The following is a 57,671-nucleotide window of genomic DNA, read 5'->3' as shown; positions in this document are numbered from 1 at the left end:
GGAACCCAACACGAATGCCGTGGCCAACAAGCTGACAGCGGCCACGCTGATGTGATGTGATACACGTTGAACGATGCGGATCGACAGCAGCACGCCGAATATCGTGGCCAACGCCATGAATATCGGTTCAGCCGCTGCTGATGGCAGCATCAGGCCACCGGGCACCCATAGCGATGTGATTGCCTGATAGGGCAGGAACAGCAATATGGCCGGCACCACGCCAAAATACGAATACCAATGCCCGTCACGGAACGCGTAATCCCAATAGATGGGAGACGCGCCATCCTTCATCAAGTCAAGCCGTGTTTGCACATCATACGGATTGCTGACCTGAAGCAATTGGTCGGGCACCGGCAAGTCAAGCCATACGCGGCCATGGAATAACGCATCGGCCACATGGCCGTACTGGTCCAAGTCGAACGTGTAACGACCCGGCTCATGGAACACAAGCCGTGAGGCCGTGGCGATGGACACGCCAGCGCGCACGAGCGCATAGCCGCCCACGAGAGTCACAACAACGGCGAAGCACCAGCGTTGGCGCACCGAACGGGTATTGAGCGGTATCAACCATAGTGGGGAACCTGGCAGCCAGATAACCAGCAGCAGCCATGCCAGTATCATGACAAGCACGCGCACCCAATCCCACGAAAACGGCACTTGCACATTGGCGCGGATGTTCGTCAACAATGTGGCGCTACCGGCAGGCTCCTCCACCCATACGCGCACGCTGGACGCATCACAATGCGGCACTGTAAGCCATAACGAACGTGGTGCTTGGGGGCTGACTGACACGCTCGACGAACCGCATCCTTGGCCCAACGGTTCCACACGCAGATGCACCGTGCCATACGTGCCATCCCATGGTTGCGAGCGCGGTGGCACCGTGTCCACATGCAGATAAGGACTTGATCCATCCTGATGCACCACAAAATAGGCGCTTGTGGGATTGGTCACGCTAACAGCGCCATCGGAACCGCGCGCCAGGCCGGCGCCTGTGGTGGTGACCGCGGTGTCGGAATCAGTGCTTGCCGCCAGCGAACGCCAAAACGGCATGTTGAACACTACGCATTCCACCAGCATCGCCGCGACCACGCCAACAAGCATGAGCCAAAGCGTGCGATGCCATGCCTGATGCCGGCGAAGCGTGGAAGAGGTGCTGTGCATGCGTCCCATTGTATGGCCACCGTGGTGCGAATAACGGCAATGCGGGTGTGGAATATGCACGGAAATGCGCTTGTTGAACAAGCAGCAGTACCGTACCGGCTACAGTGAAGGGATATGGCACGCATGAAGAACAAGAACGCATCCACATCCGCTTGGCGCCATCACGCCAAGCGCACGCCGTCGACCCCGCACACGCAAGGGGCGGCGGCTGTCACGGCTGAGCAGGTGCGATCCATGCTCGAATCGTTTGCCAAAAACCATGTCGTCACGTTGTCGGCGCTGACCAAACGTCGCATCTACAAGGATTTCCCGAATGTGCCTCAAGGGGTCAGCTTGGGCTGGGCACAGCTGCCTGAACGCCAAGGCCAAGGGTTCATGCTCGGCATATTTCTTGACGCCCAACGCATCATCCCGCTCAGCTATGCCGATACGCAAGGCCATGTGTTCACCGAGGCGCGTCCCATGCACGACACGCATACGGCTGAACCTGTGTTCGCGTTTGTCAAAGACCATGATGGCGTGCTGCCCGACTCATCACGATTCTCCAGCCGCATGCCCTATGGCAAAACCATGGGCAAACAGGCCGATGGCACACGGTTGCGCGCCGTGGTCGCCGGCAACATCGTGGGCCGTGGCGAAGACGGGCGCATGCTCTGGCTCGCCTCATGGCTCAAAAGCGCCAACCGGTATTCGCTCGAACAGTTGCGCACACCATTGCCCGCCAATCTGCGCACGAACCTGCGGTACCGTGACGCGATGGCCATCGCCTATTTCGCAGCCTACTTTGTGCCCCAACAGCTGCATGTGCTGATCGGATACGGCTCGGGCAACATTTTCCGCCGACTGGGACGCGAAGCGCCATTGAGCGCCATACGCCGATCCGTAGCCGACACGGCAGCTGCCGAACGCAAGGGATTACGCGTGTCCGGGTTGGAACAATTCTTCACCGACCTCATGAGCGAAGTGAACGCGTTGACACCAATCAACGGGTTGGAAGCCGAACATGGGGCCGAACCGCTGCGCCTGACCACCTCGCCGCTGTCCGACACGTATTCGTTCCAATGGACCCATGGTTTGCCGTTCGACGCCGCGTTGCAATCATTGCGACTGGAAGGCAACCTCAACCGTTTCGCAGCCGTCAGCGCCTGGCTGGAACACAATGACCTTCAAGGCTTGCAACCGATTGAAGACACAGTCACACGTGAGCAGGCCGCACTCATCGACCAGGCATTGCTGCGCAACCCGGCGCTGTTGGCGTTGGGCGCACCATCGCGTTTGGGGCAGCAAGACCAATTGCAACACGAGTACGTGGACGTGTTGCGTGAAGACGGCTTCCTGGCCATCAACGACATCATCGAGCTTGCCGGACGCATCACGGCGCGATTCGCCCAAGCCGATACGGATATGGCCAGCCCAGAGTCCAACGGCAATGAGGGACCGCGGAAATCAACAACACAACAAACCCTGCATGATGACCGCTCCAACAGCACAGCCGAACCCGGACAGCGCAACAAACACGCGCCGATCAGCGAATGGGTGTACCGGCGTGCCATGGCGACCATGCTACGCAAACTCAGGCTGCCGTTCCGGTTCGACACGGAATTCCGCGTGAACCTCGAAGAAGGACGCGTGGCCATAGCCGTCACGCAAGCCGGACCCGCGTTGATGCCCGCGCGCGAATACGATACTGAACGGCGCCAATGGCGGCAGTTAAGCGACCAGGAACGTGCCAACCGCAGCGTCAACTACAATCTGCGCGTGGCATTGATCATGGCGGCGCTCGCGTTTGGTGCGGACGAATCCATCGGGGAAGTCGATGTGCGCATCGATTCAATCGGGCTTGAAGAAGCCGTGGCACGCCAAGATTCGGCTATTGAGGCGATGGTGCCGGACGCGCTGAACACGTTTGAACGGTTGCAAAAACCGTCTTCCGACACGGTGGAGAAACGTGTGACGTCAACTCAGCCCACGTCTGCCGTGGCAGACACCGACCAGCCGTCAAAAACCGTGGATTCGTATGCGCAGAGTGATGTCGATTCCGAATTCGAGCAGCTCATGCAAGGCATTGACATTGACGAAGTCGTGTTCAGCGAGCAATTTGACCAGCAAGACAAGCTGGAATCGTCGTATGATGCCGACAACGGCATTGAAGTGAGTGTGGTGCGCTCCCGTGATGATGGCCAGAGCGATCCGCTTGCCGATTTGCAAAGCATGCCCACGATGCAACCGTTGGTCAGTGTGACGTTGACGCGGCAACAGTTCCTCGAGCACATGGCCGCCGTAGGCTTGGCTGATCCGCTGGCCACGATGCGCCTGTTCAACGCCACGCTCGACATTGATTCCACGGCAGGTCTGGTGCCTACGGTGCCGCCGTTCTCGTTGCAGGATGAGCGGTTCGGCCCCAAGGATGCGCAGCGTGCTCCGGAAGCCGAAAACGTGCCATTGAGCGACCATGCCGCGTTCCTGTTGGGCACGAACGACACGTTTGGCCTGGCCATTGAGCGTGATGATCTGCTCAGCTATGCCATGCAAACGTTCCAGAGGCTCGCGGAAAACCAAACGGCGGATCCCGCGTCGCGCGCGTTGCAAGCGTCACGCATGATTGAACGCATCAACGATCCCGAGTTGTATTTGAAAGCGTCCGACATCGCCACAGCGCTGATTGACGGTCAAAGCTTGCAAGGCATGACGTTCTCTTGGTCGCGGGAATTGTCGCAGGAACGCACCAAGGCGCGAGACCTTCTGTTTTCCGGCCAGATTGAGGATGCCGTGACGCATGCCGAACACATGTTGGCGCGTTATGACGGACGGTTCCATGATGTGCATGAGACGATGCCCGCGGACGGCAATACGCCGCGTGACGCGGTGCCGCGCTATTTCAACTCGTATGCCGAACGTGTGGTCTACAACAAGTTGTTCGCCACTGCCGGTGAACGGTTGACGTTGGTGCCCAACGACCTGGTGTATGCGCATCTTGAACTGGCGGAATTGCTCAGCCAATTGCGTGGTCCGGAAGCCGCGTTGCCGCATTTGAACCAGGTGGTGGCCTACGCGCCCGCTTATGCTCAGGCGCATCTTCGCCTGGCCATGCAGTTGTACCGCATGGAGGATTGGGATTCAGTCAAGGCCGTCGCCTTGAACGCGTTGCGCGTGAGCCTTGATCGTGAGTCGGCGGCTGACGCTTACCATTATTTGGGATATACGGCGTGGATGCGTGACGAGTTTGAAGTGGCGATGGCATGCTATGCGCTCAGTGCCGCACTGGTGCCTGGCAACGCGTATCGCACCGACCAGATGCGTGAACTTATGGACCGCATGCAAAGCCAGTGCATTCCAGTGCCCTCATCGTTGAACGATGTGGCACGAGTGCTGACCAAAGCGGGCATGCCATTATGGCCAAGCAGTGAAATCGCTGACATTGTGGGTCCTGCGGCCCGTGTAGCCGTTGATCAAGGCTTGTTCGTGCCGGGACGCACCTTGGCTGTGGCCGATGCACGCTTGTCGGAAGCGTTGGGCCGTGGCACTGCGGCCATGGAACAAGTACAAATGCAGTTCTGGCGGTCGTTGAACGAATAATCTGCCCGGTATGTGTGCGGTGTAGCGCGGTCGCAGCGTTACGCAATAAGCGGGTTGAACTCGAATGCGGTTCAACCCGCTTATTGCGTGGTCGTGCCAATGATGGTCAACAATGCGGGAATGCTTTCCAAGCGTAAAGCATTATCGGGCTGCCGTTCCTTGCTACGCTGTTGCTGCAGAGGCGTTGCGCAGGAAGGAATGGTGGACCATGGCGGAAGATATGCACATGCAGGCGGGGGATGACGCGTGGATTGCGGCGTTGACACGTTCCGATCAGGATGCGATGAAGCTTGAAACCGTGGATGTGCCGGCATTAGGTGCGGAACGTGCCCGCACACTGTGGCGCAAAGTGGCGTCATGGGTGGAGGCCGACCAAGTGGCGTATTACATTGATTCCGCGCCGATTTCCTCGGATGCCGCCTATGATGCGCGCTTGCGATTCCTGGAAGCGATGGAACGCGCCTATCCGGAACTTGATGTGCCGAGCTCGCCAACACATCGTGTGGGAGGCTCATTCTCGAACGAGTTCGTTTCAGTGCCGCAACCTTCACAAATGCTGTCGCTCGATGACGTGTTCTCGATTCAGGAACTGCGTGAATGGTATGAGGGTGTGCGCGCTGATTTGCAATGGCCTGAGGGTGAACGTCTGCCGATGACGTGTGAAGTGAAAATCGATGGACTCGCATTGAACCTGATTTACCGTGACGGCGTGCTGTCGCAAGGCCTGACGCGTGGTGACGGCAAAATTGGCGAAGACATCACGTTGAATGTGCGCACGATCAGTTCCATTCCGGGCAATCTGACTGAAGCGGGCGCCTCATTGGGCGACATCCCGCATATGGTGGAGATTCGTGGTGAAGTGTTCATGCGTTGGGACACGTTCCATGCGTTGAATGAACGCAACGAACAGGACGGCAAAACGCCATTTGCCAATCCGCGCAACGCGGCGGCAGGGTCGTTGCGGCAAAAGGACCCGCGCATCACGGCCGAACGGCATTTGAGTTTCTATGCGCATGGCATCGGCACACTCGACTGGGGTGAGGGCAAACCTGTGGATGCCGTGGATGTGGTCCACGACCAGTCCCAAGCCTATGATCTGTATCAGCGTTGGGGCATTCCCGTTTCCCCGCATAATCGTATGGTCGGCACATTCGACGAAATCCTCGACATGATCGACTATTACGGTCAGCATCGTGATGACATTGAACATCCATTGGACGGCATTGTGGTCAAAGTGGATGATTTGGCGTTGCAACGCCGGCTTGGCCAAACATCGCGCGCACCACGCTGGGCCATCGCCTACAAGTACCCGCCCGAGGAAGTGCATACGAAGCTGCGTGACATCATTGTGGAAGTCGGCAGAACGGGACGTATCACGCCGGCTGCCGTGCTCGATCCCGTCTATGTGGCCGGTTCGACCGTGTCACGTACCACATTGCATAACGGCTATGAGGTCAAACGCAAAGGCATTCTGATCGGCGACATAGTGGTGGTGCGCAAAGCTGGCGATGTGATTCCTGAACTGGTGGGACCAGTGATTGAAGCGCGCAAAGGTCACGAGGATCAGCTGCGTGAATTCCAGATGCCCACCACATGCCCGTCATGCGGCGCCACGTTGGAATACGACATGGAAGGCGGCAAAGATTTGCGCTGCCCGAACCATGAAAGCTGCCCGGCCCAGCTGACTGAACGCATCATCAACATGGGTTCGCGCAAAGCGTTCGACATTGAGCAGCTTGGCGAACAATCAGCCGTGGCACTGACCAACCCTGAGGACCAACGTCCGGCGACGGTGGATGTGTATGCGCCGAATGTGCAAGAAATAAAAATAGGTCCCGGCGAGGAACCCGAACCGTACGAACCTGTCGAAGGGCTGGAACTGCCACCCGTGCAAACGCCGGTGTTGACGAGTGAAGCGGGGCTGTTTGACCTGACGGCACCGCAATTGCGTGACATTCGAGTGTGGCGAGAAATCCCGATCATTGAAGTACGTGAACGCATTGACAGCAATGGCAAACCCAAGACCGTGCGCAAACGGTTGGGCGGTTCAGGTTTGTGGCGGCAGGTACCGGCGTTTTGGACGCAACCCAAGTGGGCAACCAAAAGCAAACCTCAGGCAGCACACGCTGATACACCACAGGATGCGCTGTTGGAAGCCGAGCAGGATTACATGGATGAAGTGACGGGACAGACCCAAGCTCCCGCACAGGCCGCCAGCATCGCGCAACGCTATCCAGACTATGATGTGCCGGCGGATGCTGTGATTGTGGATGAACGTACGAAGCGTGTGCGCGGAGAAACGAGCGTGCAACCGCAGTATGTGTGCCCGTCGGAAACCACACGAAGCCTGCTCGAAGAGATTGAGCATGCCAAGCATGCCGAACTGGACCGCGTGCTCGTCGCGTTGTCGATCCGACATGTGGGACCGCCCACGGCACGGCTGATTGCGCAACGGTTCGGCACGCTTGACGCGCTCATGCATGCGAGCAAGGACGAACTGGAATCGGTGCCGGGTATCGGTTCGGAAGTGGCACAAGCAATCCTTGACTGGTTTGCCGATGCCGACGATCCCACGTCGTGGCATGGCAGCATCCTGGCGCGTTGGAAGGCGGCCGGCGTGGAAATGAAGGCGCCGGAATCATCGTCGCTGCCTAAAACGCTGGAAGGCAAAACCGTGGTCGTTACGGGCTCGTTGCAGCAGTTCACACGTGACTCGGCCAAGGAAGCCATTGTCAATCGCGGTGGCAAAGCGGCCGGATCAGTGTCCAAAAAGACCGATTATGTAGTCATCGGCGAAGCCGCCGGCTCCAAAGCCAAGAAAGCCGAAGAACTCGGCATCCCGATGCTCGACGAAGCCCAATTCGTGCACTTGCTCGAAACCGGCGAACCCGGCGACCCAGCCGTGGAACAACCCACCTTTGACGAATAATGGTGCTGACGGCAACTCCTCAACCTTGACACGTCATTTTTACTTTACAAAGTAAATGATTGTTGTATGCTGTATGTGCCGAAATGATTCGGCACATACAGCAAGGATTCATTGTCCATCAAGGATAAACGAATCGGTCCGTTCCTTGAGTCGCTCGCGGAACAAGGATGGCGCATCGAATCTGTAAAGAAGGGTTGGATGTGCTATTCGCCCTGCAAGACGATGCCGCCAGTTTGTATCCATAGGACACCGTCGGATACAAATTGGTACAACTCCTGTATGCGGTATCTCAAGCGGAGAGGCTTCCAAGGGTGAGCGGACGGAGGTACCGTTACTCAAGCGATACCTCTCTTTCTGTCCATTATTGAATGGCGCAAGGAGATGTATGGAGAACGAATGCACGTGGATGGTCGGGCTTGATTTCTATAGCTCTGATCAACTTACCGGAGATGCGGTATTTGATTTGCTGGAAACCTTGGGTAACTATGCGCCAAGTGCGGCATGTGAACCCGGGTCAACTCAGGGAAGTGTGACCCTACGCGTGATCGACGTAGAGCCAACTGGAGCCATCCGCCAAGCACACCATTTGCTTGAACAAGCCTTGGGCATGACTCTTCAGCTGTACAGTGTGGAAGCCACGGAATGGCATGAAGCATCACGCCGTCTTGCTGAACCCACTTATCCGCCAGTAGTGAGCAATGCGGAAATCGCCCGCATGGCCCACGTCAGTCGGCAGCGCGTCGGACAGTTGACGCGATCGCATACATTCCCCAAGCCAGTGATTGAGACCGAACATACGAAGCTCTACCGCAAAGACGCTGTTGAACGCTGGCTGGAAACGCGCCAAACCAAACCGGGGCGCCCACTCGCCTCCTCAGTAGAAGAGGCAAAGGCGCCGGCTTTATCAGATTATGCAACTGAGCCTGTTATTCGTGTTGCGCCCGCACTCGACCAAGAATCCACGGATGCGCAACAATCCGCCGAAGCCTGCCTGTAGCAAACAATCCCTTCTACGGGCAGTTAATCAGCCACAGAAGGCGCGGCCATGAGCGCTTGGGCGAGGTGTTTGAAGGATTGGGCAAAATCGTCGTCGCGCAAACGGCCGTGCTCATCAAGCACAGCCGGACGACCTGTTTCACCAATCTCACGAATCTGCGGATCCAACGGCAGCTGAGCCAGCAGCGGCACATCATAACCCAACGCTCGCGTAAGCTGGTCGGCCACACGCTGGCCACCGCCGGACCCGAAAATTTCCAAGCGCTCGCCGCGATGCTCAAACCAGCTCATGTTCTCCACGACGCCACGCACCTTCATCGGCACCTGCAGGGCCACCAGACCTGAACGCGCGGCGATGTCTGAAGCGGACGATTGGGGAGTAGTGACGACGACGAGCTCGGCATTCGGCAACGCTTGGGCCACGGAAATGGCCATGTCACCCGTCCCCGGAGCCAAATCAAGCAGCAGCACGTCGGGAGCGCCCCACCACACGTCGGCCAGGAACTGTTCAAGCGAGCGTTGCAAGCGTGGGCCGCGCCACAAAATGGCTTTGTCGGATCCGGCGAAAATGCCAATCGACATGAACTTGACGCCCCAGGCCGTGGCCGGCATCAGCATGCCGTTTAAGTTGACGGGATGTTCGGACGTGCCGAACAGGCGCGGCAGTGAGAACCCGTAAATATCGGCGTCAATGGCCGCCGTGTCGTACCCGAGCGCCGCGAATGTGGCCGCAAGGTTGGCCGTGATGCTTGACTTGCCCACGCCACCTTTGCCTGACGCGATGGCGAAAATACGCGTTTTGCTGCCGGGCTTGGAGAATGGATTCTCGTGGCGCTCCGCTTTGAGGCGTTGCACGAGCGCGTGCAGTTTGTCGGAATCCATCGATCCCACCTCAATATGCGGAACCAGTGTGGCATCGGGATAGGACGCCACGGCCTGTTTGATGCTATCAGTGATTGCTTGCGACAATGGGCAGCCGGGCACCGTCAGTTCAATACCGATTGTCACGTCATAAACCGGCTGAGCATTGGTTTGCTCGGCGCTACCGGTGTTCGTGGATTGGTCGCGCGGCACAGCCTGGATGGCCGTAACCATGCCTAAATCGGTAATCGATTTGCCCAATTCCGGATCGATGACGGCAGACAAACGACGATACAGTTGTTCTTCAATCGGATTCACGCGATGTGCTCCTTGCCTGTCGTGATGCCTTGATGATAATGCTTACGGCACAGTGAGATATAGGTGCCTGTGCTGCCGAACATGATTTTGTCGCCGTCGCGCACAATACGGCCCTGCTCGTCAAGCCGCGCATTGAAACAGGCCGCACGGCCGCACCAGCATACGGTCTTGATGTTTTCAATCTTGTCTGCTGTGAGCAGCAGGCGGATTGCGCCTTCAAACCCTTCCCCCTGGAAGTCCGTGCGCAACCCATAGCAGATGACCGAAATGTCAAAATCGTCCACAATCGCGCCCAACGCGTCAATTTGCTCGGCGCTCAAGAACTGCGCTTCATCCACAATGACCACATCGAAATCGATGTCTTGCGCCGTGCGGCCTTCCATCGACGCGAGAAAATCCTCAACAAAATCGCATTCGGCTTGCAAGCCAATACGCGAACGGATTGTGTGTTCGCCATCGCGGCTTTCCATACGTGGTTTGAGCATGATTGGCGTTTTGCCGCGTTCGATGTAGTTGTAGCGCACCATCAGCGCATTCGCCGTTTTCGACGCGCCTACCGCCCCGAACTTGAAATACAGTTTGGCCATGGCTCGTCGAATCCTTCCTCGGTGATTGGTGTGTGCTCTGGCGCGGCAGCGTGGGTAGCGTGGGTAGCGTTTCGGCTAGCGCGTGGGAACGCTGTTCCGCCACGCCATTGTAGTGCACGCTCGCCATTGGACCAAGGGATGATGGAGAGTTGAGGGCTTGAAATATAAGCAGGGCCATTCTTTGGCGCCGATTACGCTGATTGACGGCTTGACAACATGACCGCAATCTACCTGTGCCCATATATGCTGGCATACGCCGGTTACGGCTGCTGTATGACACAGAGGCGGCACATGGTTCCACATGCCGCCTCTGTACCGTATCGTAACGGTCACAAGCCGAGGATTTGACGTTTCTTAGCGTCGAACTCCTCTTGCGTCAGAATGCCGGCGTCCAGCAGTTCCTTGAGGTTCTTCAGCATTTCAACTTGTTCCTGCATTGAGGAAGCTGGCTCAGAAGAACCGCCGGACGGTTGTGCAGTAGGAGCGGTGGCAGAACGCAAGAAACTGCAAGTGGCGTGCGCGCTGAGCTTGGAACCAAGCGTGCTGATCGCCGATGAGCCAACAAACCATCTCGATGCGCCCACGCGGCAAGAGCTGATTGACGCATTGCAACGGTTCACGGGCATCGGCATCGTCATTACGCATGATGTGGCCGTCGTCAACCAGTTGGCTTCGCGCAGTTATCTGCTGCGTCAAGTGCATACTGACGCGGGCAATTGCACGGTGGTCGAAGCCTATGAGGGCACTTGGGAAATCATTGAAGAACAAATCAAAGAACGTAACACGACCGCGCAACGCCAGCACAGCCGTGCCAAAGCCGAAACCAAGCGGCTGCAGGCCGAACGTGTCCGTCGTATGGAGAAAACGCGGGCCGTTGCGGCGGCAAGCCAACGCACTCCGGACCGGCGGGACCATGATGCTTGCAAACGCAAGAAATTCGCCAAAGGTGGCCTCGATGCGGGTGTCAGCCGCAACGTGGCGCGTCTGGAGGGGCGTATTGCCGCTGCACAACGTGCACAAGAAGGATTTGTGACGGCGACGAAGCGATATGACGGAGCGGTCCGGTTCGACATCGTTCCAAGTTCTCGACGTGAACTCATGCATCTGGAGCAGGGTGTGATCCGTTTAACATCCCAGGAACCCTTGTGGGACCAAGCAGATCCGGATGAACTGCCGCGGTATGTGGCGCGTGTGGATGGCAATCACGTGAACCTCACCCGCAACCGTGAACTCACTGGACACACACTGCAGCACACCTCGGAAGCGCTTGCCATCCCGCGCATCAGCGTTGGCCACGGGACCATATCGTGATTACAGGAGCCAACGGCACCGGCAAGACCACGCTGTTCAATGCGTTGGCTGCCACATTGCCCGCGCAAGTGCCGAGCGTGATGATTGGTCAGGATGTAGCGCAGGCGAACGCTGTGCTCGAGCAATTCGCGCAGCTGACCGGTGCTGAACGCCAAGAAGCCATGGCGTACTTTGCCGCACAAAACGGCAATATGCGTACGCTCAGTGAAGGTGCCGGATTGTCTGCCGGGGAAGTGCGCAAACTGGTGTTGGCACTAGGGCTGGTGCGCCGTCCGCAAGTGCTGTTGTTCGACGAGGCGACGAACCATTTGGACTTGTCGTCAAAGCAGGCGCTGGCGCAGATGTTGCGTGAGTATCCGGGCGCGTTCGTGCTGGTCACGCATGATGAGTTGCTGATTGATCGGCTACGGGGCATCTGAGTGTGAGATTGTTGCATGCGTAAGAAACACATCGTTGATACGGTGGGCGACAGTCGGCTTGCGATACTCAGCAATCGCGAATCCGGGAAATTGGTTACTAAAAGAAAGGTGGGCAGCCAGTGGGTATCAACAATGGAACACGGCCGATCGTGGGCGTCGTCCCGCTTTACGATGTGGAACGTCGCAGCATGTGGATGCTGCCTGAATATTTCACAATGCTTGAGCGCAGCGGTGCGGTTCCGATGATGCTGCCCATGTCCACTGATCAAACGGTGATCGCCCAGTGCATTGAACTGTGTGACGGTGTGCTGTTCACGGGTGGTATCGACATCCATCCTTCCGAGTACGGCCAGGATCCGTCCTCGCAGTGCGGTGAGACGTCGCGCGAGTTGGATGCCGTGGAACGTTTGTGCATGCAATACTGCCTTGACAACGACGTGCCGCTGCTCGGCATCTGCCGCGGCTTGCAATTCCTGAACGTCATGCTTGGTGGCACGCTCTATCAGGATTTGCCGACGGAACGCCCCAGTCACGTCAATCACAACATGAGGGTGGCGTACGACCGTCCCGTGCATGATGTGACAATCGAGCACGGCACGCCGCTGGCCGAGATTCTTGCGGATGTGCATAGCATCGGCGTCAACAGCCGTCATCATCAGGCTGTCAAGACCGTGGGGCAGGGGGCGCTCGTCAATGCCGTTTCCGAAGACGGGCTTGTCGAGGCGATTTCAGTGCCCGGCAAGACGTTCGCGCTGGCCGTGCAGTGGCATCCTGAAAGCATGTTCGCGCTCGACGAGCGTAATCGGCGCATCGTCGCCGCGTTCGTCGCCGCCATGCGCAGCACGATGACGGAAGCCGCCTGATTTTCTTCCCGCTTGCGCCGGGTTGTGCATCGCACGGCCCGGCTTTTTCTATGGTCTCCTGCTTTTCCCTGGTACAGTTTTTCAACTGTTTTTGTATTTTTTGGCGCCCTCCATAGCCGTTGTATCTCCGATTGTCTTACACTGTAAGTAATTTATGGGCGTCCACTATTTGGCCGTATGTGTTGCGCACATCAACATGGACTTGGGAGAGGTGATGGAAGAGTCGAACAACAATGCCGCATGTCCTGCGCGCGCATGGTTTGAGCAAGATCGCGATGGTGAGCATAACCAATTTGCCTATGCTGATGAAGCCATGCACACGATCATGGTTACGGTATTGGGCAACCGGTCCAAAATGGCGCGCACCATCGAGCGTGGCGCCCATGGCGAGATGTTCGTTTTGCGCGACCTGTTGTTCAACGGCGCGCGCACACCGACGCAACTGTGTGCCGCGATGGGCGTCACGTCGGGACGCGTGTCCACCGTGCTGTCGTCACTGCTCAAAAAAGGTTGGGTGCGCCGTCAGGAAGACGCCGCCGACCGACGTCGTGTCGTCATCACGTTGACTGATCAGGGCAAAGACGTGGTGCGTGAGCATTACATGCAGTTGCGCGATGATTTGCGTTGGGCGTTCCAGCAGATGGGGGAGCGCAGGACGCGTGAGTTCGCTGAACTATTCCATGAGTTCTTCACGCTGATGTCGCTGATCACACCAGGCCAGGCGCGTCCGTCGGCACAGCAGGTGCGTGAAGCGTTCGAGCATGAGTCGGGGCGGCAGCATCCAACCATGTGATCACGAAAAATATATACATACTGTAAGGTACTTGTATGGCGTGTCATGCCATGACCGCCTGCCAAACCCGCACAAGCACAGCGTTAGCCACCTAAAACAACCACATATTTATCCATCCAAACAACCACACAAGGACCCCCTATGTTCCGCATCATGAAATATCTCTCCCGGTCAGAAATCGGGCAGATGCTCATTGCGTTGGTGACCATTGTGGGCCAGGTCTATTTCGACCTGCAGCTGCCCACTTACATGTCGCAGATCACCACGCTCGTCGAAACACCCGGCAGCGCCATGAAGGACATTTGGATTGCTGGCGGCAAGATGCTGCTCATGGCACTCGGCTCACTCGCGTGTGCCATAGTCACGGGTTATATCGCAGCCCGTGTGGCTTCATCATTCGGGCAACGACTGCGTTCGCTTGAGTTTCGCACAGTCGAATCGTTCGGCCCTTCCGAGATGCATCATTTCTCCACGGCCAGCCTGATTACACGCTCCACGAACGACATCACGCAAATCCAAATGTTCATCACGATGGGTTTGCAGATGCTGATCAAGTCACCGATCATGGCCGTGTGGGCCGTGTGCAAGATTGCGGGCGATGGCTTTGAATGGACGCTGGCCACAGGCATCGCAGTAGTCATTTTGCTCGTTGCCATTGCAGTGCTCATGGTGTTGGTCATGCCGAAATTCAAAGCCATGCAACGCCTGACGGACAATATCAATCTTGTTGCACGCGAGAACTTGACGGGCCTGCGCGTCGTAAGAGCCTACAATGCCGAGGATTACCAGGAACGCAAGTTTGAACACGCGAACACGGAACTGACGGACACACAACTGTTCACGAACCGAACGATGGCAATCATGATGCCGTTGATGAGCACCATCATGAACGGACTGTCGTTGGCCGTGTACTGGATTGGCGCCTACCTGATTGAAGACGCGGGAGCCATGGACAAGCTCACACTGTTTTCCAACATGATCGTGTTCTCGAGCTACGCCGTGCAGGTCATCATGAGCTTCCTGCTGATGAGCATGGTGTTCGTACTCTGGCCACGCGCCGACGTGTCAGCACACCGTGTGATGGACGTGCTCAACACGAAACCGCTCGTGACCAACGGCACACGCCAACGCGGCCTGACCGTGGCCGAAGCCCAGCAAGCCGGCATCATCGACGCGGCCGACGCCCAACAGTATGCGCAAGACGTGGAACTGGCCGGACAAATTGAATTCCGCGACGTCAGTTTCACCTACCCGGATTCGCGTGAAGCCATGCTCGACCATATCAGCTTCAGTGCCAACCAAGGAGACACGGTGGCCATCATCGGCGCCACCGGTTCAGGCAAATCATCCCTGATCAACCTGGTACCGCGATTCTACGATGCGAGTGAAGGACAAGTGCTCGTTGACGGCGTGGACGTACGCGACTATGACATCAAGACCTTGCGCGACAAAATCGGTTATGTGCCCCAACAATCCTTCCTGTTCAAAGGTACCGTCGCGTCGAACGTCAGCTATGGAGACAAGCCTGGAGAAGACGAAACGGTACCAATCGCCGACACGTCCACGCGAGCCGGACGACGCATGGAAGCGCAACTGCTGGCCCAAGACGCTGACCAACCATTGACCGCGCAAGACATGAACCGCGTGGAACAAGCCTGCGACATCGCGCAAGCCAGTGAGTTCGTCAACAAAATGGACGGCACCTACGACGCGCGCATCAGCCAAGGCGGCAGCAACGTGTCCGGCGGCCAAAAACAACGCCTGTCGATTGCACGCGCCATCTACCGCAACCCGGAAATCCTGATTTTCGACGATTCGTTCTCCGCACTCGATTTCAAAACGGATCGCGTAGTGCGTGACGCGTTGAAAGAACATGCAGCCCAAGCCACCAAAATCATCGTCGCCCAACGCGTCGGCACGATTATGGACGCCGACTGCATCCTCGTGCTCGACGACGGCAAACTCGTCGGCAAAGGCACCCACCGCGAACTGCTCAACACCTGTGACGTCTACCGAGAAATCGCACAATCGCAGCTCACCCAGCAGGAACTCGACGCCTGAACGGCGCCCCACACCAACTTGCACTCACTGAAAGGACACCCACCATGCCAGGACCCATGGGGCGCGGTCGCGGCGCCGCAATGGACAAACCCGCGAACTTCGGATCGGCCATGCGCCAACTCATGACGTTCAGCAAACGCTACATACCAGCCATCATCATCGCGTTGATTCTCGGCGTCGGCGGCACCATCTGCCAAATCATCGGCCCCGACTACCTCAAAGACATGACCAACGAGATCGTCAAAGGCCTGCCGGCACTTGTACAAGGCAAACCAGTGCTGCACTCGATTGATATGGCCGCTGTCAACCACATCGCCTGGACGCTCGTAGCACTGTATGCAGCCTACGCGATCCTGACCTACATCCAAAGCCACATGATGGCCACCGTCACGCAGCGCACAGCACAACGGCTACGCACCGCCATCGACGTGAAAATCAACAAACTGCCACTCAAATACTTCGACAAAGTCAGCTACGGCGACGTCATGAGCCGCATCACGAACGACGTAGACGCCGTCGGCCAAACATTAGGCCAATCACTGGGCGCACTACTGTCTTCCGTGACGCTGTTCTTCGGCGCATTGATCATGATGTTCGCCAACAACGTGGTCCTGACCTTATGCGCAGTAGGCGTCACAATCCTCGGACTCGTACTGATGATGCTCGTCATGAAGTTCTCGCAAAAATACTTCGTACGTCAACAGGTTGCACTCGGCGACGTCAACGGCCATGTTGAAGAAATGTACGGCGGCCACATCGTCGTCAAAGCCTACAACGGCGAAACCGACGCCATCCGCACATTCGAACGCTACAACGACGCACTCTACGAATCCGGATGGAAAAGCCAATTCTTCTCCGGCCTCATGATGCCAATGATGAACTTCATCGGCAACATCGGCTATGTGATCGTGTGCGTGGTAGGTGCGGCGCTCGCCATGGACGGGCGCATCGAGTTTGGCGTGATTGTGGCATTCATGCTCTACATTCGTTTGTTCACGCAGCCGTTGAGCCAGTTCGCTCAAGCGTTCCAGAACTTGCAGCGTTGCGCAGCTGGTGCCGAACGTGTGTTCGGGTTCCTCAATGAACCGCAACTGCCTGATGAGAGCGACAAACAAGCATTGCTCGGCTGTGGCAGCCATGGGGAGATCACACCGGTTGAAGGACGTGTGTCGTTCAACCATGTGCAGTTTGGCTATGATCCGGGCAAGCTGGTGATCCATGATTTCTCAGCCGATATTGAACCGGGCCACAAGGTGGCCATTGTCGGTCCGACGGGTGCCGGCAAGACGACAATGGTCAATCTGCTCATGCGCTTCTATGAGATTTCGGGCGGCAGCATTTCGATTGACGGCATTGATACGAAGTCGGTGCCGCGTTGGAATGTGCATGACCAGTTCTCGATGGTGTTGCAAGACACGTGGGTGTTCCAGGGCACGGTGCGCGAGAACATCGTCTATGCCAAGCAGGGTGTGCGTGACGAGCAAGTGGTGGCCGCATGCAAGGCTGTGGGCCTTGACCATTACATTCGCTCGTTGCCTCAGGGCTATGACACGGTGCTGGATGATTCCACCACACTGTCGCAAGGCCAAAAGCAGCTGTTGACGATTGCGCGCGCGATGGTACAGGATGCACCAATCCTGATCCTTGACGAAGCCACAAGTTCCGTGGACACGCGTACCGAGGAACTGATCCAGAAGGCCATGGATGCGTTGACTGTGGGGCGCACGAGTTTCGTGATCGCGCACCGCCTGTCCACAATCCGTGACGCCGACATGATCCTCGTGATGAAGGATGGTGACATTGTGGAGCGTGGCACGCATGACGAACTGCTTGAGCGTGGTGGCTTCTACGCCGACATTTACAACGCGCAGTTCTCGTTGACCGACTGACAACACAAGACAGGCATGAGGGGCACGGTTCATAATAAACCGTGCCCCTCAGTCGTGGCCCTGCTTGTATTACCCATATATGCGATGAGTCCCCGTAACGCACCAGCGTCACGGGGACTCATCGCTACCTGATGAACTCATACGAGTTCAAGTTCGAATTGACTCGGGGACGAACTCAGATGTGGAAGTAGAGCTCATACTCGAGCGGCGTCGGCTGCAGGCGAGCCTGGTCGATTTCACCGCGCTTGAGATCGATCCACGTTTCAATCAGATCCTCGGTGAACACGTCACCGGCGGTCAGGAAGTCGTGGTCTTCCTCAAGGGCATCCAGAGCCTCAGCCAGCGAGCTCGGCACCTGCTTGATGCCAGCATGCTCTTCCGGAGGCAGCTCGTAAAGATCCTTATCAACCGGAGCTGGAGGCTCAATGTGGTTGAGGATGCCGTCGAGACCAGCCATGAGCTGAGCCGAGAACGCCAGGAACGGGTTGCAGGACGGATCGGGAGCGCGGAACTCGATGCGCTTGGCAGCCGGCGAAGTGCCTGCGAGCGGAATACGGATGGCGGCCGAACGGTTACGAGCCGAGTACACGAGGTTGACCGGAGCCTCAAAGCCCGGAACCAGACGGTGATAGGAGTTCAGCGACGGGTTCGTGAACGCGAGCACAGCCGAGGAGTGCTTGATCAGACCGCCGATGTACCAACGAGCCATGTCGGACAGGCCGCCATAGTTCTTCTCATCGTAGAACAGCGGCTTGCCGTCCTTCCACAGTGACTGGTGGCAGTGCATGCCCGTACCATTGTCTCCTGCGATCGGCTTGGGCATGAACGTGGCGGCCTTGCCGGCAATAGCGGCCGTCTCATGCACCACATACTTGTACTTCATCAAATCATCGCCAGCGTGCTGCAGCGAGTTGAAACGGTAGTTGATTTCCTGCTGGCCAGCGCCGGCGACCTCATGGTGGGCGCGCTCCAGAATCAGGCCGACCTGCTGCAGGTTGGCGACCATGTCGTCACGCAGGTCCTGCGTGTGGTCCATCGGAGGAACAGGGAAGTAGCCGCGCTTGACACGGTTCTTGAAACCGATGTTCGGCGTGCCATCCTCTTCCACGTCCAGTCCGGAGTTCCATGGAGCTTCCACGGAATCGACCTCGTAGAAGGATCCCTGCATGTCATTGCCGAAACGCACCTTGTCGAAGATGAAGAACTCGGCTTCCGGAGCGAACGATGCGGTGTCGGCGATGCCTGTGGACTTCAGGTAGGCCTCAGCCTTGGCAGCCACCTGGCGCGGATCGCGCGAATACGGCTCATCGGTCAGCGGGTCAACGATCGAGAAGGCCACGTTCAGCGTCTTGTGCTTGCGGAACGGATCGATGTAAGCGGTCTCGATATCCGGCACGAGCTTCATGTCGGACTCGTTGATAGCCTGGAAACCTTCGATGGAGGAACCATCGAACGGCATGCCCTCGTCGAATGCATCCTTGAGGAACTCGCTGGCCGGGACGGTGAAGTGCTGCTGCACACCAATCAGATCGGTAAAGCGGACGGAAACGTATTCGATGCCTTCCTGGTTAATCAGTGCCTCAGCATCTGCTTTCGTCTTGAGAATGGTCACGAGACCGCTCCTTTCGTAAGAACAGGTAACGAGATATCAGCATAGAAGCCAGCGTTTCGCGCGCTCGTCAGTTGAGTTACGAGCATGTTTCATGACTATGCCATGACAGGGCGTAATTCCTTGGTTTTCCGCCGTTCACGAGGTACCCCCGCAGTTGGTTGTGTAACAGTGCATCCACCCCTTGTGGCTTTCCACGTACTGGACATGCGTCCGTTTATACATTCGTTCGTTGGCCAGTCCGTGCACCTTCCGTCATGTCGGATAGGCCTCTGCCGTATAAAAAACTGTCCTGCTCCTTGAGATTCAAGAAACAGGACAGTGTTGTTAGTATTCAGTGTTTGTTCGGTCAGCGTCCGCGCATGGCCCGGCGGCTCACCTTGCCCGGATGCATCGGGTCGATGCCCTTGGGAATGCCATAGCCTTGCTTACGCTGCAACGTGCGCAGGCGGTCATTGAGGGTGGCCAGCTGGTCTTTGGTCATCATGAAACGACGCTTGGAGTGCATCTTCTTCATGGCCGCATTCTTATGGTCGGTGGGCACGTACGACTTCTTCTTGACAATCGTGCGGCGCAAATCCTTCAGACGCACTTGCTTGGGGCCCGTACCCACTGCAATACGATAGATCGGAATGTGCGAGCCCGCGGTCACGCCCTTGATCTGCTTTTCCTGGCGGTCCATGGCACGCATGACCTGTCCGTAATCACCCTCACCAACGAGATAGATGCCGCCGTAGCCCGTGCCACGCCAGACTGCGGCTTGCGTGCGCGGATCGACCCACACGGGTTCCTGCGGGAACGTGAATCCGGCTTTCTGCATGTTGTTCAGCACGCTGACTGCGGCGCCCGGTTGGCCCTCAAGCTGACGGTATCCGACTTTGTCGGCACGGTTCGTCAGCACAATCGTGAACAACAGGAAGCCCAGCATGATGCCGAGCAGGATGCTGGCAATCCAGCCGATCCACGACCAATGGAAAATCAGCGCCAGCACAATGAAACCGATGATTGGGCAGGCAAACGCCACACCAAGCAGCCATGGCAGCGATTTATCCTCACGTTGGGTGAATTTGTAGATCTGCACAATCTGCTTGAACATGCCGTTCTTTTTCGGCTTCTTCTCGCTTGTTGGCTTCTGCTGCGCCATTAGGACCTTCCTCGTTGAGATTTTGTTGATTTCTGGAGAACCGACTTCACATATACGCACTACTGTAACCTGTCCATGCGAACACGTGCGTGTGACAGATGGAATACTGATACAAGTCCGTTCGTTCGTATACCTCGTTGGATCCTTGCACCTTGAGGCATGTCAACGTGTGTTCAGAGGGCGGCCGTCGGCCTTGAGCAGTGCTTCGCCAAGCATTTCCGAGAATGTAGGATGCGGTTGGATCAACCGGGCGGCAGCATCCAAAGCGATGCTGTTGCCGATCAATTGCTCGGCTTGGCCGATCAATTCGCTGGCCAATGGTGCCACAATGTGCACGCCAAGCACCACCGTGCGATCAGGCATACCTGGCAAGCGGCCCGTCACGATGGAGAGCGATCCGCCGGCCTGTTCCATGACCATACGAGCATTGCCCATCACCGGGTAAATAGTCTCGCGCACCTCCAAGCATCCGTCCAGTTGCATGGCTTCGTCAGTTGTGCGACCAACGCTCGCGAATTCGGGAGTGGTAAACACCACTGATGGCACCGTGCGTTCATCAACAGCGGTCGGGTTCATCCCGGCTATGGATTCGGCCACCACGATACCTTGTTCAAACGCGCGATGGGCCAATTGTTTGCCTGGCGTGATGTCACCCACAGCCCAGACATGAGGGCGGTTTGTGCGGCCATGTTCGTCAGTGACCACAAGCCCAGCATCATCAAGCTCGATGCCCGCTTGACCAATCCATGCCGTATTCGGATCACGGCCAATGGCCACAAGCAGATAGTCGCCATCAATCGATGTCGTACGCGCAGTTCCGCCAACGTTGTCATCAATGGTCACGGTAACGTTCATGCCATCCGATGTCTGATTGGCTGCGGTGACATGCGCATGGTTGACTATCGTGATGCCGCGCCGTTTGAGTTCCCGTGTCAGCACCACGGCGGACCGCCGGTGCGCATGCGACAGTGGCGTATCGTGGCGCACGAGCAATGTGACGTCAGCACCCATGGCACGCCACATTGAAGCGAATTCCAATGCCACCGAACCAGCTCCCACGATGATTGCGCGTTGGGGCAGTGTCCCAAGTTCCAACGCGGCTGTGGAATCGAGGACTCGTCCGCCGAACGGCATACCGGGCAGCGCGCGTGGCCGACCACCCGTGGCCAACACCACATCGGTGGCATCGATGGAGACAGCGTCTCCAGCATCCTCGAGCGTGTCAAGGGACGCGCCGACGCGTACTTGCGATTCGTGGGGAGCCGGTGTCACGGTCACTGTGCCATCAGGGGCCAACCCCGCCGTACCATGCACGAGTGTGATATGGCGTGCGGCCAGCAGCCCTGCCAATCCGTTTGTCTCAGTGTCCACGGCATGCTGGCGGTATGCACCCAGCGCCGTGGCGTCGATGCTGGTGAGCTGCGCGTCAATACCCATACGAGCACCATCGTGAACGGCGTCGACTGTTCGGGACGCGGTGATCAGCGCCTTGGACGGGATGCAACCGCGCAGCAGACAGGTGCCACCTACGCGGCTGTCACGTTCAATCAGCATGACTGACAAACCCAGTTCGGCGGCACGTAACGCCGTGGCATAGCCGCCAGGGCCCGCGCCGATGATCGCGATGTCCGTTTTCATTGGTGAAGCGGTGGAAGATGTGAAATCGAATGGTGCTGTCATGCCAACCTCATTACCTGTGATTGAATGCGTCTGCCGTCATCGTGAACCCGGATGACATGTGGAGTGATGATACCGGCAGATAACAAAGATGGTCGTATGATGCTTCGATCATACGACCATGGGGAAGTATTGCGCTTGGAAAACTGGCGAGGTGCCGGTCAGTCCTTGGCCAGCGTGTTGTGTTCTTTGTACTCACTACGCTTGGCGTAGCGCGGCTTGGGCAGACGCCAACGGCGCAGCTGAATCGCGCGGCTCCACGCATAGGAACCTGAACGCATGCCGCGGGCCACGGATTGTTCGCCATATTTGGCAATCAGTTGACGCTTGAGTTTGCGCCACATCACGACCACGTCAATGATGATCACGAACAGATAGATGTACATGATGCTCATCATGATCAACGACACTGTGCCGTTGGGCCATACGACGGTGAACACGACCGAGCACAGCAGAATGATCAGTGCCACAGGAATGAAGTATTCGCCAATGTTGAATCGCGAATCAACATAGTCGCGGATATACACTCGCCATGGCAAGCGTTCGGCCTTGGGCATGTTGTTGATGTCACCTGTACGCATGGCTTCGTATTCACGATTCTCACGTTCACGTAAACGCTGCTTGGCGCGTTTGCGCTGTTCTTTGGTGTCCTGAGGCACCAGCGGACGCAAGTTTTGCGCTTGTGCTTCCTTGCGCTTGGGGGTGGGGCGTCCCTTTTTTTTGTGTATCGTGCGATGTGGTCTCGGCAGAGACTTTCTCGGTATCCTCATTCTTAGCAGCCATGCGTCTTAGCGTATGTGAACGGCGCGACGCAATGCGCGTGGTTTTCTGTGGTGTCATGATGCTCTTAGAATGGTGGCGTTTACGGCATTGGCAACGGTGGGACGCCTTGGTGTTGCATGGCGTTCCGTAAGTGAGGCAATGCATGCGAAGCAGGGCATGCGAGGTCGAAAGGTGAGAAATAGATATGGCTGCACTGGATGAAACACAGGTCAAGGCGAACGTGGCCGCGCAGTGGGACGGGCTCGTGGATTTGCTCAACCGCAAGATTGCGCTGCAATCAATATCGGCGCAGGGTATTGCGGGCGAACAGATGAAGCGTTCCGCACAGTTTGTGGCCGACGAGTTCCGCAAGGTGGGTGTGGACGCGCAAGTGGTGCAGGCTACGGGCGAAGACGGTGAACCGGGAGCATGGGAAGTGATCGGATCGCTGGAAGTCGATCCTGACCGGCCGACGGTGCTGCTGTATGCGCATCATGATGTGCAGCCCGTGCCCGGGCCGGAAGGTTGGACAACGCAACCGTTCGAAGGCACGGTGGTGGACGACCGCCTCTATGGCCGTGGGTCATGTGATGACGGCGGCGGCATTGTCATGCATGTGGGCGCGTTGCAAGCGCTGGGTGAAGCGTTGAACGTCAACATCAAATTGTTCATCGAAGGTGAGGAGGAGATGGGCTCGCCGAGCTTCATCCCATTCGTGCAAGCCCACAAGGACGAGTTTGACGCCGACGTAATCATCGTGGCTGATTCAGGCAACTGGGCACCTGAAATCCCGTCGTTGACCACCAGCCTGCGCGGCAACGCGACGTGTGACGTGCATGTCACAGTTCTCGAACATCCTGTGCATTCCGGGCAGTATGGCGGCCCGATCCTTGACGCGATCACGTTGGCCTCCATGTCGATCGCCTCATTGTATGACGAGAACGGTGATTTGGCGGTGCCGGGCATCGCTTCGCAGCAGCCGGTGGGCGGTTTGCAGCATGATGTGGAAGAAGCCTCGGTGCGTGCCGATTCAGGTGTGGTGCCGTCATATGAGTTGGCGGGCACGGGATCGCTGGCCGCAAGGTTGTGGACGAAGCCGAGCGCCACGGTCATCGGTTTTGATGCGCAGCCCGTGGAAGGCTCGTTCAATGTGATCGCTCCTGAAGCCACGTATCGATTGAGTGTGCGCACCGCTCCCGAGCAAGATCCGGTGGAAGTGCAGCAAGCGCTGAAAACATATCTGGAATCTCATGCGCCGTTTGGTGCCCAAGTCACGGTCACGCCACTTGAAGCTGGACGTGGTTGGGCCATGGATCCGAACGCCACAGCCACGAAGGACGCGTTGCAAGCCATGCGGCAGGCATTTGGCGTGGAGCCCATCAACATGGGTCAAGGCGGCTCGATTCCATTTATTCCCGAATTGCAGCGGCTGTTCCCGAACGCGCAGGTGTTGGTGACAGGTCCCGAAGACCCGCAATCGAATGCGCATAGCCCCAATGAGTCGGTCAGCTTGCCGGGCCTGGAAAAAAATGTGGTGGCTGAGGCATTGCTACTCAATGCCTTGGGGGAAATGCAATAAGGCAATGCGCTGCCGGTTGCGCAGCATGCTGGTAAGTCCATACAGCATGGCAACCGCAATGCCCATCATGGTCATGGAAACACTGACCATGATGGGCATTGTTGGATATGCACATCGCGCTTGTGATTGAATACGAATGAGTGTGTGAGCCACATCCTGGAGAGAAAACGTAGAAGAAAGAGAGAAGAACCATGAGCACGTTGGCTGCATTGATCGTGACGCCGCTGCTGATGATATCAGGTATTGCAGGGCCGGCGACGCCTGTGCGGCCGGGTATGCATGGAGCAGTTGGCATACCATCTTGCCAAGTTATTTGCTTGGATTGGATGCATGCTTTGGGCTGGTGCTAAGCAGGGTGTTGTCATGATGAATGGATTGTCGAAGAACACTCGTCAGACGGTTTGGCGTGACCATCCGCTGCGCCTTGACCACCCATTCCGTCTGTTGGTCATAGGCGTGGTGTTACTCATGTGCAGCATCAGTTGGGTGACATATCCGAGGGAGATTTCGCTAAGTGCATGGGTGGCAATGGGAGTGGGATACGTGCTTTCCTTGCTGGCATACTGGTATCCCGTGCATTGTTCATTAGCGCTCATTGTGCTCGTGAGCATTGGTGAATATGCCATTCCGGGATTTGATTTTTACGATAGTTGGTTCTTGTACCTAGCCATGCCATTGGTGGCGTATGAGACGACCAATACTTGGACGGTAGCGACATGGGCCTATTTGAGCCTGTTCATTGTTTCTGAACATCTGTTCAAACCATGGGGTATGTCGTTCAAAGGGGTTGTCGCGTACAGCTCATGCTTCATGCTGCTGGGCGTGGCTGGGGCAGGATTGCGATGGACGATGCAACGTACTGAGCAACTTCGCTCGGCGTTGCGTGCGCAATCACAATTGCGTGTGCTGGAGTTTAGCCAGCGCACGGCCCTGCAATTGCATGACCAGTTGTCGCAACGGTTGGCTGTCATATCGATGGCCGCGCAACACCATGTGCGCCAGCAGGATGGTGATAGTGAAGATTGGGCATTCGTCGATGAGACTAGCCGTGAAGCGTTGGAATCATTACGAACAATCATCGCATTGCTAGGAGAGCCTGCCAGGCAGAAAGATGAGGTGTTTCTCGAATTTGATGCGCAGTTGCGTCAGGAATTGAAAGATAGTGACGCCCTGCTGCACAACTATGGATTCCATGGTTCTTCCAAATTGGAATCACATCATGCTCCCGAAACGGTGCCTTCGTCCATTGGCACATTGTTGCTCATGACTGTGCATGAACTGTATACCAATATCACCAAACATGCTGATCCTGGTGTGAAGTATCGGATGCGTGTTCGCATCACGAGCAAATCCATGCAGATTGTCAGCATCAACGGCATACATCAGGATCAGGAGCGCGAACAGCCCAAATTGCCTGGGGGCAATGGTCTGACCACATTGACGAAAGCCATTCATGATATTGGTGGCACCGTCGAGCATCGCGTGCTTGATGATGGATTGTGGCAAGCCAATGTTGAACTGCCTTTGACCACGGAACATGCGTAGGGAACGGGCCGACATCAATGCTGATGCCATGTCAACGCCTTTCGTGGCGATGACATGGCATCAGTCATTTGTGGAACATTGTCAATGTTCTTCTTCAACATGCCACCTATGCGTGGCGTCAATGATGGGTGTCATTGGTGCTGATCCGACGCTCGGGGGGGGGGGGGGGGTATCTGGATTATAGGAAAATTCGATTGTGGATTTCTTGGTAAACGGCTGTTTACGGCGAATGTTTTGCAGATGCTTATGCACGGTGGCTACGGCGATATGCAATGTTTGAGCCACCGCTTCAGCGGAACCGGTATGGCGGTATTCGTCAATGACTTGTTGTTCACGAGGCGTCAACGGTTCCTGCTCGGATTGGATCAGAGCGTCGAACGCTTGTGCCGGAGTGGGGAAGCCGTCCATAGGTTGTCCTTGCACCACGGCACGCAGAGCCATGGCAACCTGTTCGATGTGCTCTTTATGCAGTAACCCCTGGCCTCCGGCATCAATGAATGATTGACGGTAGTCGTCCACCAGAAAGCTGGTGATGCCGAGCACGGGGGTGATGTTGTCGGCATAGCGCAATTGTGCGCAATATTCAACGCCGTTATGAATACCTAAAGCCATGTCCATGATGATGGCGTCAGCGCCATGGCATCGTTCCATGACGTTGCGTTCCTGACCGTCATAATGGTGAAACGTGGCGTGGGGAAAGAAATCACGCAATCCTCGAATCAAGTATTTTGCGCTCCATGCATCATCATCCATGACTACAAATGACCATGCTGTGGGGTCTGTCCAACTGTGTGAATCCTTTGTCGTTTGCATAGTATGCCTTCGATATTCACCATTGTTTTACACGTTTCGCGTTCATAATAATGCATATCACAGAACACGAATGCATATATTTCATAAACGTGAATAATATTGAATAACGCTTCGGGCATTGCTGTACGCATTGGCTGACGTGAGTGGTTTGGGAATCGTAGTGTGCAATGATACGGATTGCTCGGCTTGAATAAAAAAGGTGCTTCACCCTCCCCTAAGGGTGAAGCACACGCCAGCATTATGCTGATTGTTTGGTTGATTAGGCAAACCATCTACCACATATGTGGTAGATATTCGCGTGTTGCAATGAATTCGGCACCATAGCGCAATGCCCATTCGAAGAAAAGTATGCACATTGGCACGAAATGATTACCGCGTGAGCCCGTTGCATCCGCAACGTAGGCATATGAGGTGTGCTGTGCTAAGAACAGCCACACAACAATGGTAGTGCAGTTGCGAAAAGAACCCACGTTGGTCAACAATGAAACGCGCAGACGCGACACAACGTCCGATGGTGACGTCGGTGAGCGCGAGGGGAGAGCGAGATGGGCAAACGAAACGGGCGGCAAGTACCACGTCAGCGACGAACCACGGTTGAGTGTGCGCCAATCACAGTTGTTCCGCTTGTTCAAGCGTCGCTGACATATGGGCGTATTTGTGGGTATATGCATGGGCGTACGCATATGGCAAACCACAATAATTACGGTGAAGATGGCAAATAATCATTGAAGTTGGCAAAAAATGAGACATGCTTGCACCATGGTCATGCGCGTGCTTTAGAATCGTCAACCGACACGGGGGCTGGCCCTGCGCCTGTTGCGTTATAGCGACTCATATGCTGCAGTACAGCGGTATATTCGACGACTTGCGTAACTGGCATGCGGAACGCCGGCTGAGAAGGGAATGGTTCCCTGACCGATTGAACGTGAATCCGGATAATGCCGGCGCACGGACGTCGTTATCGCCCGTGCCTTAATACTGCGGGAGTTTGAATATGAACAATCATCAGAAACCCCATATTCAACCGCACAGCGAGAAAAGAAAGGCACAACCCATGACTTCTTCAACTTCTTCCACCATCACGGCCAAACCCCGTCTCAAGTGGCGTGTGGCCGATATCGCCGTGGCTTCGGTCATTGGAGTGGCCTCCGCATTGATCTACTGGGTCGTGGCCATCGCGTCGTCGGCACCATGGGGTGCGCTGGAAGCCGTGTTGCCCGGTATGGGCGGCCTGATTAACGGTTTGTGGCTGTTTGCCGGACCGCTGGCCGCCATCATTGTGCGTAAACCGGGTGCCGCGATTTACGCCGAAGTGATTGCCGGCATCCTGGAAGCGTTGCTCGGCAACCAGTGGGGTGGCGTTGGCACGGTGCTGATCGCCTTGGACAGGGTGTGGGCGCCGAACTGGCGTTCGCGTTGCTGCGCTACAGCAAATGGAACCTTGGTTCAATGTTGCTGTCCGGCGCATTGGCGGGCGTGGGGTCTTGGGGCTATTCGTTCTTCACGAACCTGCAGGCCATTGACGTGACGGGCCCCTATGGCATCACCTATCTGATCACTTCCGTGATTTCCGGCGCATTGGTGGCCGGCTTGGCCATGTGGTATCTGTTCCGCGCCATTGCGCGCACCGGCGCACTCGACAACTTCGCATCGGGCCGCGAACAGCGCGGCATGAACTGAAGCGGCTACTGATCACAGGGCACATTCAATGCGTTGGATGCGCCCTGTGTTACTCTGCGTATTACTCTGCCCAGTATCAAACCTACCCGGAGTCCTGCATATCATCAGAGCACTTCACACCATTCACGTCAAAGGATCCAGCGTGCCGCACCAACCATCGAACCAACACGATGTGAACGAATCAGCATCCCGGCCACAACCCCAAGCCCCTCCGCAACCAGCCGCCAGGCACCATGAGACTGAAGTCCCAGCCATCAGCTGGCACAACTGGGGGTACCGGCATGCCTCACGCACTGAGTTCGCCGTGCGCGGTTTGGACTTGCAGATTCAACCAGGCGAACGCGTGTTGTTGGTCGGTGCTTCCGGCATTGGCAAGTCCACAATTTTGGAAGGCGCCGCAGGCATTCTCGGTGATGACGCGGATCCGGCATCGGTTGGGGATGACGGCTCCTGTGAAAGTAAGGACCATGCCCCCGGTCACGAGCATGGGCAAGACCGTGAACTCAACGATGATGTGGCGCAGTCCGCCGTGGCTGACGCTGATGGCGGCATCACCGAAGGTCACATCACGATTTACGACAACGACGTGCATCAGGCCCACGGCGACGTCGGATTGGTGTTGCAAGATCCCGACGCGCAAGTCGTGTTTCAGCGTTTGGGCGACAACGTGGCGTTCGGCCCCGAAAACCTGGACGTGCCACGAGAAGAAATATGGCAGCGGGTGAATGAATCACTCCACGCCGTAGGCATGGAAGGCGTGCAACTGTCACGTTCAGTGCTGCATTTGTCCGGCGGCCAAATGCAACGCCTCGCCTTGGCCGGAGCGTTGGCCATGCAACCGCGCGTGCTACTGCTCGACGAACCGACCGCCAACCTCGACCCAGACGGCATCACCGAAGTCGTGGGCGCGGTCCAGCAAGTCCTCGACCGCACACACGCCACGATGGTACTCGTGGAACACCGTGCCGCCGCATGGGTCGACCTAATTGACCGCGTTGTGGTGCTCGGCCTTGAATCGGCAGACCATGACGACAAGCGCGTCACCCAACAAGGCTTCGATGAAGAAATCGACCGCGAAGGGTTCCGCCGCACCATCATCGTGGCCGACGGCACTCCAGAAGCCGTGTTCACCGACCGTTCGATTGATTTCGCCGAACTTGGCATCTGGGTGCCCGAACGCTACCGCCGTCCCGAAGACGTCATCACACCGTTCGCAACGTCCCCAGCTGCCGGCGAGACCACGGCATTAGCAGCCGACGCGCGTACCGAAACCAAGGAGCGCACCTCCAGCGAGCTACCCGTGCGCGACGGCGAACCCAAGGACGTGCACCCAGGTGACGTGGTATTGACCACCCAAGACCTCGCCATCGGCCGCAACGGCCAAGCCATCGCCGAACATATCAACCTCGAGTTCCGTGCCGGCGAAATCACCGCACTCGTTGGCGCCAACGGCGCCGGCAAATCCACACTCTCACTCACGCTGGCCGGCCTACTCGAACCCATCACCGGCGTCGTCCAAGCTTCAGACGCGTTAGCCAACGGTATCCCCGACGGCGGCACATGGCCCATCGACTGGTCAAGCCGCGAACTGGCCAGCCGCATTAGCTACGTGTTCCAAAACCCCGAACATCAATTCGCCTGCTCGAGCGTACTCGACGAAGTCATGCTCGGACCCATGCGCACCGGCACCGACGAACAGCAAGCGGGCGAACAAGCCATGCAACTGCTCACACGGTTCCACCTCGACCAATACGCCAACGTCAATCCCTACACGCTCTCAGGCGGAGAAAAACGACGCCTGACCGTAGCCGCCGCGCTCGCCTGCGCCCCAGGCGTGCTGATCTTGGACGAACCCACATTCGGACAAGACCGACGCACCTGGATGCAAATCGCACTGCTGATCGACTCGTTGCGCGCCGACGGCGTCAGCATCATCGTCGTCACACACGACCGCGACCTAGTCACGGCATTGGGTGCGCGCGTTGTGCAACTCGTGCCCGAATTCAGCACACCCGAATGGGAAACGGTACGCGATACCTCATCATCCGAATCATCCGACATGCCCGAAGCCGACAACGTTCATCAAGAACAGCTTCAACCAGTGATGACGGCAAACAATCAGCCGCAACAACTGGCATCCGCAAATCCGGTAAGCGTGTCGGTCAGCTCGGTCAACGACCGTTACGAGGAGCCAAAGGCTTCAAGCCGATCGCCGTTCCTGGCATCCCTCAATCCCGCCGCACGTTTGTTTGGCGCATTCCTCGTGTCACTGCCATTATTGTTGAGCCTGGATGTCGTCTCAGCCAGCGTGGCATTGGGTATTGAATTCGTAGCCCTGTGGTTGCTGGGCATCACACCATGGCGCGTAGTGCGTTCAACATGGCCGATTTTCATTGGCGCGCCCACCTCTGCTTTGGCTGTGCTGCTCTATGGCAAGAGCGGCGGTAACGTATGGTGGCAATGGGCTTGGATGAACGTCACCGACCGCTCCGCCACACTCGCGTTGGCCACATTCATGCGCATCCTGGCCATCGGCATTCCCGCCATCGTACTCGTGCTCGGCATCGACGCCACTGATCTGGCCGACTCGTTCAGCCAGATCTTGCACCTGCCCGACCGGTTCGTCTATGGAGGACTGGCCGGCATGCGTCTGTTCTCCGTGCTGCGCGATGACTGGTCCGCGCTGTCCGCATCACGCCGTTCACGCGGTTTGGGTGATGAGAACGCGTTCAAAGCGTTCTTCCCGCAAGCATTCGCACTGCTCGTGCTCTCGATCCGCCGCTCCACCATGCTGGCCACAGCCATGCTGGCCCGCGGGTTCGGCGGTTCCGGTCCGCGCTCGCACGCCCGCATTTCCCGTATGCACGCGCGTGATTACTGGTTCCTGGTTTGCTGTGTATTAATTCCTGTGGTCGCGCTCGTCACCGCCGCAACCACCGGTTCCTTCGCGTTCCTAGGTGAGCCGGAATAAATCCTATCAATTTAATGGGATGAAACTACAATGATATAAATGCCATATATTTTATATTCATCTATGGTGTATCGAGGTAGGGTTGGGTATGAAGAAATATGTGGCTGCAACATTAACTGTTGTGTGGTTTTGTGGGGTGTGTGGTTGCCAGTCTTCAGCTACACAAGACTCCTCACAAAAATTGGCTGTATCCCAGAAAGATTATGTGGCATTACTATTGCAACAAACCGATGGGCGCGCCCCGGACAGCGTGAAGGATACGCTGCAACGTGCATTGGACCACGAGGGGACAATTTCCCAACAGGATTACAACCAGGCGTGGCAGAACTTTTCCCAGTGCATAGTGGATTGCGGATATTCGCAACCTGTGCTGTTCACGTTGTCAAACGGCATGAAGGAACTGCCCCTATCAATGCTGCGCACATGCAACCTGAAGAACGTGACAAGTTGTTGCAAGAGGATGAAGCTGCCTGCATGGACCATGTCACGTTGATCCAATCCCTTGTCTGAAGGTGGTGGATTCCATTGTGGTTCAGGCGAGTTCGAGGTCGTAGTTGGAGGCGACGGTGCGCAGTTCAGTCAGATCGGCGACACCGAGTTTGCGACGAATGTTTTGCAGATGCTTGCGGGCGGTTTCCGGATGGATATGCAAGTCGCGGCCAATGGCTTTGGAATTGTTGCCGTATTGCATGAACAGGTGCAACACGGTGGCTTCGCGGGCGGAAAGATTGCGATGCAGTGTCCGGCGCTGCAACAGGTCATGGTGCGCTTGATATGGCTGAGTGAATCCGTGCATTACTCGATGTTGCGCCGTGGATGCCACAGCGGCAAGCAATTTTTTCGGTTCGTTTTTTGATACCAGTCCCTGGGCGCCGCATTGGCGCAGCACATGCTCATAACGATGTGCGGGATAACTCGTAATACCCAACAATGGGGTGTGGTCATTGAGTTTGCGGAATGCCGCACACAGTCCCGGACCGGTAAACAGGTCGAGTTCCATGCACGCCACCACAACATCATAGGAATCCTGGGCTATGCGACGGATCAGGTTGCTCTCACGCCCGGTATAACTATCAACTTGGGCATGCGGAAATGTTTTGTTGAGCAGATGAAGCAACATGTGCGCCGCGAACGCGTCATGTTCAATAAGCGCAATGCGCATGGCCATGGTGTCCGCCATACCCATGACTATCGCCCCCTCATGGCTTATGTGCGGCACCAAAGATTCCTGAAACGTACCGCGTGTGCAGTGTGTTCAACAGTCTATGCCCCCAGCATAGAGGGCGTAATGACACAAATCAATGATGTGCTCACGGTATTCCAAAAATGTGAACAACGATTTCTGGCTGCAAGCGACAGGTTCTAGAGAATAACGGCGCTCAACTCGTGGAACTCATGAGATAGGCGCATGCAACGATAGGATGGGCGCTATGCCTATGTATAACGAAGTGCTGCAATCAGCCAAGACGGAGCGGTTCAAGCGCATTATGGAATTGAGCAACCGCAAACGACGTGAAAAGGCCAACCGGTTCATTGTGGAAGGCCCGCAGGCTGTGCGCGAGCTGCTGCAGTGGATGCCTTCCGTGGTGCTCGACCTGTATGTGGCGGTGGATTCCACAGAGCCGGACGCGGCATTCATCAACCCGACCATTGGCCAATGCGCAGGGCTGGCCATGCAGGCGGGGGCGTATGTGCACAAGGCCACGGTAGAGGTCATGCATCATGTGAGCGGCGATTGCCAAGGTATCTTCGCCATTGCCGATTTGAACCAATGCCGTGAACTCATGACCGGCAATGAGCAAGCCGATGTCTTGGATGACGAGCAACTGGATCGAGGAACGGCACGTGCCCCACTCATCGCCGCGTTCTGGCAAGTGCGTGATCCCGGCAATGCGGGCACCGTGATTCGCAGCGCCGACGCGGCGGGCTGTGAATGTGTGGTGTTGGTGGGTGATTGCGTGGATGTGTTCAATCCCAAAGTGATTCGCAGCACCACGGGTTCACTGTTCCACCTGCCCATCTTGACCATGGATGAGAGCACGTTTGCACAGTGGTGCCACGAGCGGGGGATGACACTCGTTGCCGCTGACGTATATGGCACTAAGGAACGTTCGCCACGCACGTTGCCTGTGGTGTTGGCTCAACGCACTTTTGCCCAGCAGCCCACCTGTGTGCTGTTCGGCAATGAAGCGCGTGGACTTGAGACTGGCATGCTTGAACAGGCTGATGACATCGTGTCCATTCCGATCTACGGCAAGGCCGAATCGCTCAACTTGGCTACCAGCGCGTCGATCATGCTGATGAGTATGGCTATGTCGAGTCATGTTGAAACAATCTGATATCGGAAATCGTTGAAAAACAAGCAAAAACACGCCCCTCACAGCGTAACGGGACCACTGGCGCCCGGTGAGGTGAAGGGGGTGAAGCTTTATGGAAAGGGCTCTTGTGGCAGAACAGATGAGTTTCGATGCCGAAGCCGTGGCCGCTGCGGTTGCGGAAGGTATTGAGAAAATCGAACATGCCTCCACGATGGAGGAACTCAAGGCCATCAGAACACAGTATGCGGGTGCGCAGTCGGCCATGACGATGGCGAGCAAGGCCATCGGCGGTCTCGACAAAGACCAGAAGAAGGAAGCCGGCAAGCTCATGGGCAAGTTGCGCGCCGACTTTGGTCGTGCCTTCGGTACCAAAGAAGCCGTAGTCAAGCAGGCCGAAGAAGCCGCGGCCCTGGCTGCCGAAACCGTGGACATGACGCTGCCCGTCAAGCGCAAGCCGTTGGGCGCACGACACCCGCTACCCAAGCTCATGGAAGATGTTGAAGACTTCTTCGTGTCGATGGGCTGGCAGATTTCCGACGGACCGGAAGTGGAAACCGAATGGTTCGATTTTGACGCGCTCAACTTCGGTCCCGACCATCCTGCCCGCCAAATGCAAGACACGTTCTATATCAAAGGCAACCAGGCCAAGGACGCCGCGGGCTTCGTGGGTTCGAACATGGTGCTACGCACGCAGACGTCTTCGGACCAGGTGCGTGGGCTGATTGCGCATGGTGTGCCGCTCTATATTGCATGCCCTGGCCGCGTGTTCCGCACCGATGAACTTGATGCCACCCACACGCCAGTATTCCACCAGATCGAGGCGCTGGCAGTGGACAAGGGCCTGACGATGGCCGACCTGAAGGGCGTGCTCGACAAGCTGGCCGTGGCCATGTTCGGCCCGGAAGCCAAGACGCGTCTGCGTCCCAGCTACTTCCCATTCACCGAGCCTTCAGCTGAACTTGACCTGTGGTTCCCCGATAAGAAGGGCGGCGCCGGCTGGCTCGAATGGGGCGGCTGCGGCATGGTCAACCCGAACGTGCTGCGCTCGGCAGGCCTTGACCCGGACGAGTACACGGGCTTCGCATTCGGCGTGGGCGTGGAACGTACGCTGCTGTTGCGTTCCGATATCAACGACATGCACGACCTTGTGGAAGGCGACGTGCGATTCAGCGAACAGTTTGTGATGGGGGAGTGACACCGAAATGCCAATGGTAGATATTGATTGGCTGCGCGAACATGTGGACGTCGCGCAGGACCTGACTTACGACCAGCTGGCCAAGGATCTGGTGCGCGTCGGTCTGGAAGAAGAGGAAATCCACGATTCACAGGTCACCGGACCGATTGTTGTGGGCTACGTGGTCGATGCCACACCCGAACCGCAAAAGAACGGCAAAATCATCAACTGGTGCCATGTGGACGTTGGCGATGAATACAACGACGTTGATGAGAACGGCAACAAGGTGCCGCGCGGCATCATCTGTGGCGCGCCAAACATGGCCGCCGGTGAGAAAGTCGTCGTGACGTTGCCTGGTGCTGTGCTGCCAGGTGACTTCAAGATTGAACCACGCAAGACGTATGGTCACATTTCCGATGGCATGTGTGCGTCCGAACGTGAACTGGGATTGGGTGACAGCCATGACGGCATCATCCTGCTCAAGGATTACGGATTCACGCCTGAGGAATACGAGAATCTCAAACCTGGTGACGACCTGATGCATCTGCTGCATCTGGACCAGCCCGTGCTTGAGATCAACGTGACACCTGACCGCGGCTATGCGTTCTCTTACCGTGGTGTGGCCCGCGAGTACGCGGATTCAACCGGTGCCACGTTCACCGATCCTGTCAACGAACTCAACGACCAGGCTCCTGCCGCCACCGCCGGCACGGCTGATGCCGGCGATATTGACGTGATCATTGATGATGACGCGCCCATCCATGGCGTGGTGGGTTGCGACCGTTTCTATGCGCGCGCTGTGCGCGGCTACCAGCCCGGCAGCCCAACACCGAACTGGATGCGCCGCCGTTTGACGCGTGCGGGCATGCGCTCGATCTCGCTGCCGGTGGACGTGACAAACTATGTGATGCTGGATTTGGGCCAACCGCTGCACGCCTATGATCTGGACAAGATTGAACCGCCGATTGTGGTGCGTCGCGCCAAGGCTGGCGAGAAGCTGACGACGCTTGACGGCAAGGACCACGACTTGAGCGTAGAGGACTTGCTGATCACTGATTCGCCCAATGGCGAGCAGGGTTCACGTGTGCTCGGCATTGCCGGCGTCATGGGCGGTTTGTATGGCGAGGTTACGGCTGAAACCACGAACATCCTGATTGAAGCCGCGCATTTTGACCAGGTCACTGTGGCACGTTCGGCACGTCGCCACAAGATTCCGTCGGAAGCGTCGCGCCGTTTCGAACGCGGCGTCGACAACAAGCTGCAGCCCGCTGCCGCGCAGATGGCGGCCAGCCTGCTTGAACGTTATGGCAATGCGCAAGCATCAACCACGCCAGTTGACGTGAACAACGTGGACAACCGTCCGGCCATCGCGTTCAAAGCGTCGGAAGTGGCTCGTGTGGCCGGCCTTGACCTGCCGACCGAGACAATTGTCAAGAAGCTTGAGGATGTGGGTTGCGTGCTCACCGCTGAAGGTGATGACACATTCTTGGTTGAGGCGCCGTCATGGCGTCCTGATTTGACGGCTCCCTGCGATCTGGTTGAGGAAGTGGCCCGTCTCGTGGGCTACGACCAGATTCCGATTCACGTGCCACATGCGCCGGTTGAAGGCCATGTGGGATTGACCGCCGACCAGCTGCACAAGCGTCAGGTTGCTGATGAGCTCGCCGAGTATGGCATGGTGGAAGTATTGTCGTACCCGTTCGTGGGTGATGCTGATTTCAAGGCGTTCCAGTACGACCCCGAGCAGATTGCGCCCATCAGCGTGGAAATTGTCAACCCGCTGGCAGGCGACCGTCCCTATTTGCGTCGCTCGATTCTGCTGACGTTGGCGCAGACCGTGCAGCGCAATCTGCATCGTGGTCTTGACAATGTGAGCCTCTATGAGCTTGGCCATGTGTATTTGTGGGATCCGCAGGCGCCTGCCATTCCGGCATTGCCAGGCGGCGTACGCCCGACCGACGAGCAGTTGGCCGCGCTTGACGCCGGTTTGCCCGAGCAGCCGCTACACGTGGCAGGCATCCTGACCGGCAACGCTGAGGATGACGGCTGGCTGGGAGACCGTCGCGCTGTGGATTGGACCGACAGTGTGGAAGCAGTGCATCGCATTGCCGACCGCATCGGTGCCGCCATCGTGCTCGATCAGCCAACTGTGGCCGATGCTCCTGCCCAGTGGCATCCAGGCCGTGTGGCTTATGTGGTGGCCAACGGCCAGCAGGTGGGCATCGTGGGTGAATTGCATCCGCACGTCAACGAAGCGTTGGGCTTGCCTGCACATGCAGCCGCCTTTGAGCTCAACCTGACGGCATTGTTCGCCACGCTGAGCAACAAGCCTGTGCAAGCCAAGCCGATTTCCACGTTCCCGCCCGTCAAGCAGGACTTGGCATTCACTGTCGCCGATTCGGTGAGCGCTCACGACCTGCATGAAGCCATCGCGCGTGGCGCCGGCGACGTGCTCGAATCCATTGAGCTGTTCGACGTGTTCACGGGTGAACAGGTGGGTGAGGGCATGAAGTCCTTGGCTTACGCGGTCACGTTCCGCGCAGCGGATAAAACGCTGACGGGTGAGGATACTGAAGCGATTCGTGCGCGTATTGTCGAAGAAGCAGCAAAGCTCGGCGCGCAGCTGCGTGCGTAATAGGCGCACTTGGCGGATGCCGTACAGTCTGCTGGTTGGCTGGTTGATTGACTAGCTGACTCGCAGACTGCCTGACTGCAAGCAGCATGCACCGTGCAGCATGTGTGCGCAGGGCAACGTCCCTGCGCACACATTCATTAGCAACGTAAGGATGATCATGACACAACCGGACCAGCAGCCCACCCCGGACACTCCGTCCAATACGCAGACGCCTGTTCCGGTTGACTCCGCTCAACCCGCTACGTCAGTGCAGCCGTCGCCTTCCGTGCAGCAATCCCCATCCCAGCCGCAGCCGGACCAGCAGCAGTCCCCGCAACCGGTGCAGCCGTCACAACAACCCGAATACGGTGTGTTGGCGTCCGATTTGGGCAACGGTTCTGGGCTTGAATATGGCGCCATGTCCAGCCAGTTCCCGGCCGGCTACAATCCGTATATTTATGGCGCTCCTGAGCCACCGACCGAGCAGCAGACGTTGGATACAAACGACGCCGACGCGCGCCGGACGCGCAATCAGCAGTTCCAGCAGGGCCAACAGCGGTTGCGTGATCAGCAGCAGGCTCAACAGCCGCGCCACCATTACAACCCCGAGTTTTATCCGTTCGGTTTGCCCGACGATGCGAGCAACAACCAGCCGACAAACCAGCAGGGTGCAAACCCCGATTCCTACCGCAACGCCTATGGTCCCGGCATGTACATGGGTCCTGCGGATCAGCCGAACGGACCCAACGGGCAGCAGCCGGGCCGCTACCGCAACGGCATCAATTTGGACGACCCGAATCAGAATCCCGTGTATGGTCATTGGGACGCTTATTCGATTATTGCGTTCGTCTTCACGTTGATTTTCCCGTGCCCCGTGCTTCCTGCCATCATGGGAGCATTGGCCATGTGGCGCACGAAAACGTTCCATATGAAGGGTTTCGGTTTTGGTGTTGCAGCTCTCGTGATCAACACGATTTATACGATTGCGTTCTTCTGGATGATGGCGAACGGCGTTTCCCCGACCGACGTACTCAACCAGATGAATGCGATGCTTGATTCCATGCGCGATTCAACCGACTCGCTTAAGGCATGATTCACGGCATGATACTGCAGGTCCGACAACGTGTTGCCGGGCCGCTGTTGTTCTACAAACTTGCGTATTGGCGGGTTTGATCAGTCCGCCGGTCGGCATGATATTGATTTCTGGGATACGAAGATGGATGCCCTGTTCTCGTATCTGGCGCGAATCGAACCGGGCACAAAGAACCATGTGCAATGCGACGCTGAAGTCGACGACCCGACATGCGGATTGCGGCTTGATGAAGCGTTGTGAACACAATTTATTCACATTTTTATATCAGATTTATTTCCACATGGCGAGATTGGTGTAGATTACGGAGGCATTTTCGCTAATCTGATGGTGGACGGCAATGGCGGCGTCCACCTTATTTTCTTTGTCAACTTACCTGTTCACATGATGAAACTGCATATTATGCAGTTTCATGCATACTGTGTATACTATGCCCTACGTTGATACGTGAAGGAGCGGCCATATGGTCTACACCGTTGCTGTGGCAGGTGCCACGGGATACGCCGGAGGAGAGGCGATCCGCATTCTTGCCTCGCATCCCAGTTTTGCAGTTACAACAGTTGCCGGCCATTCTTCAGTCGGGCACCGATTGGGCGAATATCTGCCGCATATTCCGCAGCTGGCCGACCTTCTTATTGAAGATTCCACACCAGAAGTGCTCAACGGTCATGATGTGATTATTTTGGCATTGCCGCATGGCGCTTCGGGCAAACTGGCCAGCCAATTGGATGAGGCGGCTGTGGTTGTGGACTTGGGCGCCGACCACCGATTGGAAGAACAGGACGCCTGGGACGCATTCTATGGCGGCGATTTTTACGACCACTGGACCTATGGCATGCCTGAACTCATCCTCGGCAAAGACAACGAGGGCAACTATGTGCGTCAGCGCTCGAATCTGACCGGAACGCATCGCATCGCAGGACCCGGTTGCAACGTGACCTCCGTGACCTTGGCCATGCAACCCGGTGTGGCTGAAGGGTTGGTGGAACCGACCAGCATTGTGTCGGATCTCGCCGTGGGGTATTCCGGCGCAGGCAAGAACCTCAAACGCATGAACCTGTTGGCCGCTGAAGCATTCGGTTCGGCCACACCCTATGGTGTGGGTGGTACGCATCGCCATATTCCCGAGATTTTGCAAAACTTTGCGCATGCGGCAGGTAAGCCGGCCGCTGATGCATCGCAATTCACGTTGTCGTTCACGCCGATGCTCGTGCCAATGTCTCGTGGCATCCTGGCCGTGGTCAGTGCCACGATGACCGACAAGGCGAAGGCGTTGAGCGATGATGAACTGTATGCCGTATGGGAACGCGCTTACGAAGATCAACAATTCATGATTGTGCTGCCGCAAGGCGTGCTGCCGGCCACACAAAACATTGTGGGATCCAACGCCGCGCATCTGCAGGTGGTCCCTGACCGCAACGCCGGTCGCATCATCGCGTTTGCAGCCATCGACAATTTGAACCGTGGTACCGCCGGGCAGGCCGTGCAAGCCTTGAACCTGGCCATGGGACTTGATGAATCTACTGGTTTGACAACGATTGGAGTGGCACCGTGAGCGTGACATTTGCACAAGGATTCCGCGCGGCAGGCGTGGAAGCGGGTATCTCGGCTGTGGCCGGCAAAAAGGATGTGGCACTCGTCGTCAACGATGGTCCGATCAACGCCGCCGCCGGCGTGTTCACGGTCAACCGGTTCTGTGCGGCGCCAGTGCAGTGGACGCGTGAACATATCCGTGCGGGCCGCGCCGATGCCGTGATCTTGAACTCAGGCGGCGCCAACGCGTGCACCGGGCAGGAAGGTTACGCGCAATCCCAAGCTGAAGCCGAGCTTGTCGCTGAACTTCTTGGCACCCGAGCCGCCAATGTGGCCGTGTGCTCCACTGGTTTGATCGGCGAACTGCTGCCATTGGACAAGGTGCTGCATGGCGCGCGCGAAGCCTATGCCCATTTGGCGCATGATGACGCTGCAGGGCAGGACGCCGCGCATGCCATCATGACCACCGACACGGTGCCCAAAACCGCGGTGCGCGAAGGCACGAACGGGTATCGCATTGGCGGCATGGTCAAGGGCTCGGGCATGATTGCGCCACAGCTGGCCACGATGCTGTGCGTGATTACGACCGATGCGCAGGTCAGCGCTGGCCAATGCCAGGCTGCACTGAGCGTGGGTACCGATTTATCGTTTAACCGCATTGATGTGGATGGTTGCATGTCCACGAACGACACGGTGTTGCTCATGGCCTCGGGGGCCAGCGGTGTGGAACCCGACCCGGACGAGTTCAACCGTCTTGTGCGAGAGATTTGTTCGGAACTCGCCGCCAAGATTGTGGGCGATGGCGAAGGCTCAAGCCATACGATTGAAATCACGGTGCGTCATGCCACTACCGAGGATGCAGCATTGGCCTGTGGCAGGGCCGTAGCCGCATCCAATCTGCTCAAATGCGCAATCAGCGGCAATGATCCCAACTGGGGCCGTATCGTCAGTTCCCTGGGCACCGTACCTATGGACGTGGCACCGTATGATCCCGAACAGGTGACGGTGGATGTCAATGGTGTGCGTATTTGCGACGGTGCGAAACCTGCGCGCGATCGATCGGAAGTCAATATGGATCAACGTCAGGTGACGATTGAGATTGATCTGAACGCCGGGGATGCTGAAGCGAGCGTGTGGACGGACGATCTGACCCACGAATACGTGCATATCAACGCTGATTACGAAAGCTGAGGAACGAGAATGGCCGAATTGAGAGGGCCTGGCTACCATCTGGACGTGCATACGGACTTGCGGCCCGACCAGAAAGCGGAAGTGCTGATTGAAGCGCTGCCTTGGCTGCAGGAATTCGCAGGCAAACGCATTGTTGTCAAATATGGCGGCAACGCGATGGTCGATGAACATCTGCAGCAGTGCTTCGCGCAAGACATGGTGTTCCTGCGCCAAGTGGGGTTGCATCCGATCGTGGTGCACGGAGGTGGCCCACAGATTTCACGCATGCTCAAGACACTCGGCATCCATTCGGAATTCAAGGGCGGCCTGCGCGTCACAACTCCCGAGGCCATGGACGTGGTGCGCATGGTGTTGACGGGTAAAGTGTCGCGTGACCTGGTCGGTCTGATCAATGCCCACGGCCCATATGCGGTCGGCATGTCAGGCGAGGACGGCGGACTGTTCTCAGCCGCGGTGCGCGCGCCGATTGTGGACGGCAAACCCGTGGACGTCGGCCTCGTGGGTGACGTGGTGGGCGTGGACGCGTCCGCCGTGGAAGACCTCGTGGCGGCCGGACGTATCCCTGTTGTCTCGTCGGTGGCTCCCGATGAAGACGACCCGACAACCGTGCTCAACGTCAACGCCGATTCAGCGGCTGCGGCGTTGGCGGCCGCGATGGGCGCCGAAAAGCTCGTGATCTTGACCGATGTGGAAGGTCTGTACGCAGACTGGCCCGACCGTGACTCGCTAATCGGTTATCTTGGCGTGGAGCAACTGCGCGACATGCTGCCTGAACTGGAGACGGGCATGCGGCCCAAGATGGAAGCCTGCATGCGCGCCATCGATGGTGGAGTGCACCAAGCCCACATCATTGACGGACGCAAACCGCATTCCATCCTCAACGAGATTTTCACGACGGACGGCATCGGCACGATGGTGGAAGCCGGAGAAGGATTTACGATGCGCAGCGCATATGGCCGCTGAGCATACCGCAGCAAAGCAACCCTTACAAGAGAAGAAGGCGACGTGAGCGACGAACAGAACGGTGGGGCCTGGCTCCAACAATATGATGACGTGCATATGCACGTATTCGGTACTCCATTGCGCGTGATGGACCATGGTGAAGGCATGCGCATCTGGGACGTGGACGGCAATGAATACCTTGATTTTTTGGCCGGCATCGCAGTGAACGCGCTGGGATATGCGCATCCGGCATGGGTCAAGGCCGTGGCTGACCAGGCGGCTCAAGTGGCGCATGTGAGCAACTATTTTGCCACCAAGCCGCAAATTGAACTGGCCACCAAACTTGTGGAACTGGCCGGCGCGCCGCAAGGGTCGCACGTGTACTTCGGCAATTCGGGAGCTGAGGCGAATGAAGCGGCACTCAAGCTGGCCAAACTCTATGGCCGCACATTGCCGGGTGCTTTGCCGTCGTTCGGCGGCAAACCGGCGCGCATCATCGCGCTGACCCACGGATTCCACGGCCGCACGATGGGAGCGCTGTCGGCCACGTGGAAGCCCGCGATCCGCAAACCGTTCGAACCGCTCGTGCCTAACATCGAATTCGTGGAGGCCAACAACCTGCGCGACCTGCGTGACGCGTTCGCGGAAACCGGTCTTGGGCATTACGGCAAGGGGCCTGTGGCAGCTGTGATTATGGAACTCATCCAAGGTGAGGCTGGTGTCATGCCACTGGATGCCGACTATGTGCGTGGCGTGCGCGAATTGTGCGATGCGAACCGAGCGCTGCTGATCATTGATGAAGTGCAAACGGGCATGGGCCGCACAGGTTCGTGGTTTGCGTTCCAGCGCGAGGATTTGGGTGGTGTGCAACCCGATATTGTGTCGTTCGCCAAAGGTGTGGCCGGTGGATTCCCGATGGGCGGCATCATTGCGTTCGGACAGAAGCTCTCCGACTTGTTCTCGCCAGGCAAGCATGGGTCCACGTTCGCGGGCAATCCGCTCGGAGCGGCCGCCGCATTGGCCACGATTGAAACAGTTGAGCGTGACGGACTTATCGAGAACGCAGAGCAGCGCGGCGAACAGTTGCGCCGCCAAATCATGGCGTGTGGCAATCCGCTGTTCACTGGTGTGCGCGGACGCGGATTGCTCAACGCAATCCAACTGGCACATCCATGCGCGCATGCGGCGATGGAATGGGTACTCGAGCATGGCCTGATCATCAACGCTGTGGCTCCTGATGCGCTGCGGTTGGCGCCGCCGTTGATTGCCTCCGAGCAGGATGTGGATGATGCCGTGGCGATTTTGAGCCAGATCCCGTCGGATCTGTCTGACGACTGATCGACTCGATGGCATCGCAACCGCATACCACGTGCATGACGAACGAACGTTACCCAAGCAACCTAAGGTTGCCAATAATCTGATAACCCGAGAGGAGAAGCCATGGCGGGAACATTGCGCCACATGTTGCGTGACGATGACGTGAACCATGAGGAGCAGAAGCAGATCTTGGAACTGGGCATGAAGTTCCGCGAAGATCGCCACTATCACATGCCATTCGCCGGGCCGCAGGGCGTGGCCGTGCTGTTTGACAAGCCCAGCACACGCACGCGCTCGAGCTTTTCGGTAGGTGTGGCTGAATTGGGCGGTTATCCGCTCGTCATTGACAAGTCCAGCTCGCAGCTGGGCCGCGGTGAGCCCGTGGAAGACACGGCCCGTGTGCTCACACGCATGACGAGCGCGATTGTGTGGCGCACGTTTGGTCAGGATCGCGTGGAAACGATGGCCAAATACGCCACCGTGCCGGTGGTCAATGCGTTGACTGATGATTTCCACCCGTGCCAAGTGCTTGCTGATTTCCTGACGATTGCCCAGCACAAGGGCGGCGTGGATGCGCTGGAAGGCATGACAATCGCTTATCTGGGCGATGCGGCGAACAATATGGCGAATTCATACTTGCTGGCTGGCGCCATCGCCGGCATGCATGTGCGTGTGGCTGGTCCCAACGGATTCCTGCCGCGTCAAGATATTGTTGAGGATGCCGAACGTCTTGCTGCAGACAATGGCGGCTCAATCCTCGTGACTACCGACGCCAAGGAAGCTGTGCGTGATGCCGATTGCGTGTTCACTGACACGTGGGTATCGATGGGTGAGGAAGGCGAGTACGCCATCCGTTCCAAGCCGTTCTGGCCTTATCAGGTCAATGAGGAATTAATGTCGTTGGCCAAGCCCGACGCGTTGTTCCAGCACTGTCTGCCGGCATACCGCGGCAAGGAAGTCACGGCGGCGGTGATTGACGGACCACAGTCAGTGGTGTGGGACGAGGCTGAAAACCGGTTGCATGCCCAGAAGGCGCTGCTCACATGGCTGATTGGTCAACAGCGCGGTGAGCAAAGCTTGCTGGTCTGACGTGTGGCAATGCGTGGCAGCCTGTAAGGGGCGCCACGCCACCTGATGGAAAGGGGCGCGGATGGCATCCGTCCATGAATCATCACAGGAAACAGAATCATCGCAGGAAACACCGGATGTGAGCTCGCAGATGCCGAGCGCACAAGCCTCGACGTCTGATGCGCAAGACGCGCAGGCAAGCCCTGCACCAGTCAAACCCGATGTGACCACAGCTTCGGGGCGTCCCGTCACGCGTACGGCACGGTTGAGCGCCATTGAACATGCGCTAACCACGCATGTGGTCACGTCACAAGCCCAATTGGCGCAGTTGTTGCGTGCTGACGGATTCGAAGTGACCCAGGCCACGCTGAGCCGTGACCTGGACGAGATGAACGCTGTCAAAATGCGCATGCCCGATGGTTCCACGGCGTATGCAATCAATGAGACAGGTTTCGATGTGACGATGCCGAACGGCTATGATGACGCCCGCGCCAAAGCGCAAATGGCCAAAGTGCTTGTGGGACTGGTGACTTCGGTGGCTCGTGCGTTCAATCAGGTGGTCGTGCATACGAATTCTGGAGCGGCACAATATGTGGGCAGCATCATTGACCGCAACTCGTCTGACGACGTGCTGGGCACGATTGCCGGTGATGACACGATTCTGCTGATTTGCACGGATGCCGCCAGCGCGCAATCGATTGCGCAATGGTTGCTGAGCCTGACATGATGCGTCCCGGATATGGCTGGGCCGGGTGTGGCTGCGACGCCGGGTAACGCATGGCAGCCATGCAAGCAGGGTCATATGAGAGCGAAACGCACCAATGTGTGGATGTAACGTCCACACTGTGAGCGCATAGCTTTATGTAATGCATAATTATGCAGTTGTTTGTATATAATGACATCAACTGTAGTGGAGAAAGGGTTTCCCATGAGCGATACTGCACAAGACAAGAATCGCATTGTATTGGCCTATTCGGGCGGTCTTGACACGTCCGTGGCCATTCCGTATCTCAAGGACCGCACGGGCAAGGACGTTGTGGCCGTCTCGCTCGACGTCGGGCAGGGCGGTGAAAGCCTGGAGACAATCAAGGAGCGCGCACTGGCTTGCGGCGCTGTCGAATCGTACATTGTGGACGCCCGCGACGAGTTCGCCGAGGAATACTGCATGATGGCCCTCAAGGCCAATGCCATGTATGAGGACGTGTATCCGCTCGTGTCCGCCATTTCGCGTCCACTGATCACGAAGCATCTGGTGCGCGCCGCACACCAGTTCGGTGCCGACACGATTGCTCACGGCTGTACAGGCAAGGGTAATGACCAGGTGCGTTTCGAGGTGTCGATCCAGTCGATCGACCCTGAACTCAAGGCGATCAGCCCGATCCGTGACCTGTCGCTGACGCGGGACGTGGAAATCGCTTACGCCAACGAGCATGAGTTGCCGATTGTGCAGACCGAGAAGTCGCCGTTCTCCATTGACCAAAACGTGTGGGGCCGTGCCATTGAGACAGGCTTCCTTGAGGATCCGTGGAACGCGCCGACCAAGGATTGCTATTCCTACACCGACGATCCCGATTTCCCGCCTGTTGAAGATGAAGTCATCATCGAGTTCAAGCAAGGTGTGCCCGTCAAGATTGACGGCCGTGACGTGACGCCGTTGCAGGCCATCGAGGAAATGAACCGTCGCGCCGGCGCCCAGGGCATCGGCCGTGTGGACCTGATCGAGGACCGTCTCGTCGGCATCAAGTCACGCGAACTCTATGAAGCGCCAGGTGCCATCGCGTTGATTACGGCGCATAAGGAACTCGAGAACTGCTGCCTCGAACGTGAGCAGCACCGCATCAAGCGTGACATCGACAAGCGTTGGGCCGAACTCGTCTACGATGCGCAGTGGTTCTCGCCGGCTGTCAAGTCGCTCAATGCGTTCATCAACGATACGCAACAGTATGTGTCGGGTGAAATCCGCATGATCCTGCACGGTGGCCGTGCTGTTGTGGTGGGTCGTCGTTCGGATTCCTCGCTCTACGACTATAATCTGGCCACCTACGATTCGGGTGATGCGTTCGATCAGAACGCCTCGAACGGTTTCATCGAGATCTACGGCCTGCCCAGCAAGGTTGCCGCCGCCCGCGACGTCAAGTTCGGCAACGGCATCGAAGTTCCAGACAACACGGTCGAGTGATCCTGGCGATTGTCTGAACATCAATAACGATCAGGGGAAGCAATCCGGTTTCGTTCGATTGCTTCCCCTGATTCGTATCTGCTGTATTATGTGGGCAGTCACCCCAACGGTTTGCAAGGGGTGGTGGTTTGGGCGAGGATATCGAAATTGTTGGCGGCAAAGCATGTCAACACGTCAGGAGAATCAATGTTGATTCAATTGTCAGTATGAGTAAAACATCTGTTGATTGCTTCATTGCCCTTCTCTTTAGATTATAAATACATAGTAAAGATTGAATTGTGAATATAGAATGATGTTGGTCGCATTATGGAGGTATTTGTTATAATTCATGTATTTGATACCGGCTGTTTTGGCTTCATGTTGACTGGGGAAGCGGTATGCATAATTACTATGGGGGATATGTATTGTTTCAATGCGATAATTGTGGGGAAAGTTATTTGTGACAAGTTGTTGACGAGCTAACAATGATGTTCTTGTGAGCAAGCAAGTATGCGACCCTATTCAGCATGTGGGTTATGTGGGGTGAAAGCGTGGTGGGCTGTTAGGCTTACTAAAGACCATCGGTTTGGCATGGTGGACATGAAGGAGGAGCGGCGTAATGGCCGAACAGAACGAACAGCAAGAGGAGCATCTGGCACTGTGGGGAGGACGGTTCTCTTCGGGGCCTTCGCCTGAATTGGCGCGTCTGAGCAAGTCAACACAGTTTGACTGGCGTCTAGCTGATGACGATATTGCGGGCTCCCGTGCACATGCGCGCGCTTTGGGCCATGCCGGCCTGCTGACCCAGGATGAATTGGCTCGCATGGAAGCAGCACTCGACGAACTGCAACGCCAAGTGGATTCCGGCGAGTTCGCTCCGATTGAAGACGATGAAGACGAAGCCACGGCATTGGAACGCGGCTTGTTGGCCATTACGGGCGACGAACTGGGCGGCAAACTGCGTGCGGGACGCTCGCGTAACGACCAGATTGCCACATTGATCCGCATGTGGATGCGCCGCAAAGCGCGCGTTATCGCATCCGACGTGCTGGACTTGTGTGACGCGCTCATGGCCCAGGCCAATGCCGCAGGCAAGACCGTGATGCCGGGCCGTACGCATATGCAGCATGCGCAGCCTGTGCTTCTGGCCCACCAGCTGATGGCCCATGTGTGGCCGCTGCTGCGCGATGTGTCGCGGTTGCGTGACTGGGATGCGCGTTGTGATGCCAGCCCATATGGTTCGGGCGCCTTGGCCGGCAACACGCTGGGCCTTGATCCGACAATGGTCGCGCGTGAATTGGGCTTCTCCACCGTCACGTCGAATTCAATCGACGGCACAGCCGCCCGTGACTTGGTAGCCGAATTCGCGTTCATCAACGCGATGATTGGTGTGGACCTGTCGCGCTTGAGCGAGGAAATCATCATCTGGAACACGCAGGAGTTTGCGTTCGTCACGCTGCATGATTCCTATTCGACGGGTTCGTCAATCATGCCGCAGAAGAAAAATCCAGACATTGCCGAACTTGCGCGCGGCAAGGCTGGGCGTCTGATTGGTGATCTGACTGGCCTGATGGCCACACTCAAGGGATTGCCTACCGCTTATGCGCGTGATTTGCAGGAAGACAAGGAAGCCGTGTTCGACCAGGTCGACACGCTCGAAGTTGTGCTGCCTGCGTTCACCGGCATGGTGCGCACGATGCAGTTCGACCATGAACGCCTGGAAGAACAAGCGCCTACCGGCTTCGCTTTGGCCACCGATATTGCCGAATGGCTAGTGCGCAACGGTGTGCCGTTCCGCCACGCCCATGAGCTTTCGGGCGCTTGCGTCAAGATCGCCGAAGGTCGCGGCCAGGAGCTGTGGGATTTGACCGATGACGATTACATTGGCGTGTTCGCCGACTTCCTGCCCGCGGATATCGCCGTGCAGGTGCGTGATGTGCTGTCCACGGCCGGATCGGTGGCTGCCCGCAATGGCAAGGGCGGAACCTCGCCGTTGCGCGTGCGCGAACAAATCGGTCAAGCCCACGTGGATACGGAGCAGCTGCGCGGCTTTGCACACTCCCAGTGCAGCGGTCCCGCATTCCATGCGCCCAAAGCGTAACCAAGCCACTCTTTGCGCTGATTGATGATGTCAGGACCCGCACCCGCGAAATGGTGCGGGTCCTGCTTGTTGGCTGTACTACACTGGGCTTCGCAACCGCATCAAGCGCATGGTCGGCGTATGCAAGAAATGGGGCGCGTGTATGGCATATCTGAGCAATCAGCAGATTGAACGCATCGTGCGCCATTATGGCGCGGACATTCTTGCGCACGAGAATATGGAGATTTCCAAAGCTGCCATGCAACATGGTCTGGTCAGCACCTACGAGCATTCGTTCAAAGTGGCGTGCCTAGCTGTCAAAATGGCTGATCGTCTGCATTTGTGGTATCGCGTGGATTTGAGTTCACTCGTGCGCGCCGCATTGTTGCATGACTATTTTCTCTATGACTGGCATCATCATGATGATGGTTCGCATCGCTGGCACGGGTTCCGGCATGGGCGCACAGCCATGCTCAACGGGCATCGTGATTTCAACCTCAACGTGGTGGAACGCAACAGTATTCATCGCCACATGTTTCCGTTGACGCCGATTCCACCCAAACATTGGGAAGGCTGGCTGGTCACACTCGCCGACAAAATCAGCGCCACCGTGGAGACCGTATGCTATCGCACAAGCCGCCCTGTCAAGCGCGTTTGAGAGGATGAAACACGTTGTGTGGACTCACATGAAGCCACATGATGCCGCCGATAGGGAAGCATTGAAGATGTGTCGCATATCGGCCTGCGGCGCTGGATCATACCACCGGCGCTGTTGCAAGCAACATAACGATTTATATACCTGAAAAGGGGTGGCCCTGCATGGCTCACGTCATTGATTTCAAACAAGCCGGATTCGATTCGGTGCTTGATGAACTGGAATGGCGAGGGTTGGTCAATCAGTCCACGGACCGTGACCGACTCGCCGCAGCGTTGAACGGGGAACCCATCACTTATTATTGCGGTTTTGACCCTACGGCCGCATCATTGCACATTGGCAACCTGGTCCAGCTGATCCTGATGCGTCATCTGCAGGAAGCCGGCCATCATCCTATCGCGCTCGTCGGCGGCGCCACGGGTCTGATTGGCGATCCGCGTCAATCGGGGGAGCGCACGCTCAATGCCAAGTCGATTGTGGCGCAATGGGCTGAACGGTTGAAGCGCCAGATTGGCGGCATCCTCGTGGTGGATGGTCCCAATGCCACACGGTTCGTGTCCAACTACGATTGGACGGCCAACATGAACGTCATTGACTTTTTGCGTGATGTTGGCAAGAACTTCCGTTTGGGCACGATGTTGGCCAAGGACACGGTGGCGCGCCGTTTGGATTCCGAAGATGGCATCAGCTTCACCGAGTTCAGCTACCAGGTGTTGCAAGGCAATGATTACTTGCATCTGTACGACGAATACGATTGCACACTCGAAACGGGTGGCTCCGACCAGTGGGGCAATCTGACGAGCGGTCTCGACCTGATTCATAAGGTGCGTGGCGTTGACGTCAATGTGATGACCACACCAATTATCACCGATGCGCAAGGTAAAAAGTTCGGCAAGTCCGAAGGCAACGCCATCTGGCTTGATGCCGACATGCTGAGCGTCTACAAGTTCTACCAGTTCTGGTTCAACCGTCCCGACGCGGAGATGGAAAGTCTGCTGAAGGCGTTCACGTTCCTGCCCAAGGATGAGATTGAGCGTCTGGTCAACGAATCCGAGACGAATCCTGGGGCTCGCGAGGCACAGCGCGTGCTGGCGTGGGAAGTGACGAGCCTCGTGCACGGCGACGAAGCGACCAAACATGCCATCGAGGCTTCGACGGCACTGTTTGGCCGTGGTGGCGATGTGACGAGCATCGATGAGCAGACGTTGGAAGCCGCACTTGAAGGCGTCAAGATCGATATGGAAGACGGCACCAAAGCCTTCGCTCCTGTAGCCGAGGGTGACCGCATCATCGAAGCGGCCGTCAAGGCGGGACTGGTCAAGTCGATGTCGGAAGCGCGCAAAACGATTCGCAGCGGCGGCCTGTATCTGAACAACGTGCGCGTGGAAGATGAGGAAGCCACACTGAACGGCGAGGACTTCCTGCATGGCCGTTTCGCATTAATCCGTCGCGGCAAGAAGGCCGTCGGCGCGGTGGAACGTCACTGAACGACGCTAAAAACACGCTTCACCGGCCGGCACAACGCACCGCAATCTGTAGGGTTGCGGTGTCATACTGGAATTCACGGCACCAGTACGGCACTGCTGGTGAGCGCATATTGACTTGAGTTTGTGGTAATTCGGGCAATTCGTCAGGGTTGCCCGAATTCCGTAGTGTGGTTGCGCGGGGATTGGCCCGCACGAGATAAAGGATCAAGAAACACCCATGGCAGAGCAGCGCGGTTCACGCGGTAACGGCAATGGCCGCTCATATGGCAACAACAATCATCGTTCAGGTGGCAACGGCAAAGGACGTGGCAACGCTGGCCGCGGCAACGGACATGGCGGGTTCCGCTCTGGTGGCCGGGGCGGGTTCAACAGCCGTGGTGGCAACGGTCATTCCGGAAACCGTCCGTTCCGCAAGGGCAATGGCCAGCGTCATGAGCGCCGTGACGACGCCAATGAAGAGGAAGGCCGTCCGTTCCGCTCGGACAATCGTGGCGGTAACGGTTCGTTCCGTTCCAACAATGGCCATGGTGGCCGTGGCGGCAATGGCCATGGCAATGGCGGTTTCGAGCGCCGTGACCAGCGCCGTTTTGAGCGTCGCGACAGCGATGATCGTCGCATGCATCATAGCGACGAAGGCGGCAACCGCAGGTTTGAACGCGATGATCGCCGCCACGGCAATAATGATCATCGTGGCCAGCGTGGCGGTAGTGGTGAACGCAACTTTGACCGCAGCAAACCGCGTACGGGAAACAAGCGTTACGCACAGGACCATGGCCGCCATGATGAGCGCCGTGAGTTCAGTGCGGAAGAAAAAGCGCAGTATCGTGAACAAAAGCGCCAGGACTACATGTCCAAGTCGCGCCGCAATTCGGACGGTACCGTAAGCTTCCCGTCGCAGAACCCATACACGGCACGCCGCCCAGGCGAACCGAAGATGCCGAAGGGACTCGAGTGGTCGATGCTCTCGCGTGAAGAGCGTGACCGTTTGCGCGGCCTGTCAAAAGAACACGCCGACAACATCGGCCTGCACATTCTCGCGGCGTACACGCTTGAAGAATCCGATCCGCAAGGGGCACTCGACCATGCCAAGTGGGTGGCCAAGCAAGCCTCCCGCGTGGATTTCGCTCGTGAAGTGTTGGCGTTCGTGGCCTACCGTCAGGGTGATTACAAACTCGCGTTGCGCGAATTCAAGACGGCAAAGAGGATGAACGGGTATCTTGATTACCTACCGTTCATTGCCGACTGTGAACGCGGTCTGGGCGAGCCGAAGAAGGCCATTGAAGTGGCCACCTCTGATGAAGCCAAGCAGCTGACAGGCGAGGCGAAAGTCGAAATGTTCCTCGTTTATGCCGGTGCGTTGGCGGATTTGGAGATGTGGAACCAAGCCATTGAAATTGTGGCCAAACTGGCGCATTCCAAGGGTCTGCCGGGAGAGTACCGCATGCGTGCGTTGCAAGCGGAACAGTACTTCCTCGACGAGTCCGGACGCAGCGATGAAGCCGTGGCGTTGGACGAGGTTATCGACCGTTTTGAGGAAAGGTATGCTGACGTGGAACTTGACGAGAACAGCGACGATTACGTCGTCGACTACGATGTGGAAGACCTGCCTGAAGATCTGCAAGCCAAGCTTGGCGTGACGCTCGACGATGCCCAATACGCACCGTATGACGGCGCTGATTCGGGTGTGAACATGGATGACGAAACGCGTGACGATGAAGAGGAACAGCGTGCTGGCGCTGAACTCGACGTCGAACCGGCGTTGGAAATGGAACGCAACGAAGAAGCTGATGAAGACGGCACGATGGGCGATCCCGATCTTGACGATGTTGATGACGATCTGACGCGCGTCGGTGACGTGGAGGAACAGATCAAGAGCGAAATGGAGTGATGCGCAGCCGTGCTCAAATCAACGAACCAGCCGCTGAGTACATGCTATCGTCTGGCGCTGCTTGATCTCGATGGTGTCGTCTACCGTGGCGCCGATCCGATCGAGTACGCGGCAGACGGCATCCGCGACGCGCAATCGCGCGGCATGACGATTGAATACACGACGAACAACTCCTCGCGCATGCAAGCCACCGTGGCTGAGCAGCTCAAGGGGTTCGGCCTTGACGTAGAACCTTGGCAGGTGATCACGTCTTCCGTGGTTGCGGCCCGCATGGTGGCCAAGCATGTGCCGGCCGGTTCGCGTGTGTTCGTGCTTGGTGCCGAACATTTGCGCCAGGAAGTCGCGCGTATGGGACTTGAGGTCGTGGATTCGGCTGATGCCCATCCTGTCGCGGCGATCCAGGGTTGGTTCCCTGACATGACATGGTCGATGATGGCGCAGATTTCGTTCGCTGTGGAGCAGGGTGCGGCCTATTACGTGACGAACCGTGATTTGACGATTCCGCGTGAGGCTGGTATTGCTCCGGGATGCGGGTCGATGATTCAGGCTGTGATCAATGCCACGCACGTCGAGCCGCTGGGCTCGGCTGGCAAGCCGGAATCGGCCATGTATGATGAGGCGCGCGAGTTGGCTGCCCATGATGGTGAGGCCATGGTGTCGGTGGCTGATTCGTTGGCCATTGGCGACCGTCTTGACACCGATATTGAGGCCGGTAACCGTGGCGGATATGATTCGCTGTGCGTGTTGACTGGCGTGACCGACCATCGGCAGTTGCTCACGGCGCCTGCGTATTTGCGTCCAACGTATGTGTCGTTGGATTTGCGCGGGTTGAACGAGCCGGCTCCCGCTGTGCAGGCGCAGCCTGACGGTTCGTTCACCTGCCGTGAGGAACGCGCGTGGATCTCTGATGGCGCGCTGCATGTGTCGTCACTGTCGAGCGTTGACGCGTTGCGTGCGGCTTGCATGGTGGCTTGGCAGGCTGCTGATCATGGTTTGGATGTGCAGGCGTTGACGTTGCCCGATATGGAGTTCGACGCATGAGCATGGGCGTTGGCCGCCAGCCTGCCGACATTGGTTCCGGGCAGGCTGGTGGCCGTGCCTCGCAAGGATCAGGCCACCAGCTTCGTCTGGACCAGGCGCTGGTGCGGCGTGGGCTTGTGCAGTCGCGTTCGCGTGCGCAACGGCTGATTGATGAGGGGCGCGTGTTTGTTGACGGCAAGTGCGTGTCAAAATCGTCGTCGAAAGTGGACGGCGCGGCTGATATTCGCGTGGACAAGGGCGATGATTATGTGTCGCGTGGCGCGCTCAAACTCGTGGGCGCGTTCGACGTGTTCAGCTCTTGCGATCCTGCGCTGCCGGAGCCTGCTGGTTTGTGTTGTCTTGATATTGGCGCGTCCACGGGCGGTTTTACCGAGGTATTGTTGCGCAGGGGAGCGCGGCAGGTCATCGCATTGGACGTGGGGCACGGCCAGTTGGCGCCGCGTATCGCGTCCGATCCGCGTGTCATCGAGATGAGCGGCACGAATGTGCGTGACGTTACGGTTGAGGATTTGCCGTTCCGCCCGGAAATGATCGTTTCCGATGTCTCGTTTATTTCATTGACCTATGTTATTCCTGTGATTGCGCGCATCGCCGCTGCCGGCGCGCCTGTGGTGGTACTCGTCAAACCGCAGTTTGAAGTCGGCCGTGGCGGTTTGGACCGTCATGGCATTGTCACCGATGAGGTGTTGCGTCAGGAAGCGTTGGACCGTGTTGCCGCATGTGCACAAGAACACGGGTTGCAGGTGGTGGCCACTGCGGATTCGCCGATTGAAGGCATGCATGGCAATGCCGAATATTTGCTCTATGCGCGCTGTTCAAGGGAGGGGCGCGCAGGGGATGGGCACACCGCATGATGGTTACGCCATGACCAGGATGATTGGCACGCTTGCCACAGGGGGCCTGTGTTTTCGGCAAGCGTGATGCCGGTCAGCCGCGAATGAAATGATCGATCTGGTCCTGCTTGCCTAAGATGATCAGTTCGTCATTGCGATGCATTTCCAAGTCGTTGGAACCGTACGCGAACTCGTGACCTGGTGATTTGACACCAATGATCGTTATGCCGAAACGTTCGTTGACTCGTGCGTCGTGGATGGTGGTGCCAATCGCCCAGATGGGTGTATGGATTTTGACGACGTTGTAGGCGCCTTCCAGTTCGATGTAATCCATGTAATTGCCCGACACCAAGTGGCCTACACGGTTGCCTGCATCGGTTTCCGCGTTGATGATGTGACGTGCGCCAATGCGCTGCAGGATGCGCGCATGCTCTTTGGACACGCTTTTGGCCCAAATGTCCGAGATTCCAGCGTCCAGCAGGTTGCCTGCTGTGATGACCGAAGCTTCCACACTGTCGCCAATGGCAACGACAGCCGTGTCAAAATCGGAGGCGTTGAGTTGTTCCAACGCCAACACGTCGGTCGTGTCGGCTTGGACGGTCGGGATTTGGGAACTCCAACGGTTGACGAGTGACGCGTCACGATCCACGGCCAACACGTCCTGACCCATGGCATCCAACGTGGTGGCGACGGCGCTGCCGAATCGACCCAACCCTACAACGAGCACACTGCGTGTATCTGCCATGGTGGTCCTTTTCTCCTTATGGTTCACAGGTTTCTTCGTGTCTTTGAAATGGGTGATACGATTCACCACATCGGCAATACTGACCATCAGCCCACCACAATCTGGTCGGTCGGATAATGCACGGCTTCGACCACATTGGGCCGTCCCACCGCGTAGGCGATCGTCATGGGTCCCAGACGGCCGATTAGCATCGTGAACGCCAACACGTAGAGCGAAGCCGGATAGTCGGCGTTGGCCACGCCAACGGAATAGCCGCCCAAACCGAATGCGGAGCAGGCGTCGAACAGGGCGTGGCTGAATGAGGCGTTTTCAATCATCATCAGCGCGATGGAGGCGATGAATACGAGCGCCAGACAGCTGGTGGTGATGGACACGGCCGTCATGATGACGCGCGTGTGGATGCGCCGATGGAACACGTTGACATCGGTATGCCCGGAGAACGCCGTTTTGCATACGAGGAAGATGACGGCCAACGTGGTGACTCGAATGCCACCGGCAGTTGAGGTGGAGCCGCCACCAATGAACATGACCAGGCTCATGAACACTTTGGTCGGTTCACTGACTTTCGGCACCCACGACAGGTCGAATCCTGAGCTGCGCGGCATGACAGCGGCCACGACGCCGCGACGCATGCGCTCTTCAATGTTCGCGTCATGGAACAGCGCCTGGTTGTTCCATTCGACGACCAAAAACCAGCATAACGAAATCAACACAATGATGAACGTGGTCAGCAACGTGACTTTGGTATGCAAATTCAGATGGCGTGGACCTTTGTGTGCTCGCGCCGTACGCCAAAGGTTAAGGATGACGGGGAAGCCCAACGTACCGCAGAATGCGCTGAGCATGATCGGCATGCCCACTTCCCAACGGCCCACGTACAATCCGGCGCCATCAGGCGTGAATCCCGCATTGTTGTATGCCATGACAGCGAAGAACAATGATTCCCAAAGCGACTTGCCCACGTCACCCTTGTTGACGCGTGACAAGCCTGGAAACAAAGAAATGAACGTGATCGCCTCAATGGAGAACGTGATCGTCAACACGACAGCCAGGACGCTGCGCACTTCATTGAGTTTGTTTGTGCCGAGCTCATTGGCGGTCAGCAGCCGCTGCGTGGCTTTCAAATGCCGGTTGATCGCCAAGGCGATCAGCGAGGCGAACGTCATGACACCCAAGCCACCTAACTGTACGGCGAAGATGAGCACCACTTGGCCGAAAATCGACCAATGCTGCGTGGTGTTGACAATCGAGATGCCACAGGTTGACAACGCGGAAACAGCCGTGAAGAACGCGGTGGAAAATGGTGTGGTCGTATGGTCTTGCGTGGCAATCGGAGTGAGCAACAACGCGGTCACGAAAGCTACGAGTACCAGGAAGTAGATAATCGTCAACTGGCCGGGATGCTGGCTCATCCGATACCCGATGCTGCGTTTGCGTGCAGTGCGTTCGTCAGTGTTGTCGGTGCGGAACATGTCGGTGGAAAACCACCAGGCGTATCCGTCATGACGGCGACGTTTGGAAGGTTCATCGAAGGGATTGCGTGCCATATGGAATGCTTCTCCTTCGCTTGTGTTCACAGCATCAACGGGCATGGACTCACCCCATTGTAGGGGCAGGTAAGCCAAAACGGCGCCCATCAAACGGTGACTGTTCTTTACCGATGAACAGGACAGGCGCTAGCATGGGCAGCGAACATCCACGGATTCGGTCAGTCAAGGAGCATGCATGGCACAGTCGCGGTTGGCGGTCGTCGTCACTCATCCCAAGCTTCGCGAACAGGGAACTATTGTGCAGGAAACCGTGAAGCGATTGCGATCCAAAGGCTTCGACGTGCAGGTCATCGACAATTTTGAAGCCCCTGATTTTGGCGGTATCACCCAAAAAGTCGACCCGAACACGGAAATCGTCGTCGTGCTTGGCGGCGATGGCACGATTCTGCGCGCTACGGAACTGACACATTGCACGGATGCGCCAATCCTCGGTATCAACC

General features: G+C 57.2%; 43 protein-coding genes and 2 pseudogenes (2 of these 45 only partly in view). 33 read left to right on the top strand and 12 right to left on the bottom strand.

Features of this window, described 5'->3' with window-relative positions; translation table 11 throughout:
• Positions 1-1,164: the 5' portion of a hypothetical protein gene (locus BGLCM_RS05970; RefSeq protein ID WP_052295099.1), read on the bottom strand. 1,044 nt of this gene lie to the left of the window's left edge; 1,164 of the gene's 2,208 nt are visible here — the first part of the coding sequence; the start codon lies at positions 1,162-1,164; the stop codon falls past the left edge of the window.
• A gap of 114 nt (positions 1,165-1,278) precedes the next feature.
• On the opposite strand from BGLCM_RS05970, the gene BGLCM_RS05965 reads away from it, so the two are divergent.
• From BGLCM_RS05965 to BGLCM_RS05955, 3 genes are all read left to right on the top strand, one after another.
• Positions 1,279-4,740 carry a hypothetical protein gene (locus BGLCM_RS05965; protein WP_006294780.1) on the top strand — a complete coding sequence of 1,154 codons (3,462 nt, stop codon included), beginning with the start codon at positions 1,279-1,281 and terminating at the stop codon, positions 4,738-4,740.
• Between the two features lie 208 nt (positions 4,741-4,948).
• Positions 4,949-7,669 (top strand): NAD-dependent DNA ligase LigA, encoded by a 2,721-nt coding sequence (gene ligA / locus BGLCM_RS05960; RefSeq protein WP_006294779.1) that lies wholly within the window; start codon positions 4,949-4,951, stop codon positions 7,667-7,669.
• 406 nt (positions 7,670-8,075) lie between these two features.
• Positions 8,076-8,666, top strand: coding sequence for a helix-turn-helix transcriptional regulator (locus BGLCM_RS05955; protein ID WP_148401527.1), 591 nt, complete (start codon positions 8,076-8,078; stop codon positions 8,664-8,666).
• Between the two features lie 23 nt (positions 8,667-8,689).
• Here the strand turns inward: BGLCM_RS05955 and BGLCM_RS05950 are convergent, their stop codons facing one another.
• The 3 genes and pseudogenes from BGLCM_RS05950 to BGLCM_RS08660 all read right to left on the bottom strand — a co-directional run.
• The gene (locus tag BGLCM_RS05950; RefSeq protein WP_006294776.1) at positions 8,690-9,844 is read right to left on the bottom strand and encodes an Mrp/NBP35 family ATP-binding protein; all 1,155 of its coding nucleotides are present in this window, start codon (positions 9,842-9,844) and stop codon (positions 8,690-8,692) included.
• Positions 9,841-10,431: a thymidine kinase gene (locus tag BGLCM_RS05945; RefSeq protein ID WP_006294775.1), complete on the bottom strand. Its 591-nt coding sequence runs from the start codon at positions 10,429-10,431 to the stop codon at positions 9,841-9,843. The genes BGLCM_RS05950 and BGLCM_RS05945 overlap by 4 nt, the downstream gene beginning before the upstream one ends.
• Positions 10,432-10,760: 329 nt before the next feature.
• Positions 10,761-10,877, bottom strand: a pseudogene (locus BGLCM_RS08660) (SHOCT domain-containing protein); the annotation flags it as partial.
• A 40-nt stretch (positions 10,878-10,917) separates the two neighbouring features.
• Between BGLCM_RS08660 and BGLCM_RS05940 the strand changes: the two are divergent.
• The 6 genes from BGLCM_RS05940 to BGLCM_RS05915 all read left to right on the top strand — a co-directional run bounded on the left by BGLCM_RS05940 (position 10,918) and on the right by BGLCM_RS05915 (position 17,767).
• Entirely contained in the window at positions 10,918-11,742 is an 825-nt protein-coding gene (locus BGLCM_RS05940; protein ID WP_006294774.1) for a P-loop NTPase family protein, read from the top strand.
• Positions 11,739-12,161 carry an ATP-binding cassette domain-containing protein gene (locus BGLCM_RS05935; protein ID WP_006294773.1) on the top strand — a complete coding sequence of 141 codons (423 nt, stop codon included), beginning with the start codon at positions 11,739-11,741 and terminating at the stop codon, positions 12,159-12,161. Before BGLCM_RS05940 ends, BGLCM_RS05935 begins: the two co-directional genes overlap by 4 nt.
• Before the next feature lie 119 nt (positions 12,162-12,280).
• Complete coding sequence (locus BGLCM_RS05930) at positions 12,281-13,024, top strand: gamma-glutamyl-gamma-aminobutyrate hydrolase family protein (RefSeq protein WP_052295098.1); 744 nt, start codon at positions 12,281-12,283, stop codon at positions 13,022-13,024.
• Positions 13,025-13,178: 154 nt separating this feature from the next.
• The gene (locus BGLCM_RS05925; RefSeq protein WP_006294771.1) at positions 13,179-13,817 is read left to right on the top strand and encodes a MarR family winged helix-turn-helix transcriptional regulator; all 639 of its coding nucleotides are present in this window, start codon (positions 13,179-13,181) and stop codon (positions 13,815-13,817) included.
• Between the two features lie 141 nt (positions 13,818-13,958).
• Entirely contained in the window at positions 13,959-15,878 is a 1,920-nt protein-coding gene (locus BGLCM_RS05920) for an ABC transporter ATP-binding protein (RefSeq protein ID WP_006294770.1), read from the top strand.
• A 44-nt stretch (positions 15,879-15,922) separates the two neighbouring features.
• Positions 15,923-17,767, top strand: a complete 1,845-nt coding sequence (locus tag BGLCM_RS05915) for an ABC transporter ATP-binding protein (protein ID WP_044085044.1) — start codon at positions 15,923-15,925, stop codon at positions 17,765-17,767.
• Between the two features lie 175 nt (positions 17,768-17,942).
• Here BGLCM_RS05915 and glnA read toward each other — a convergent pair whose 3' ends face one another.
• From glnA to BGLCM_RS05895, 4 genes are all read right to left on the bottom strand, one after another.
• Positions 17,943-19,379, bottom strand: coding sequence for a type I glutamate--ammonia ligase (gene glnA / locus BGLCM_RS05910; protein WP_006294768.1), 1,437 nt, complete (start codon positions 19,377-19,379; stop codon positions 17,943-17,945).
• Positions 19,380-19,725: 346 nt separating this feature from the next.
• Positions 19,726-20,520 (bottom strand): DUF4191 domain-containing protein, encoded by a 795-nt coding sequence (locus BGLCM_RS05905; RefSeq protein ID WP_006294767.1) that lies wholly within the window; start codon positions 20,518-20,520, stop codon positions 19,726-19,728.
• 162 nt (positions 20,521-20,682) lie between these two features.
• Positions 20,683-22,200, bottom strand: coding sequence for an FAD-dependent oxidoreductase (locus BGLCM_RS05900; RefSeq protein WP_238548639.1), 1,518 nt, complete (start codon positions 22,198-22,200; stop codon positions 20,683-20,685).
• A gap of 158 nt (positions 22,201-22,358) precedes the next feature.
• On the bottom strand, positions 22,359-22,967 hold the full coding sequence (locus tag BGLCM_RS05895; protein WP_044085043.1) for a DUF3043 domain-containing protein: 609 nt from the start codon (positions 22,965-22,967) through the stop codon (positions 22,359-22,361).
• A 197-nt stretch (positions 22,968-23,164) separates the two neighbouring features.
• Between BGLCM_RS05895 and BGLCM_RS05890 the strand changes: the two genes are divergently transcribed.
• Positions 23,165-24,538, top strand: a complete 1,374-nt coding sequence (locus tag BGLCM_RS05890) for a dipeptidase (RefSeq protein WP_006294764.1) — start codon at positions 23,165-23,167, stop codon at positions 24,536-24,538.
• A gap of 363 nt (positions 24,539-24,901) precedes the next feature.
• On the top strand, positions 24,902-26,083 hold the full coding sequence (locus BGLCM_RS05885) for a sensor histidine kinase (protein ID WP_148401526.1): 1,182 nt from the start codon (positions 24,902-24,904) through the stop codon (positions 26,081-26,083).
• Positions 26,084-26,164: 81 nt separating this feature from the next.
• On the opposite strand, the gene BGLCM_RS05880 is transcribed toward BGLCM_RS05885, so the two are convergent.
• Positions 26,165-26,836 carry a response regulator gene (locus BGLCM_RS05880; RefSeq protein ID WP_162176553.1) on the bottom strand — a complete coding sequence of 224 codons (672 nt, stop codon included), beginning with the start codon at positions 26,834-26,836 and terminating at the stop codon, positions 26,165-26,167.
• Between the two features lie 1,114 nt (positions 26,837-27,950).
• Here BGLCM_RS05880 and BGLCM_RS05870 point away from each other — a divergent pair.
• The 3 genes and pseudogenes from BGLCM_RS05870 (at position 27,951) to BGLCM_RS08460 (ending at position 32,040) form a co-directional block, all read left to right on the top strand.
• Positions 27,951-28,576 (top strand): annotated as a pseudogene (locus tag BGLCM_RS05870) (ECF transporter S component).
• A 253-nt stretch (positions 28,577-28,829) separates the two neighbouring features.
• On the top strand, positions 28,830-31,547 hold the full coding sequence (locus tag BGLCM_RS05865; RefSeq protein ID WP_044085133.1) for an ATP-binding cassette domain-containing protein: 2,718 nt from the start codon (positions 28,830-28,832) through the stop codon (positions 31,545-31,547).
• Between the two features lie 88 nt (positions 31,548-31,635).
• Positions 31,636-32,040, top strand: a complete 405-nt coding sequence (locus BGLCM_RS08460) for a hypothetical protein (protein ID WP_148401525.1) — start codon at positions 31,636-31,638, stop codon at positions 32,038-32,040.
• Between the two features lie 39 nt (positions 32,041-32,079).
• On the opposite strand, the gene BGLCM_RS05860 is transcribed toward BGLCM_RS08460, so the two are convergent.
• On the bottom strand, positions 32,080-32,727 hold the full coding sequence (locus tag BGLCM_RS05860; RefSeq protein WP_160268316.1) for a helix-turn-helix transcriptional regulator: 648 nt from the start codon (positions 32,725-32,727) through the stop codon (positions 32,080-32,082).
• A 250-nt stretch (positions 32,728-32,977) separates the two neighbouring features.
• Here BGLCM_RS05860 and BGLCM_RS05855 point away from each other — a divergent pair, with 250 nt between their 5' ends.
• The 18 genes from BGLCM_RS05855 to BGLCM_RS05770 all read left to right on the top strand — a co-directional run bounded on the left by BGLCM_RS05855 (position 32,978) and on the right by BGLCM_RS05770 (position 54,957).
• Positions 32,978-33,886, top strand: a complete 909-nt coding sequence (locus BGLCM_RS05855; RefSeq protein WP_044085132.1) for a TrmH family RNA methyltransferase — start codon at positions 32,978-32,980, stop codon at positions 33,884-33,886.
• Between the two features lie 118 nt (positions 33,887-34,004).
• On the top strand, positions 34,005-35,060 hold the full coding sequence (gene pheS / locus BGLCM_RS05850) for a phenylalanine--tRNA ligase subunit alpha (protein ID WP_420796157.1): 1,056 nt from the start codon (positions 34,005-34,007) through the stop codon (positions 35,058-35,060).
• A 7-nt stretch (positions 35,061-35,067) separates the two neighbouring features.
• On the top strand, positions 35,068-37,674 hold the full coding sequence (gene pheT / locus BGLCM_RS05845) for a phenylalanine--tRNA ligase subunit beta (RefSeq protein ID WP_148401524.1): 2,607 nt from the start codon (positions 35,068-35,070) through the stop codon (positions 37,672-37,674).
• 157 nt (positions 37,675-37,831) lie between these two features.
• Complete coding sequence (locus tag BGLCM_RS05840; RefSeq protein ID WP_052295097.1) at positions 37,832-38,746, top strand: hypothetical protein; 915 nt, start codon at positions 37,832-37,834, stop codon at positions 38,744-38,746.
• 60 nt (positions 38,747-38,806) lie between these two features.
• A complete protein-coding gene (locus tag BGLCM_RS05835; protein ID WP_006294747.1) occupies positions 38,807-38,986 on the top strand; it encodes a hypothetical protein in 180 nt (59 codons plus the stop codon).
• 220 nt (positions 38,987-39,206) lie between these two features.
• Positions 39,207-40,298, top strand: a complete 1,092-nt coding sequence (gene argC / locus BGLCM_RS05830; protein WP_006294744.1) for an N-acetyl-gamma-glutamyl-phosphate reductase — start codon at positions 39,207-39,209, stop codon at positions 40,296-40,298.
• A complete protein-coding gene (argJ, locus tag BGLCM_RS05825) occupies positions 40,295-41,467 on the top strand; it encodes a bifunctional glutamate N-acetyltransferase/amino-acid acetyltransferase ArgJ (RefSeq protein WP_006294743.1) in 1,173 nt (390 codons plus the stop codon). The genes argC and argJ overlap by 4 nt, the downstream gene beginning before the upstream one ends.
• 9 nt (positions 41,468-41,476) lie before the next feature.
• On the top strand, positions 41,477-42,430 hold the full coding sequence (gene argB, locus BGLCM_RS05820; protein ID WP_006294742.1) for an acetylglutamate kinase: 954 nt from the start codon (positions 41,477-41,479) through the stop codon (positions 42,428-42,430).
• Between the two features lie 42 nt (positions 42,431-42,472).
• Positions 42,473-43,747, top strand: a complete 1,275-nt coding sequence (locus BGLCM_RS05815) for an acetylornithine transaminase (protein ID WP_006294741.1) — start codon at positions 42,473-42,475, stop codon at positions 43,745-43,747.
• Between the two features lie 102 nt (positions 43,748-43,849).
• Complete coding sequence (gene argF / locus BGLCM_RS05810) at positions 43,850-44,815, top strand: ornithine carbamoyltransferase (protein WP_006294740.1); 966 nt, start codon at positions 43,850-43,852, stop codon at positions 44,813-44,815.
• Between the two features lie 130 nt (positions 44,816-44,945).
• The gene (gene argR, locus BGLCM_RS05805) at positions 44,946-45,521 is read left to right on the top strand and encodes an arginine repressor (RefSeq protein WP_006294739.1); all 576 of its coding nucleotides are present in this window, start codon (positions 44,946-44,948) and stop codon (positions 45,519-45,521) included.
• Positions 45,522-45,722: 201 nt separating this feature from the next.
• Complete coding sequence (locus BGLCM_RS05800; protein WP_044085039.1) at positions 45,723-46,973, top strand: argininosuccinate synthase; 1,251 nt, start codon at positions 45,723-45,725, stop codon at positions 46,971-46,973.
• A gap of 598 nt (positions 46,974-47,571) precedes the next feature.
• The gene (gene argH, locus BGLCM_RS05795; protein WP_006294736.1) at positions 47,572-49,053 is read left to right on the top strand and encodes an argininosuccinate lyase; all 1,482 of its coding nucleotides are present in this window, start codon (positions 47,572-47,574) and stop codon (positions 49,051-49,053) included.
• 142 nt (positions 49,054-49,195) lie between these two features.
• The gene (locus BGLCM_RS05790; protein ID WP_044085038.1) at positions 49,196-49,690 is read left to right on the top strand and encodes an HD domain-containing protein; all 495 of its coding nucleotides are present in this window, start codon (positions 49,196-49,198) and stop codon (positions 49,688-49,690) included.
• A gap of 161 nt (positions 49,691-49,851) precedes the next feature.
• Complete coding sequence (tyrS, locus tag BGLCM_RS05785) at positions 49,852-51,174, top strand: tyrosine--tRNA ligase (RefSeq protein WP_006294734.1); 1,323 nt, start codon at positions 49,852-49,854, stop codon at positions 51,172-51,174.
• A gap of 217 nt (positions 51,175-51,391) precedes the next feature.
• Positions 51,392-53,062 (top strand): hypothetical protein, encoded by a 1,671-nt coding sequence (locus BGLCM_RS05780; RefSeq protein ID WP_044085037.1) that lies wholly within the window; start codon positions 51,392-51,394, stop codon positions 53,060-53,062.
• Between the two features lie 9 nt (positions 53,063-53,071).
• The gene (locus BGLCM_RS05775; protein WP_006294730.1) at positions 53,072-54,103 is read left to right on the top strand and encodes an HAD-IIA family hydrolase; all 1,032 of its coding nucleotides are present in this window, start codon (positions 53,072-53,074) and stop codon (positions 54,101-54,103) included.
• Entirely contained in the window at positions 54,100-54,957 is an 858-nt protein-coding gene (locus BGLCM_RS05770; protein WP_006294729.1) for a TlyA family RNA methyltransferase, read from the top strand. Before BGLCM_RS05775 ends, BGLCM_RS05770 begins: the two co-directional genes overlap by 4 nt.
• A gap of 73 nt (positions 54,958-55,030) precedes the next feature.
• On the opposite strand, the gene BGLCM_RS05765 is transcribed toward BGLCM_RS05770, so the two are convergent.
• Both BGLCM_RS05765 and BGLCM_RS05760 read right to left on the bottom strand, forming a co-directional pair.
• Positions 55,031-55,681 carry a potassium channel family protein gene (locus tag BGLCM_RS05765; RefSeq protein ID WP_044085127.1) on the bottom strand — a complete coding sequence of 217 codons (651 nt, stop codon included), beginning with the start codon at positions 55,679-55,681 and terminating at the stop codon, positions 55,031-55,033.
• Between the two features lie 86 nt (positions 55,682-55,767).
• Positions 55,768-57,228, bottom strand: coding sequence for a TrkH family potassium uptake protein (locus tag BGLCM_RS05760; protein ID WP_044085126.1), 1,461 nt, complete (start codon positions 57,226-57,228; stop codon positions 55,768-55,770).
• Positions 57,229-57,406: 178 nt separating this feature from the next.
• Between BGLCM_RS05760 and BGLCM_RS05755 the strand changes: the two genes are divergently transcribed.
• A protein-coding gene (locus tag BGLCM_RS05755; protein WP_006294726.1) for an NAD kinase crosses the window boundary here: on the top strand, positions 57,407-57,671 show its 5' portion. The gene runs 743 nt beyond the window's last position; only the first 265 of its 1,008 coding nucleotides appear in the window; it begins with the start codon at positions 57,407-57,409; the stop codon falls past the right edge of the window.

It is taken from the genome of Bifidobacterium gallicum DSM 20093 = LMG 11596, from assembly GCF_000741205.1.
Taxonomy (GTDB): Bacteria; Actinomycetota; Actinomycetes; order Actinomycetales; family Bifidobacteriaceae; genus Bifidobacterium; species Bifidobacterium gallicum.
The sequence above is the reverse complement of the archived record's forward strand: the minus strand, read 5'-3'. Positions and strand labels throughout refer to the sequence as shown.

Excerpts from the sequence above, each read along its gene's own strand:
- BGLCM_RS05965 (WP_006294780.1), top strand. The coding sequence starts at position 1,279 with ATGGCACGCATGAAGAACAAGAACGCATCCACATCCGCTTGGCGCCAT.
- ligA (WP_006294779.1), top strand. The coding sequence starts at position 4,949 with ATGGCGGAAGATATGCACATGCAGGCGGGGGATGACGCGTGGATTGCG.
- BGLCM_RS05955 (WP_148401527.1), top strand. The coding sequence starts at position 8,076 with ATGGTCGGGCTTGATTTCTATAGCTCTGATCAACTTACCGGAGATGCG.
- BGLCM_RS05945 (WP_006294775.1), bottom strand. The coding sequence starts at position 10,431 with ATGGCCAAACTGTATTTCAAGTTCGGGGCGGTAGGCGCGTCGAAAACG.
- BGLCM_RS05925 (WP_006294771.1), top strand. The coding sequence starts at position 13,179 with ATGGGCGTCCACTATTTGGCCGTATGTGTTGCGCACATCAACATGGAC.
- BGLCM_RS05920 (WP_006294770.1), top strand. The coding sequence starts at position 13,959 with ATGTTCCGCATCATGAAATATCTCTCCCGGTCAGAAATCGGGCAGATG.
- BGLCM_RS05915 (WP_044085044.1), top strand. The coding sequence starts at position 15,923 with ATGCCAGGACCCATGGGGCGCGGTCGCGGCGCCGCAATGGACAAACCC.
- BGLCM_RS05905 (WP_006294767.1), bottom strand. The coding sequence starts at position 20,520 with ATGGCGCAGCAGAAGCCAACAAGCGAGAAGAAGCCGAAAAAGAACGGC.
- BGLCM_RS05900 (WP_238548639.1), bottom strand. The coding sequence starts at position 22,200 with ATGACAGCACCATTCGATTTCACATCTTCCACCGCTTCACCAATGAAA.
- BGLCM_RS05895 (WP_044085043.1), bottom strand. The coding sequence starts at position 22,967 with ATGAGGATACCGAGAAAGTCTCTGCCGAGACCACATCGCACGATACAC.
- BGLCM_RS05890 (WP_006294764.1), top strand. The coding sequence starts at position 23,165 with ATGGCTGCACTGGATGAAACACAGGTCAAGGCGAACGTGGCCGCGCAG.
- BGLCM_RS05885 (WP_148401526.1), top strand. The coding sequence starts at position 24,902 with ATGATGAATGGATTGTCGAAGAACACTCGTCAGACGGTTTGGCGTGAC.
- BGLCM_RS05880 (WP_162176553.1), bottom strand. The coding sequence starts at position 26,836 with ATGGATGATGATGCATGGAGCGCAAAATACTTGATTCGAGGATTGCGT.
- BGLCM_RS08460 (WP_148401525.1), top strand. The coding sequence starts at position 31,636 with ATGAAGAAATATGTGGCTGCAACATTAACTGTTGTGTGGTTTTGTGGG.
- BGLCM_RS05860 (WP_160268316.1), bottom strand. The coding sequence starts at position 32,727 with ATGGCGGACACCATGGCCATGCGCATTGCGCTTATTGAACATGACGCG.
- BGLCM_RS05855 (WP_044085132.1), top strand. The coding sequence starts at position 32,978 with ATGCCTATGTATAACGAAGTGCTGCAATCAGCCAAGACGGAGCGGTTC.
- pheS (WP_420796157.1), top strand. The coding sequence starts at position 34,005 with ATGAGTTTCGATGCCGAAGCCGTGGCCGCTGCGGTTGCGGAAGGTATT.
- pheT (WP_148401524.1), top strand. The coding sequence starts at position 35,068 with ATGCCAATGGTAGATATTGATTGGCTGCGCGAACATGTGGACGTCGCG.
- BGLCM_RS05840 (WP_052295097.1), top strand. The coding sequence starts at position 37,832 with ATGACACAACCGGACCAGCAGCCCACCCCGGACACTCCGTCCAATACG.
- argC (WP_006294744.1), top strand. The coding sequence starts at position 39,207 with ATGGTCTACACCGTTGCTGTGGCAGGTGCCACGGGATACGCCGGAGGA.
- argB (WP_006294742.1), top strand. The coding sequence starts at position 41,477 with ATGGCCGAATTGAGAGGGCCTGGCTACCATCTGGACGTGCATACGGAC.
- argF (WP_006294740.1), top strand. The coding sequence starts at position 43,850 with ATGGCGGGAACATTGCGCCACATGTTGCGTGACGATGACGTGAACCAT.
- argR (WP_006294739.1), top strand. The coding sequence starts at position 44,946 with ATGCCGAGCGCACAAGCCTCGACGTCTGATGCGCAAGACGCGCAGGCA.
- BGLCM_RS05800 (WP_044085039.1), top strand. The coding sequence starts at position 45,723 with ATGAGCGATACTGCACAAGACAAGAATCGCATTGTATTGGCCTATTCG.
- argH (WP_006294736.1), top strand. The coding sequence starts at position 47,572 with ATGGCCGAACAGAACGAACAGCAAGAGGAGCATCTGGCACTGTGGGGA.
- BGLCM_RS05790 (WP_044085038.1), top strand. The coding sequence starts at position 49,196 with ATGGCATATCTGAGCAATCAGCAGATTGAACGCATCGTGCGCCATTAT.
- tyrS (WP_006294734.1), top strand. The coding sequence starts at position 49,852 with ATGGCTCACGTCATTGATTTCAAACAAGCCGGATTCGATTCGGTGCTT.
- BGLCM_RS05780 (WP_044085037.1), top strand. The coding sequence starts at position 51,392 with ATGGCAGAGCAGCGCGGTTCACGCGGTAACGGCAATGGCCGCTCATAT.
- BGLCM_RS05770 (WP_006294729.1), top strand. The coding sequence starts at position 54,100 with ATGAGCATGGGCGTTGGCCGCCAGCCTGCCGACATTGGTTCCGGGCAG.
- BGLCM_RS05765 (WP_044085127.1), bottom strand. The coding sequence starts at position 55,681 with ATGGCAGATACACGCAGTGTGCTCGTTGTAGGGTTGGGTCGATTCGGC.
- BGLCM_RS05760 (WP_044085126.1), bottom strand. The coding sequence starts at position 57,228 with ATGGCACGCAATCCCTTCGATGAACCTTCCAAACGTCGCCGTCATGAC.